50 protein-coding genes and 1 pseudogene (2 of these 51 only partly in view) are annotated in these 57,041 nt (G+C 63.1%); 22 read left to right on the top strand and 29 right to left on the bottom strand.

Annotated elements, in window-relative coordinates:
- Together J6524_RS22240 and J6524_RS22235 are read right to left on the bottom strand one after the other, a co-directional pair.
- Positions 1 to 192 carry the 5' end (the start) of an ABC transporter permease gene (locus J6524_RS22240; protein ID WP_225674406.1) on the bottom strand. 585 nt of this gene lie to the left of the window's left edge, so the window shows 192 of its 777 coding nt (coding positions 1–192); its start codon is at positions 190 to 192; its stop codon lies beyond the left edge, outside the window.
- 1 nt (position 193) lies between these two features.
- Complete coding sequence (locus J6524_RS22235) at positions 194 to 1,057, bottom strand: ABC transporter ATP-binding protein (protein ID WP_376712060.1); 864 nt, start codon at positions 1,055 to 1,057, stop codon at positions 194 to 196.
- 191 nt (positions 1,058 to 1,248) lie between these two features.
- Between J6524_RS22235 and J6524_RS22230 the strand changes: the two genes are divergently transcribed.
- Positions 1,249 to 2,010: a GntR family transcriptional regulator gene (locus J6524_RS22230; RefSeq protein ID WP_225674402.1), complete on the top strand. Its 762-nt coding sequence runs from the start codon at positions 1,249 to 1,251 to the stop codon at positions 2,008 to 2,010.
- 137 nt (positions 2,011 to 2,147) lie between these two features.
- Here the strand turns inward: J6524_RS22230 and J6524_RS22225 are convergent, their stop codons facing one another.
- Entirely contained in the window at positions 2,148 to 2,567 is a 420-nt protein-coding gene (locus J6524_RS22225; protein WP_225674400.1) for a nuclear transport factor 2-like protein, read from the bottom strand.
- A gap of 157 nt (positions 2,568 to 2,724) precedes the next feature.
- On the opposite strand from J6524_RS22225, the gene J6524_RS22220 reads away from it, so the two are divergent.
- The gene (locus J6524_RS22220; RefSeq protein WP_225674398.1) at positions 2,725 to 3,960 is read left to right on the top strand and encodes an amidohydrolase family protein; all 1,236 of its coding nucleotides are present in this window, start codon (positions 2,725 to 2,727) and stop codon (positions 3,958 to 3,960) included.
- A 238-nt stretch (positions 3,961 to 4,198) separates the two neighbouring features.
- Positions 4,199 to 5,413 carry a mandelate racemase/muconate lactonizing enzyme family protein gene (locus J6524_RS22215; protein ID WP_225674396.1) on the top strand — a complete coding sequence of 405 codons (1,215 nt, stop codon included), beginning with the start codon at positions 4,199 to 4,201 and terminating at the stop codon, positions 5,411 to 5,413.
- 154 nt (positions 5,414 to 5,567) lie between these two features.
- Here J6524_RS22215 and J6524_RS22210 read toward each other — a convergent pair whose 3' ends face one another.
- The 6 genes from J6524_RS22210 to J6524_RS22185 form a co-directional block, all read right to left on the bottom strand.
- On the bottom strand, positions 5,568 to 6,797 hold the full coding sequence (locus J6524_RS22210) for an ABC transporter substrate-binding protein (RefSeq protein WP_225674394.1): 1,230 nt from the start codon (positions 6,795 to 6,797) through the stop codon (positions 5,568 to 5,570).
- A 715-nt stretch (positions 6,798 to 7,512) separates the two neighbouring features.
- Complete coding sequence (locus J6524_RS22205; protein WP_225674392.1) at positions 7,513 to 9,558, bottom strand: hydantoinase/oxoprolinase family protein; 2,046 nt, start codon at positions 9,556 to 9,558, stop codon at positions 7,513 to 7,515.
- Complete coding sequence (locus J6524_RS22200) at positions 9,555 to 11,222, bottom strand: hydantoinase B/oxoprolinase family protein (RefSeq protein ID WP_225674390.1); 1,668 nt, start codon at positions 11,220 to 11,222, stop codon at positions 9,555 to 9,557. The genes J6524_RS22205 and J6524_RS22200 overlap by 4 nt, the downstream gene beginning before the upstream one ends.
- Before the next feature lie 175 nt (positions 11,223 to 11,397).
- Complete coding sequence (locus J6524_RS22195) at positions 11,398 to 12,714, bottom strand: aspartate aminotransferase family protein (protein ID WP_225674388.1); 1,317 nt, start codon at positions 12,712 to 12,714, stop codon at positions 11,398 to 11,400.
- A 98-nt stretch (positions 12,715 to 12,812) separates the two neighbouring features.
- Complete coding sequence (locus tag J6524_RS22190) at positions 12,813 to 14,048, bottom strand: MFS transporter (RefSeq protein ID WP_225674386.1); 1,236 nt, start codon at positions 14,046 to 14,048, stop codon at positions 12,813 to 12,815.
- A 75-nt stretch (positions 14,049 to 14,123) separates the two neighbouring features.
- Positions 14,124 to 14,969, bottom strand: a complete 846-nt coding sequence (locus J6524_RS22185; protein WP_225674385.1) for a CmcJ/NvfI family oxidoreductase — start codon at positions 14,967 to 14,969, stop codon at positions 14,124 to 14,126.
- A gap of 197 nt (positions 14,970 to 15,166) precedes the next feature.
- Here J6524_RS22185 and J6524_RS22180 point away from each other — a divergent pair, with 197 nt between their 5' ends.
- Positions 15,167 to 15,946, top strand: a complete 780-nt coding sequence (locus J6524_RS22180; protein ID WP_225674383.1) for an SDR family oxidoreductase — start codon at positions 15,167 to 15,169, stop codon at positions 15,944 to 15,946.
- A 284-nt stretch (positions 15,947 to 16,230) separates the two neighbouring features.
- On the opposite strand, the gene J6524_RS22175 is transcribed toward J6524_RS22180, so the two are convergent.
- Complete coding sequence (locus tag J6524_RS22175; protein WP_225674380.1) at positions 16,231 to 16,530, bottom strand: HU family DNA-binding protein; 300 nt, start codon at positions 16,528 to 16,530, stop codon at positions 16,231 to 16,233.
- 428 nt (positions 16,531 to 16,958) lie between these two features.
- Here J6524_RS22175 and J6524_RS22170 point away from each other — a divergent pair, with 428 nt between their 5' ends.
- Genes J6524_RS22170 through J6524_RS22155 form a run of 4 tightly spaced genes read left to right on the top strand, consistent with a single transcriptional unit; the run spans position 16,959 to position 22,040 of the window.
- Complete coding sequence (locus J6524_RS22170) at positions 16,959 to 18,575, top strand: ABC transporter substrate-binding protein (protein WP_225674378.1); 1,617 nt, start codon at positions 16,959 to 16,961, stop codon at positions 18,573 to 18,575.
- 24 nt (positions 18,576 to 18,599) lie between these two features.
- The gene (locus J6524_RS22165) at positions 18,600 to 19,577 is read left to right on the top strand and encodes an ABC transporter permease (protein ID WP_225674376.1); all 978 of its coding nucleotides are present in this window, start codon (positions 18,600 to 18,602) and stop codon (positions 19,575 to 19,577) included.
- 4 nt (positions 19,578 to 19,581) lie between these two features.
- On the top strand, positions 19,582 to 20,412 hold the full coding sequence (locus tag J6524_RS22160; protein WP_225674374.1) for an ABC transporter permease: 831 nt from the start codon (positions 19,582 to 19,584) through the stop codon (positions 20,410 to 20,412).
- A complete protein-coding gene (locus J6524_RS22155) occupies positions 20,409 to 22,040 on the top strand; it encodes an ABC transporter ATP-binding protein (RefSeq protein WP_225674372.1) in 1,632 nt (543 codons plus the stop codon). The genes J6524_RS22160 and J6524_RS22155 overlap by 4 nt, the downstream gene beginning before the upstream one ends.
- A 167-nt stretch (positions 22,041 to 22,207) precedes the next feature.
- On the opposite strand, the gene J6524_RS22150 is transcribed toward J6524_RS22155, so the two are convergent.
- Positions 22,208 to 23,512 carry an NAD(P)/FAD-dependent oxidoreductase gene (locus J6524_RS22150; RefSeq protein ID WP_225674370.1) on the bottom strand — a complete coding sequence of 435 codons (1,305 nt, stop codon included), beginning with the start codon at positions 23,510 to 23,512 and terminating at the stop codon, positions 22,208 to 22,210.
- A gap of 74 nt (positions 23,513 to 23,586) precedes the next feature.
- On the opposite strand from J6524_RS22150, the gene J6524_RS22145 reads away from it, so the two are divergent.
- On the top strand, positions 23,587 to 24,441 hold the full coding sequence (locus J6524_RS22145) for a VOC family protein (protein ID WP_225674368.1): 855 nt from the start codon (positions 23,587 to 23,589) through the stop codon (positions 24,439 to 24,441).
- 37 nt (positions 24,442 to 24,478) lie between these two features.
- Positions 24,479 to 25,090, top strand: a complete 612-nt coding sequence (locus J6524_RS22140; protein WP_225674367.1) for a TetR/AcrR family transcriptional regulator — start codon at positions 24,479 to 24,481, stop codon at positions 25,088 to 25,090.
- Here the strand turns inward: J6524_RS22140 and J6524_RS22135 are convergent.
- The 6 genes from J6524_RS22135 to J6524_RS22110 form a co-directional block, all read right to left on the bottom strand.
- Positions 25,077 to 26,036 (bottom strand): fatty acid desaturase, encoded by a 960-nt coding sequence (locus J6524_RS22135; protein ID WP_225674365.1) that lies wholly within the window; start codon positions 26,034 to 26,036, stop codon positions 25,077 to 25,079. The two genes, J6524_RS22140 and J6524_RS22135, sit on opposite strands and share 14 nt — an antisense overlap.
- Positions 26,037 to 26,061: 25 nt before the next feature.
- Positions 26,062 to 27,081, bottom strand: a complete 1,020-nt coding sequence (locus tag J6524_RS22130) for an alpha/beta fold hydrolase (RefSeq protein WP_225674363.1) — start codon at positions 27,079 to 27,081, stop codon at positions 26,062 to 26,064.
- A 165-nt stretch (positions 27,082 to 27,246) separates the two neighbouring features.
- Positions 27,247 to 28,905, bottom strand: coding sequence for a regulator (locus J6524_RS22125; protein ID WP_225674362.1), 1,659 nt, complete (start codon positions 28,903 to 28,905; stop codon positions 27,247 to 27,249).
- Positions 28,902 to 29,609: a cysteine hydrolase family protein gene (locus J6524_RS22120; RefSeq protein ID WP_225674360.1), complete on the bottom strand. Its 708-nt coding sequence runs from the start codon at positions 29,607 to 29,609 to the stop codon at positions 28,902 to 28,904. The genes J6524_RS22125 and J6524_RS22120 overlap by 4 nt, the downstream gene beginning before the upstream one ends.
- A 259-nt stretch (positions 29,610 to 29,868) precedes the next feature.
- Positions 29,869 to 31,263: a hypothetical protein gene (locus J6524_RS22115; RefSeq protein WP_225674358.1), complete on the bottom strand. Its 1,395-nt coding sequence runs from the start codon at positions 31,261 to 31,263 to the stop codon at positions 29,869 to 29,871.
- A gap of 195 nt (positions 31,264 to 31,458) precedes the next feature.
- Positions 31,459 to 32,400 (bottom strand): LysR family transcriptional regulator, encoded by a 942-nt coding sequence (locus tag J6524_RS22110; RefSeq protein WP_225674355.1) that lies wholly within the window; start codon positions 32,398 to 32,400, stop codon positions 31,459 to 31,461.
- A gap of 129 nt (positions 32,401 to 32,529) precedes the next feature.
- On the opposite strand from J6524_RS22110, the gene J6524_RS22105 reads away from it, so the two are divergent.
- Positions 32,530 to 33,048 carry a YybH family protein gene (locus J6524_RS22105; RefSeq protein WP_225674353.1) on the top strand — a complete coding sequence of 173 codons (519 nt, stop codon included), beginning with the start codon at positions 32,530 to 32,532 and terminating at the stop codon, positions 33,046 to 33,048.
- 3 nt (positions 33,049 to 33,051) lie between these two features.
- On the opposite strand, the gene J6524_RS22100 is transcribed toward J6524_RS22105, so the two are convergent.
- Genes J6524_RS22100 through J6524_RS22090 form a run of 3 tightly spaced genes read right to left on the bottom strand, consistent with a single transcriptional unit; the run spans position 33,052 to position 35,647 of the window.
- The gene (locus J6524_RS22100; protein ID WP_225674351.1) at positions 33,052 to 34,290 is read right to left on the bottom strand and encodes an allantoate amidohydrolase; all 1,239 of its coding nucleotides are present in this window, start codon (positions 34,288 to 34,290) and stop codon (positions 33,052 to 33,054) included.
- Between the two features lie 3 nt (positions 34,291 to 34,293).
- Positions 34,294 to 35,232, bottom strand: a complete 939-nt coding sequence (puuE, locus tag J6524_RS22095) for an allantoinase PuuE (protein WP_225674349.1) — start codon at positions 35,230 to 35,232, stop codon at positions 34,294 to 34,296.
- Between the two features lies 1 nt (position 35,233).
- Positions 35,234 to 35,647 carry a DUF3830 family protein gene (locus tag J6524_RS22090; protein WP_225674347.1) on the bottom strand — a complete coding sequence of 138 codons (414 nt, stop codon included), beginning with the start codon at positions 35,645 to 35,647 and terminating at the stop codon, positions 35,234 to 35,236.
- Positions 35,648 to 35,825: 178 nt separating this feature from the next.
- Here J6524_RS22090 and J6524_RS22085 point away from each other — a divergent pair, with 178 nt between their 5' ends.
- Positions 35,826 to 36,257, top strand: coding sequence for a DUF6841 family protein (locus tag J6524_RS22085; protein ID WP_225674345.1), 432 nt, complete (start codon positions 35,826 to 35,828; stop codon positions 36,255 to 36,257).
- Positions 36,258 to 36,292: 35 nt separating this feature from the next.
- Here J6524_RS22085 and J6524_RS22080 read toward each other — a convergent pair whose 3' ends face one another.
- The 5 genes from J6524_RS22080 to J6524_RS22060 form a co-directional block, all read right to left on the bottom strand.
- A complete protein-coding gene (locus J6524_RS22080) occupies positions 36,293 to 37,435 on the bottom strand; it encodes a mechanosensitive ion channel family protein (protein ID WP_225674343.1) in 1,143 nt (380 codons plus the stop codon).
- 69 nt (positions 37,436 to 37,504) lie between these two features.
- Positions 37,505 to 38,236 (bottom strand): shikimate dehydrogenase family protein, encoded by a 732-nt coding sequence (locus J6524_RS22075; protein WP_225674341.1) that lies wholly within the window; start codon positions 38,234 to 38,236, stop codon positions 37,505 to 37,507.
- Positions 38,237 to 38,240: 4 nt separating this feature from the next.
- The gene (locus J6524_RS22070) at positions 38,241 to 39,077 is read right to left on the bottom strand and encodes a carbohydrate ABC transporter permease (RefSeq protein WP_225674339.1); all 837 of its coding nucleotides are present in this window, start codon (positions 39,075 to 39,077) and stop codon (positions 38,241 to 38,243) included.
- Positions 39,074 to 39,973: a carbohydrate ABC transporter permease gene (locus J6524_RS22065; RefSeq protein WP_225674337.1), complete on the bottom strand. Its 900-nt coding sequence runs from the start codon at positions 39,971 to 39,973 to the stop codon at positions 39,074 to 39,076. Before J6524_RS22065 ends, J6524_RS22070 begins: the two co-directional genes overlap by 4 nt.
- Positions 39,970 to 41,334: an ABC transporter substrate-binding protein gene (locus J6524_RS22060; protein WP_225674335.1), complete on the bottom strand. Its 1,365-nt coding sequence runs from the start codon at positions 41,332 to 41,334 to the stop codon at positions 39,970 to 39,972. Before J6524_RS22060 ends, J6524_RS22065 begins: the two co-directional genes overlap by 4 nt.
- A gap of 153 nt (positions 41,335 to 41,487) precedes the next feature.
- Between J6524_RS22060 and J6524_RS22055 the strand changes: the two genes are divergently transcribed.
- The 4 genes from J6524_RS22055 (at position 41,488) to J6524_RS22040 (ending at position 44,611) form a co-directional block, all read left to right on the top strand.
- Positions 41,488 to 42,243, top strand: coding sequence for a FadR/GntR family transcriptional regulator (locus J6524_RS22055; RefSeq protein ID WP_225674334.1), 756 nt, complete (start codon positions 41,488 to 41,490; stop codon positions 42,241 to 42,243).
- 78 nt (positions 42,244 to 42,321) lie between these two features.
- The gene (locus J6524_RS22050) at positions 42,322 to 43,395 is read left to right on the top strand and encodes an LLM class flavin-dependent oxidoreductase (RefSeq protein ID WP_225674333.1); all 1,074 of its coding nucleotides are present in this window, start codon (positions 42,322 to 42,324) and stop codon (positions 43,393 to 43,395) included.
- A gap of 81 nt (positions 43,396 to 43,476) precedes the next feature.
- Positions 43,477 to 44,454: an NADPH:quinone oxidoreductase family protein gene (locus J6524_RS22045; protein WP_225674331.1), complete on the top strand. Its 978-nt coding sequence runs from the start codon at positions 43,477 to 43,479 to the stop codon at positions 44,452 to 44,454.
- 4 nt (positions 44,455 to 44,458) lie between these two features.
- The gene (locus J6524_RS22040) at positions 44,459 to 44,611 is read left to right on the top strand and encodes a hypothetical protein (RefSeq protein ID WP_225674329.1); all 153 of its coding nucleotides are present in this window, start codon (positions 44,459 to 44,461) and stop codon (positions 44,609 to 44,611) included.
- 23 nt (positions 44,612 to 44,634) lie between these two features.
- Here J6524_RS22040 and J6524_RS22035 read toward each other — a convergent pair.
- Positions 44,635 to 45,882, bottom strand: a pseudogene (locus J6524_RS22035) (SulP family inorganic anion transporter); the annotation flags it as partial.
- Between the two features lie 442 nt (positions 45,883 to 46,324).
- Between J6524_RS22035 and J6524_RS22030 the strand changes: the two are divergent.
- Genes J6524_RS22030 through J6524_RS22005 form a run of 6 tightly spaced genes read left to right on the top strand, consistent with a single transcriptional unit; the run spans position 46,325 to position 53,367 of the window.
- On the top strand, positions 46,325 to 47,263 hold the full coding sequence (locus J6524_RS22030; RefSeq protein WP_225674327.1) for an ABC transporter permease: 939 nt from the start codon (positions 46,325 to 46,327) through the stop codon (positions 47,261 to 47,263).
- On the top strand, positions 47,260 to 48,147 hold the full coding sequence (locus J6524_RS22025) for an ABC transporter permease (protein ID WP_225674325.1): 888 nt from the start codon (positions 47,260 to 47,262) through the stop codon (positions 48,145 to 48,147). Before J6524_RS22030 ends, J6524_RS22025 begins: the two co-directional genes overlap by 4 nt.
- A complete protein-coding gene (locus tag J6524_RS22020; protein ID WP_225674323.1) occupies positions 48,144 to 49,712 on the top strand; it encodes an ABC transporter substrate-binding protein in 1,569 nt (522 codons plus the stop codon). Before J6524_RS22025 ends, J6524_RS22020 begins: the two co-directional genes overlap by 4 nt.
- Positions 49,713 to 49,727: 15 nt before the next feature.
- Positions 49,728 to 51,299, top strand: a complete 1,572-nt coding sequence (locus J6524_RS22015; RefSeq protein ID WP_225674321.1) for an ABC transporter substrate-binding protein — start codon at positions 49,728 to 49,730, stop codon at positions 51,297 to 51,299.
- Positions 51,299 to 52,279: an ABC transporter ATP-binding protein gene (locus J6524_RS22010; RefSeq protein WP_225674319.1), complete on the top strand. Its 981-nt coding sequence runs from the start codon at positions 51,299 to 51,301 to the stop codon at positions 52,277 to 52,279. The genes J6524_RS22015 and J6524_RS22010 overlap by 1 nt, the downstream gene beginning before the upstream one ends.
- Positions 52,276 to 53,367, top strand: coding sequence for an ABC transporter ATP-binding protein (locus tag J6524_RS22005; RefSeq protein WP_283843339.1), 1,092 nt, complete (start codon positions 52,276 to 52,278; stop codon positions 53,365 to 53,367). The genes J6524_RS22010 and J6524_RS22005 overlap by 4 nt, the downstream gene beginning before the upstream one ends.
- A gap of 88 nt (positions 53,368 to 53,455) precedes the next feature.
- On the opposite strand, the gene uxuA is transcribed toward J6524_RS22005, so the two are convergent.
- The 3 genes in view from uxuA to J6524_RS21990 are tightly spaced (at most 28 nt apart) and all read right to left on the bottom strand, a layout consistent with a single transcriptional unit that may run on beyond the window.
- Complete coding sequence (gene uxuA / locus J6524_RS22000) at positions 53,456 to 54,649, bottom strand: mannonate dehydratase (protein WP_225674317.1); 1,194 nt, start codon at positions 54,647 to 54,649, stop codon at positions 53,456 to 53,458.
- Positions 54,650 to 54,677: 28 nt separating this feature from the next.
- Positions 54,678 to 55,724 carry an L-idonate 5-dehydrogenase gene (locus J6524_RS21995; protein ID WP_225674315.1) on the bottom strand — a complete coding sequence of 349 codons (1,047 nt, stop codon included), beginning with the start codon at positions 55,722 to 55,724 and terminating at the stop codon, positions 54,678 to 54,680.
- Positions 55,721 to 57,041, bottom strand: partial view of a TRAP transporter large permease gene (locus J6524_RS21990; RefSeq protein ID WP_225674313.1) — the 3' portion only. The gene runs 86 nt beyond the window's last position; the window shows 1,321 of its 1,407 coding nt (coding positions 87–1,407); the start codon falls outside the window, past its right edge — the gene reads right to left on this strand; it ends in the stop codon at positions 55,721 to 55,723. The genes J6524_RS21995 and J6524_RS21990 overlap by 4 nt, the downstream gene beginning before the upstream one ends.

Genomic DNA, 57,041 nt, shown 5'->3' with positions numbered 1-57,041 from the left:
CGTCGCCAGCGTCTGCAGGATATGCGGCCACAGGATCGGGAACTTCTCGAACAGCGTGACGAACACCTGCGATGGCCGCGGTAGCACCAGGTCGGACATCCCTGTCATGACGCAGAACCATTCCCAGGCCACGAAGAACAGCACGATCAGCCCCGCCGACCAGGCCTTCTGGCGATAATCGAGATCAGGCATGTCAGGCCGCTCCCTTTGTTGCCGCGCCCCTCGCATCGACGATGAAGGCGCGCAGCTTCTGGTTCAGCGCCACGAATTCAGGCTCGAAGGTCATCGCGACCGTGCGCGGCCGCGGGAAGTCGACGCGGCTGTCGTCGAGGATGCGGCCAGGGCGCGCGCTCATCACGCAGATGCGGCTGCCGAGGAATGCCGCCTCGCGCAAATCATGCGTCACCAGCAGCACGGTCGGCCTGTGCGCGATCCAGAGGTCCTGCAGGATCGACCACAGCTCTTCGCGCGTGAACTGGTCGAGTGCGCCGAAAGGCTCGTCGAGCAAGAGCATGCGCGGCTCATGGATCAGCGCGCGGCAGAGGTTGGCGCGCTGGAGCATGCCGCCGGAGAGCTGCCATGGATAGCGGTTGCCGAACCCCTTGAGGCCGACCTGCTCAAGCAGTGCGTTGGCCTTGTCGCGGAACTCAGTCTTGCGCAGCTTGCGAAATTGCGAGCGGAACGGCTCGACGATCTTCAGCGGCAGCATGATGTTCCGCTCGATCGACATCCAGGGCAGCATGGTCGGATTCTGGAACGCCATGCCGACGCGCATCGCGCGCGCGGCGACTTCGCGGCCGCCGACAATGACGACGCCCGATGTCGGCTGCACCAGGCCGCTCACCAGCCGCAGGATGGTCGACTTGCCGCAGCCGGAGGGGCCGACGAGCGCAACGAACTCGCCGTCGACAATTCGCAATGTCGTGGTGGAAAGGGCCGGCACGGCGCGGGCGCCACGGCCGAAGGTGACTGAGGCTTCCGACAATTCGATGGCGATGGGTAGCGCGGAGGCCGGAACCGGCGCTCCACGGAATTCGGAATGTGGTTGCATGCGCATCATGGCTGGAAGTGCATGCAAGCTGGATGCCAGCCAAACTCCCGCGGAAAATCAATGGGATCGCGATCGGCGACGAAAACGACCGAGCTCCTTTTGTGCAATTCGCTCCTCGAACTGCATGCAATTAAGGCGCTCATTTCGTACACAAATGTGATAAGAGGACGCCATCTAGAGCCCTTCAGGATTCGCCGATGGCGCCCCGCTCCGCCAACAAGACCGCTGCGCCGTCCGACAAGGTCGGCATGATCTGCCGCGCGCTGCGCCGCGCCATCATCGAGCAGGCGCTGGCTCCGGGCGCCAAATTGCCGGAGGATTCGCTTGGAGAACGGTTCGGCGTCAGCCGCACCATCGCGCGGCATGCGCTGGGCCAACTGGCCGCCGAAGGCCTCGTCGAGCTGCGCCGCAACCGGATTGCTGTGGTCGCGACGCCGAGCTGGCAGGAAGCCCGCGATGCCTTCGACATCCGGATCGAGCTCGAGCGCCTTGTCGTGCGCCAGCTCGCCGGCAAGCTCACCAAGGCCCAGGTCGCCGAACTGAATGCCCATGTCGACGCCGAGGACCGCGCACGCGACGGCTCGGACGCGGTATCGATTCGCCTCGCGACGGAGTTCCACATCCTGCTCGCCAACATGACGAACAGCCCGATCCTGGTGCGCTATGTCAGCGAGGTCGCCTATCGCTGCTGCCTGACGCTGTCGCTGTACAGCCGGCCGCACTCCTCGGAATGCGCCATCAACGAACATCGCGCGATCATCGCGGCGCTGGTCAAGGGTGACGAAGCCAAGGTGATGAGCCTCATGCACAGCCACCTGGACTCGGTCGCCAGCCGCGCGCTGGTCGCCCCTGCGCCGCAGCGCGGCCGCGATTTGCTGGATATTCTGGCGCCTTATGCGGAGGAAAGCGAAGGTGCGGGCCGCGTGGTGAAACTGTCCAAGGTCGTGCGGGCGCGGTAAGTGACGTGTCCCGGACGCGGCGCGGCGTGAAACGCTGCTCCGCAGAGCCGGGACCCACGGCATCGGCGGGTGGACCCCGGATCAGCAGCGCACCACGCCGCAAGTGCGGCGTGCTGCGCAGCATCCGGGGAACGACCTCACGCCTCAATCCCACGCTGCAGCAAAATCCGCTCGGCGCTGTCGTTCCAGACATCCATCTTCACGATCAGCCCGCCTTTCACGACGAAGCGGTCGACGTAGCGGTTGCCTTCGAACGGCGTGCCGTCGATCCATTCGCCATACAGCGTGCCGATGCTGTAGACCACCGTCTCCTCTGCGCCCGGGCAGACGTCGAAACGGTCCATCTTCTTCTTGACCCAGCGATAGCGCTGCGCGTTGAAGCCGGTCGGGCCGCGGGGATGATCGAACTCGCGCCCGCCGGTGAAGGTAATGATCGTACCGGGTTTCATATATGTCGCAGCCGTATCGGGATCGGGGATCATCGACGCTGTGAGATAGGCCTCGACCACCTCGGCATCCGACATTTGTCGGGGTTCGGCATTTGCGGCAACGGACATCGCGGGCTCTCCTGACGGACGAAGTCTACAATCCGGCCATCGAACTGCATGCACATATTTTGAACAATTCAGCATCCAAATTGCACACAATCTGGAGCTGCCCGGCAGTCGCCCTTCCGCTAGGTTCGCAAGAACCCCATAGAGCCCTTCCGATGCCATGAACGCGAAAACGGCCTTCGACCTTATCTTCCGCAACGTCAGGACCAGGTCGTCGGCGACCACCGTCGATATCGGCATCAGCGGCGGCCGGATCGCGGCGATCGCGCCGCGGCTTGAATACGAGGCGGCGGTGGTTGAGGTCGGCGGCAGGCTCGCGCTATCAGGTTTCGTCGATACACACATTCATCTGGACAAGGCCTGCCTGCTCGGCCGCTGCGGGCATAATCATGGCAGCGTCAGTGAGGCCATCGCCGCGGTCGCCGCCATGAAGCGGGAGTTTACGGTCGAGGACGTCTACGCCCGCGGCGTGCGCGTGATCGAGCGCGCGGTTCTGCACGGCACGACGCGGATGCGCACCCATGTCGAAATCGATCCACGCATTGGCCTGCGCGGCTTCGAGGCGATCAAGGCGCTGAAGCGCGACTATGCCTGGGCGATCGACCTCTCGATCTGCGTGTTTCCACAGGAAGGCCTGACCAACGATCCCGGAGCGGAAGAACTCCTGATCGCGGCCTTGCGCGACGGCGGCGAAGCGATCGGCGGCTGCCCCTATATGGACACCGATCCGAACGCGCATCTCGAAAAGGTCTTCGATCTCGCGCAGAAGTTCGATGTCGACGTCGACCTGCATCTCGATTTCGATCTCGATCCGTCCTGGTGGCATCTCGACGAGGTCTGCCGGCAGACCGAGCAGCGCAATTATCAGGGACGCGTCGCGATCGGCCATGCCACCAAATTATCAGCGCTGCCGCCGGATCGGCTGAAAGCGGCAACGGCGCTTCTTGCAAAATCCGGCGTCGCCGTCACCGTGCTGCCCGCCACCGATCTCTATCTGATGGGCCGCGACGCCACGCATAATTCGCCGCGCGGGCTGACTGTGGCGCACAGGCTGGTCGAGAACGGCGTCGTCTGTTCGGTCGCGACCAACAACGTGCTCAATCCGTTCACGCCGTTCGGCGACGCCTCGCTGCTGCGGATGGCGAACTTTTATGCCAATGTCGCGCATGCCGGGATCAGCGAATTCGATGCCTGCCTCGATCTCGTCACCGAACTGCCGGCGCGGCTGATGAACTTAAGAGATTACGGCATCGCGCCGGGCAACCCGGCGGACCTCGTCATTCTCGATACCGACAGCGGCGCCCATGCAATTGCCGAACTGCCTGATGTGCTGATGGGGTTCAAGAACGGGCGGCAGGTGTTCGAGCGGCGGAAGCCGAAGCTGTTTCGTCCGTAGTGTTGGTGTGCTGCGCCGTCGGTGGCTTCATCCTTCGAGACGGCGCTTCGCGCCTCCTCAGGATGAGGTCTGAGACCTTCCGTGTTCTAAAACCCTCATGGTGAGGAGCGCGGCAATGCCGCGCGTCTCGAACCATGCAGGCCGTGCTCTCGCCTATGCGCTGCCCCGCGATTGACCTCCCTGTCAATCCATTGTTGTTATCGGCCAACGACAACGACAACCCGCGGGGCAGGAAATCATGAAAAAAGCCACCACCGTAAGAAGCGTCGAAACGCTCGCCTGCGACGCAGGCTGGCGGAACTACCACTTCGTCAAGATCACGAGCGAGGACGGCATCGTCGGCTGGAGTGAGTATGACGAGGGTTTTGGCGCGCCGGGCGTGACCGCAGCGATCGAACAGCTCGGGGCGCGCGTCGTCGGCAAGAACGCGTTCCAGCACGAGCGGATCTACGCGGAGCTGTTTGCGGCGACGCGGCCGGCCGCCGGCGGCGTGGTAGCGCTGGCGCTCGGCGCGCTCGAGAATGCGCTGCTCGACGTCAAGGCCAAGGCGCTGGGCGTGCCCTGCTACGAACTGCTCGGCGGCAAGATCCGTGACCGCATCCGGGTCTACTGGTCGCACTGCGCGACCTGGCGCATCAATCATCCCGACTGGTTCAGGCCGGCCATCACCAGCCTCGATGGTGTCAAATCGATCGGCAACGAGGTGCGCGAAAAAGGCTTTACGGCGATGAAGACCAACATCTTCGTCTATACCGACGGCAAGCCGCAGGGCTGGCGGCCCGGCTTCGGCTCGCCGTTCGAGCCGGAAATCAACGTGGACCGCAAGGTGCTGCGAAACCTCTGCATGCATCTCGAAGCGATCCGCGACGGCGCCGGGCCGGACGTCGACCTCTTGCTCGATCTCAACTTCAACGCCAAGACGGAGGGCTATTTGAAGATCCTCCGAGCCATCAAGGATATGGACCTGTTCTGGGTGGAGATCGACACCTTCAATCCGCAGGCGCTCGGCTACATCCGCCGCCAGAGCCCGCACCCCGTCTCGTCCTGCGAGACGCTATTGGGCCTGCGCGACTTCCTGCCGTATTTCAACGAGCAGGCAATGGACGTCGCGATCATCGACACGCCGTGGAACGGGGTCTGGCAATCGATGAAGATCGCCGCCGCCGCGGAGCATTTCGAAGTCAACGTCGCCCCGCATAATTTCTATGGTCATCTTTGCACCATGCAGAACGCGCACTTCTCCGCCGCGGTGCCGAATTTGCGCATCATGGAAACCGACATCGATCGCCTGGCGTGGGACCATGAACTGTTCACGCATGTCCCCGAGATCGTCGACGGCCATCTCATCATACCGGACCGCCCCGGCTGGGGCACCGAGCCCAACGAGGAAGGCCTGCGCGCCCATCCGCCGAAGAGCAAGGGCGGGCTGTTGAATTACGGGCAGAAGAAGTAGGCGACCAAACTGTCATACCCCGCGCATGCGGGGTATCCAGTACGCCGCAGCCTGTCGGCTCAATCACCAGCGTCTCGGCATACTGGATCGCCCGCGCCAGTGCGCAATTGCACACAAGGCGGGGATGACGGTTATGATGGTTGGAGACTGAACGTCACTTATCACCCAGTCCGCCCAAGAACGCGCTCTCGATCACATCACCAATCGGCTGCCAGGAGTTGCCGTCGAACTGCACCAGCCGCATCTGCTCGATCGGGTGGAAATCGGCCGGCCCGGTGTTAACAGTTATTCCCGGGAATGCGACCGTGCTCTGATAGTTCCGCAGCGAGGCCGCCTGCCGCATGATGTTCTCGCGCGACAGGTCGTCACCGCACTGGGTCAATACCTGCACCAGCGTCTCGGCTGCTGCGTAGCCGAAGATGGCATTGCTGTCGTCCTTGTCGCCGTCAGGATAGTACTTATCCATGAAGGCGAGCCACTCTTTCATGGTCGGATCGTCCTTCCAGGTGGTGTCGCTGGCATCCTTCAGGAACGAGGTGGAAATCACGCCGACAGAGTTCTGCAGCCCCGCCGGCCGCAGCGCATTGGCGATCGAGGCCGCCGCATTAACCAGCACCAGCACCGGAAACCATCCTTGTTCAGCGGCTTTACGGATGGCGCGCGCCGAGATCGGCGGTGCGCAATTGAGCACGAGCACTTCGGCGCCCGAGTTCTTGAGGATGTCGACCTGGGCATCGATCGACATATCCGCCTCAATGGCGATATCCGCCACGATCATGTTGGCGGTGATGCCGAGCCCTTCCTGCAATCCCCGGAACAGATCGCGGCCGAACTGATCGTTCTGCCAGAGCACGGCGATCTTCCTGCTTGGATAGGCGGCCTGGATATAATTGGCGTAGATCCGGCCCTCGGCACGAAATGTCGGCTGCCAGCCCATCGTCCAGGGAAATCGCTTTGGATGCGCCCACTCCTCATCGCCGGAGGCGACAAAGAGCTGCGGGATGTTGCGCTCGTTGAGATAGCTTCGCGTCGCCAGATTGCTCGGCGTGCCGAATGATCCGAACATCAGGTGCACGCGCTCCTGCTCGACGAGATCACGGGTGTGCTCGACCGCCGTTCTCGGATTCGAGCTGTCGTCGCGGGAGATGAACCTCACCTTGCGCCCGTTGATGCCGCCGCGCTCGTTGATCATGTCGAAATAGGCAGCCTCCGCCCGTCCGATCGAGGCAAATGCGGCCAGCGGCCCGGTGTAGGGCATGATATTGCCGATGCGGATTTCGGTGTCGGTTACGCCAGCGGAGCGCGTTGGCTGCGGGGCGGCCAGTATCGATGCCAAGAACAATGCGAAGAAGGCAGGTAGCAGCCATTTTATTCTTGTTTTCATCAACGCGGCCCTCGAACGCGAGCTGTTCAGAGCTCGTGACGCCACCCAGCGATGACAATGATAGCGCGGGAGTTCAGGTTCTTGAAATGAAATGTTGGCGGCGTGGCTTCGCCACGCCAGATGGTCCGCCAGTCTTCATAAAAATGAGACGTTGCAGTTCAGGCGTGTTTGATGTCCGATGTACCCTCAGCAGCGGCACGAACTCGAAGATCGCTGGATGTTCGAGTTGCATCTAAGCTGTGTGTGGCAAGGAGGTCGAAGCATGAGGATAGCGATCGTAGCTTTGGGAACGGCCCTGGTCCTGTGCAACTTCGGCGCGTTTAGTGCGGCAGCGCAGGCGCAGACGGCTCAAGTCGTTCGTGAACCACGGGAAAGGCCCATCATCAGGGTGCCCGTCGTAAGGCCAGCTCCCTACTGGGATTACAATATCGTTCCACGATATCGTTATCGCCCTGAGGACGACCGGGTCGATCCATGCGGCGGTCCTGTCGTGCCGGTGGTGCGCTATGGGCCTCAAGAGGAAACGGTTCCGTTGTGGCTGGCGAACGAACTGGGCCTTGGCCGTGTGCATGGTCGAGATTGGCCGTGTAGTGGCCGAAATCGGTAATGCAACGGCGGAGTCTGTAGGATGGGTGGAGCGAAGCGATACCCATCAATTGCGCTGCACAAAAGATGATGGGTATCGCTTCGCTCCACCCATCCTACGATCATTGTCTCAGCGCAATTCGATATCCAGCCATCCCAGCGCATTGACCGTCACGCGGTCGTCGGTGTCGACGAGCACCGTCGTGGTCTCGGCTTCGATGATCGCAGGTCCTGTCAGCATGTGGCCGGGGCGCAACTCGTCGAGCGCATAGACCGGGACTTCGCGCCAGCCGCCGAAGAAGGCTTGACGCCGGCTGCGCGGGGTACAGGCGCTGGATGATGCGGCCTCGCGCGCGCGCTCGTCCTGCCGCTGGACTTCGCCGACGGCGGCGACACGGGCGTTGACGAACACGACCTCCTGGCCGCGCGAGGCGTAGGTGTATAATTCCTCGTGCCTGACGTGAAAGCGGTCTTCGATCTGGTCCACCAGATTGGGCGCATTCCAGTCGAGGCCGTCGAGCGAGACGTCGATCTCAAAGATCTGCTCGCCGTAGCGCATCTCGGCGGAGCGCTCGATTGTAACAGGCCCGTTGAACCATGAGCGCAGCCGGCCGGCGGCCTGCTTTTCCAGACCGGCGAAGAGTTCGCGCACTTCTTCGGCCGAAATGCGTGCGCCGACGCCGTAATGCGTGCGACTGACTTCGTAGCGGAGATCGCTGGTCAGCATGCCCCAGGCCGACAGCACCGAGGCCACCGTCGGCACGATGATGCGCTTGATTTCGAGCTCACGCGCAACTTCCGCCGCATGCAGGCCGGCGGCGCCGCCGAAACTGAGCAGCGCGAATTTTCGGGGGTCGACGCCACGGCGCAGTGTCATCAGGCGGATGCCGTCGGCCATGTTCAGATTGATCATGCGGTAGATGCCGGCGGCGGCCTCGATGCGCGACAACTCCATCGCCGCTGCGATACGATCGACCGCAGCTTCCGAGGCGGCACGGTCGAGCGGCCGCCTGCCGCCCATGAAGGCTGAGGCATCGAGATAGCCGAGCACGACATTGGCGTCAGTGACGGTTGCTGCCTCGCCGCCATTTCCATAGCAGGCCGGGCCCGGCACCGAGCCTGCGCTTTCCGGCCCTACCCGGAGCGTGCGGCTGGCATCGACGCTCGCGATCGAGCCGCCGCCGGCGGCGATGCTCGCGATATCGAGGCTGCGCAGCGCGATACGCTGGCCGGCCAGCATGCCGTCGGCGGAGAGCGAGGCCTGCCCGCCAGAGATCAGCGAGATGTCGGTCGAGGTGCCGCCCATATCGAACGGCACCAGATCGGGAATGCCGACGAGATCAGCACAGCGCCGCCCGCCGGACATGCCGCCGGCAGGACCTGACAGCACCGTGCCTGCGGCAAGGCGCGAGGCTTCTTCGACAGGCGCCATGCCGCCATGCGAGAGTACGACGAACAGACTGCCCTTGAAGCCGGCTTCGGTCAGTCGCGCTTCGAGATTGGTGAGATAGCGCCGCACGATCGGCTCGACATAGGCGTTCACGATCGTGGTCGAGACGCGCTCATATTCCTTGATCTGCGGCAGGACGTCGCTGGAGCGCGAGATGCTGATATCGGGCAGCGCCTGCTTCAGTCGCTCGACGGCGGCGAGTTCGTGCACGGGATTGAGATAGGAATGCAGGAAGCACACCGCGACCGAGGTCGCGCCCGACTTCCTGATGCCGGCAATGGCGTCATCGAGCGATTTCGCGTCGAGCGGTTTCATAACCTCGCCGCTGGCCCGGAGCCGCTCCTTCACGCCGAAGCGCAGGTCGCGCGGCACGAGGGGCGCCGGTGGCGGTGAGCGCAGATCGTAGCGATCGGGCTTGAGGCCCTCGCGCATTTCGATGATGTCGCGGTGGCCTTCGGTGGTGATCAGCGCGACTTTCGCTCCCTTGCGTTCCAGCAGCGCGTTGGTCGCAACCGTAGTGCCGTGCACGAGGCGATCGGTCGCGGCGAGCATTTGCGCGCGCGTAACATTCAGCCGCCGCGCCAGTTCCTCCAGGCCTGCCATAACGCCGAGCGACTGATCCGCCGGGGTCGATGGCGATTTCGCAAACACGGTGCGCCCGCTTTCATCGGTGGCCACGAGATCGGTGTAGGTCCCGCCGACGTCAACGCCTATCCTGAACATCATGAGGACGCCTGCTCCGCCGAGGCTTCCGTCAGGCCCTGCTCGCGGTCGCGCCGACGTGCTTCCGCCGATCGCTTGTCAGGCGGTCCCCACCCGCCGCCGCCGGAGGAACGGATTTCGAGGCAATCGCCGGGACGCAGTTCGATGCCGACTTCCTTGGTACGGAGCACGCGCGGCTCGCGACCTTCGGACAGCAGACGATAGAGATGCGGCTTCCCGTCCTTGCCGCCGAGCATGCCGCAGGGACCATGGCGCGCGCCGTCGCCGGCGGTGTTGCCCTTTGCGGTCTTTTCCGTCTCCAGCACCAGATCAAGCGACACGCCGAGGCCGCCGCGATGCTGGCCGTCGCCACCGGAGCCCGGGCGGAATTCATGCTGCCGGAAATAGAGGGGAAAGCGCACTTCGGCCACTTCGAGACTGCCGAACTTCAGTCCGCCGACCGAATGCCACTCCCCGATCGATGACCAGCCGTCGCCGCCGGAGAACGCGCCGCCACCGGGCCGCGCCTGGAACAGGTGCCAGATGAAATTTTTTCCATTGCGCGGATCCTCGCCCTGGATCGCGATGCGGAATCGGCGGCTCCAGCCGGCCATCGCGCGTTCGGGACAGGATGCAGACAGCGCTTTCACAATGGCTTCCACGATTTCGTTGGAGGGGTGGCTGGTGCACAGCGTCACCGGCCGGCCCGGATCGGCCCACACCACCGTGCCCTGTTTGGCGATCACCTTGAGCGGACGCAGCGCGCCGGTGTTCTTCGGTATCTCGGCGTCGATCAGATAGGCAAACGCCATCGCCACCGCCGCCTGCATGTTGGCATGCGACGAGTTCACAAAACTGGTCGATTGCGGATCGGAATCGGAGAGATCGACCTCGACGTCGCTGCCCTTCTTGGTTACCTTGGCGGCGATGCGGATGTCGGTGCGGCCATGGCCGTCATCGTCGAGAAACGCTTCGCCGTAGAACACGCCATCCTTCCAGGTCGAGACTACCGCACGGGTCTGCTGCTCCGTGGCGTCGAGGATCGCTTCCATCGCGGCTTCGACGACTACCGTGCCGAATTCGGCAAATAGCCGCGACAGCCGCCGTTCGCCGAGATGCGCCGCGCCGAGCATCGCCGCAAGATCGCCGCGGAATTCTCTGGGATTGCGAATATTCAGCGCCAGCAGATCGAGCAGATCGTCGCGGAGCTTGCCGGCCTCATAAAGCTTGATCGGCGGGACGCGCAAGCCTTCCTGATAGATCTCAGTCGCGCTGGGATTATAGGCGCCATGGGTGGCGCCGCCGATGTCGCTCTGGTGGGCGCGCACGATGGTCCAGAGCAGCCGCCTGTCGCCGGCGAAGACCGGGACGAAGGCGGTGAGATCAGGCAGATGGCTGCCCCCATAATAGGGATCGTTGAGCAGGATGACATCGCCCTGCTTCACGTCCTTGAACCGCTCCTCGACCGCGAGCGTCGCCCAGGGCAGCGCGCCGACATGAACGGGCAAATGATCCGCCTGCGCGATCAGCCGCGCATTCGTGTCGCAGATCGCCAGCGAGAAATCGCGGCTGGAATTGAGGATCTGCGAATAGGAAGTGCGAAGCATCGCCTCGCCCATCTCTTTGACGATCGAACTGAGGCGATGCTGGACGACGGAACGCGTGATTGGATCGATCTTGGCGGACATTCTTCTGTTCTTGCCCGTAGGATGGGTTGAGCTCTTGCGAAACCCATCACTATCACGCACAGCAGCTGATGGGTATCCGCCTTCTCTTCGAGCTACGGCGGACAGGTCGCTTCCGCCTTCGCTCTTCGAGCTGCGGCGGACAAGTCGCTCCACCCATCCTACGGAGCTGCGCAAATCACAGCGTGCGGGCGACTTCCTCGAGCGCGCCCGAGGCTGCATCAATGATGGCATGGATATCCGCATCCGTCATCGGAGTCGACAACGCCATCAAGCCATTGCTCGCGGATAGCACGCCGCGATTGATAAATGCGCGGAAGAATACCGTCTGACGCCGCGCCTCCTCCTCGCTCAGATAGGCGGAGCGATAGTCGCGGACAGGCCGGTCGGCGAAGTGAATCTTGAGCAAGGAGCCGCGACCGACGGTCCCGCCGGGTACGCGATGGCGCTTGAACGCAGCATTGATGCCGGAGCGCACCGCCTCGCCCATCGCAGCGAGCCGCGCAAAGGCCGCTTCATCGAGCAACTGCATTGCGGCGATCCCGGCCCGCATCGTCACGGGATTGGCGGAGAACGTGCCGCCATGCGGCAGCGCAGGCTTGCCTTGCCTGGGATCGAACACGGCCATGACATCCTTGCGGCCGCCGATCGCGCCAACCGGAAAGCCGCCGCCGATGATCTTGCCGAGCGTGGTCAGGTCAGGGTCGATGTTCCAGATGCCCTGCGCGCCGCGATAGCCGAGGCGGAACGTGATAACCTCATCGAAGATCAGGAGCGCGCCGATCTCGCGCGTGACTTTGCGAAGCGCCTCCAGATAGGCCTGGTCGGCCGGCGCAAGCCCGGCGCGGTTAGGCATGGGGTCGACCAGCACGCAGGCGAGCCCCTCGCCGTGCTCGCGGATCAGGCTGACGGCAGCATCCGGGTCGTTGAAGGGAATGGTGACGACGTCGGCCAGCACATTCTCCGGCGTGCCCTTGGCATAGGCCACTGAGACCAGCGCGTTGCGGCCCCAGGCTTCCGGTGCCGGATCGAGACTCACCTCGGCGTAATCATAGGAGCCGTGATAGGCTCCTTCGCATTTCGCGATCTTGGGCCGGCCGGTATGCGCACGCGCCGCCTTCAGCGCCATCATCACGGCTTCCGTGCCGGAATTGGCGAAGCGAACCTGATCGACCGACGGCAGCCGCGACACCAACAGCTCGGCAAGATCGACCTCGGATTCGGTCGGCATGCCGAACGCCGATCCCAGCGCGAGCTGCGCGGTCGCCGCCTTGATCAGGGCGGGATGCGCGTGACCATGGATCGCCGCGGTGAAATTGTTGATGCAGTCGATATAGACATTGCCGTCGAGATCCCACACCCGGCAGCCATCGCCGCGCGCGGCGTAGATCGGATAGGGCTTCATGAACACGGTGGTGCGCGTGTTGCCGCCGGGAAGGCTCGCCAGCGCGCGATCGTACATTTTTTGCGAAGAGGAATTTGGGTCCGGATACATGCGGGCTTCCTTGAACCTCATCGTAGGATGGGTAGAGCGCAGCGAAACCCATCACGCTTCAACCTGCATTGATGGGTATCGCTTACGCTCCACCCATCCTACGTGTACATCAAAAACACAATCACCCCGACGATCAAGGCCGCGGCCATGAATAGCAGCACTGCGGGAAGGCCGAAGATCGTCGCGACCACGCCGGTCGCCGATTGCATCAGCGCGGCGCCGAGGAAGAATGCGAGGTTGATCGCGGAAAGCGCCTTGCCGGCATTCTGCGCGCCCGCCATTTGCCGCGTCATGCCGAACAGTAGCGGCTGCGTCGAGATCGCAATGCCCATCAGGACGAACAGCGCGGCATCGATCTGCGCCGGCACGGCGTGTACACCTAGCAGCTCGGATAGCGGGTAATTTGGCGCGCCGGCCGCTGCCAGGGCGAGCAGCAGTGCCGCAAGGGAATGCGTCGCAGCCAGCACTTCGCGGCGATGGCCGAAGCTGCGATCCAGGAAGCCCATCAGCGCGGGACCGGCGATCAGCGCGAGCGTGAACAGGCCGAGCACATTGCCGGCTTCGACGCGGCCGAGCGCCTTGATTTCCATCAGCCACGGGCCGCCCCACAAGCCGCGTAGCACCAGGGAGGCCGCCAGCGAAACCAGCGCCAGCGCGATCAGGCCGCGCAGGGGTCGCGATAGGCCGATGCGCAGGACCTTGGCCATCTGCGACAGCGGCGAGGATGGGTCGGCATGCTCGGCCGGCTGTTTCGGAACCAGCAGGAACACGGCCAGCGCCACCGCCGCGCCAAAACCGGCGGAGATCCAGAACCCTGCCCGCCAGCCAAAATGCTCGACGACGAAGGCGAGCGGGCTCGCCGACAGCAGCATGCCGATATTGCCGACCGAGAGAATGATGCCGGACCACAGGCCGAAGCGCGCCGCCGACATCTGCTTGGCGGCCAGTGTCATCGGGCACATCAGCATGCCCGAGGTGGCGATGCCGAGCAGCAGTTGTCCGAACATAAAGCTCGCTGGCCCGGTGGCGAGCCCCGATGCCAACGCGCCTACGATGGTTCCCGCGAGCAGGCTCAACGAAACCGGGCGGACGCCAAAGCGGTCCATCGCGGCGCCGACCGGGATCTGCGAGGCGGCGAAGGCGAAATGGTAGATCGACGTGAGGCTCGCCAGCGTCTGTGGCGCGGTGCGGAAGTCGGCGGCCATCACGTCGAGGCTGACCGCCGGAATTGTCCGTAGCAGGGTCGACAGCATGTGGCCGCAGGCAAGCGCCAGAAGCGCTGATATCAGTACGCGGAAGTTGATATCAGCGTCATCCGCCTTGCCGCCGTCCATGAGCCATCTCGCCCCAAAACTGTTTTGGGGCGAGGTATCACCAATATCGCGGGAACGCGAATCCGAAGGCGGCGATCAGTTCCGGTGGAACACCAGTGTGCGCAATTCGATGCTCTCGCGCGGGGGCGCATCGGCCGGCGTGGTCGGATCGGTGAAGGCGGTATGCGGCCCGAACCGCGTGCGGCCGTCGGTTGCGGAATCGTAGCATTTGAGCAGCAACGCCTCGTCGGCCCGCATTTCCGGAATGTAGTACCAGCGGTGGTTCGGGTTGTATTTGACCGAATAAGTCTCGCCGCTGCGGTTCGGATAGATCAGGTCGGAGGCGACGAGATCACCGGCCTCGACGGTCTGGCCATCGCACATGGCGAGCGGCGTATCCCGCAAGGGGCCGCGGATCGGCCGCCACACATTGATGACCTGCACGCGCCCCTTCAACAGTTCTTCCGCCTCATCGGGCAGATGCTCGCGAACGCGGTTGGCGCCGGATTTTTCGGTCTGGTCGACATGCACCCGCGTGGCCGGCTGGCGCGGGCCGGCGCCTCTGACATCAGCGGCGCCCTCTACGCGCTTGCGCACGGTGTGGTCGAAGATGAAGACGCGGTCCGCTTTCAGTGTCGCCTTGAGAAAGGCTTCTACGGCGGGATAGTAGACGTTCCGCACCTCATTATCGTCGTAGAAATTCCTGACGATGGTGGGATGGCGGACCAGCGCAAAGCCTTCGCGATCCAGGGAGAGATTGGCGGCGATCAGGCGCGCATCGAAGATCGGGACGTTGTGCGGTTCGGGCAGCGCGGTCGATTTGGGCTCGCCCGGCGGCGGATCGAAAGCGTAGGTGCGGGGCTTTCCTGCGACCGGCGCGAGATAGTTCACTTCGGCGGTAACGTAGGGAAGCGATTCGAGTTTTGCTTGCTGCAGGCCCATGGTGGTCTCCTGGACTCCATTGTTGTTCTATTTGATCTTGGCGCGGCCGCCGGGCTCCACAAGGCGCTTTGCAAAAATAGCAACGATGCCATTCGCCGTGCGGCCAAACAGGAAAAATCCTTGTCTAAAGCGCCTTCCGAACCGGATAGTATTTCCGGCATTCACGGGGGCGTCATCGACCGTGATTGGAGAACGAGATGCAAGTCACGATGAAAGATCGCGTCGCCGTGGTCACCGGCGGCAGCAAGGGAATTGGGTTTGCGGTCGCGCGGCGCTTTGCCGGCGCTGGCGCCAAGGTGGCGATCCTCGCGCGCGGCGCGCAGGATTTGAAAGCCGCGCGGGAGCAACTCGGCAAGGACGGCCTTGTGGTTCGGGACTATGTCTGCGACGTCTCGAAGGCGGCGGATATTGCAAGCGCGCATGACAAGATTGTCAGCGATCTCGGCCCGGTCGATATCCTGATCAACAACGCCGGCACCGCGCGGACGATGGCGTTCGAGAACATTTCCGACGAAGCCTGGCAGGAAGACCTCGACCTCAAACTGTTCGCGGCGATCCGCTTCAGCCGCCTGGTCTGGCCCGGCATGAAGGCGCGCAAATGGGGCCGCATCATCAACGTGCTCAACACCTATGCCAAGGCGCCCGCGGGCTCGTCGGCGCCCACCTCGGTGTCTCGGGCAGCTGGCATGGCGCTGACCAAGGTGATGGCGAGCGAGGGCGGCGAGCACAACATCCTGGTGAATGCGATGCTGGTCGGCCTGATCATGAGCGATCAATGGGTGAAGCGGCATGCGGCACAGGCGCCCGACACGGACTTCGAGGTGTTCGCCAAGAACCTCGCCAAGGGCACGCCCTTGGGCCGCATCGGCACGGCGGAGGAATTCGCCAACCTCGCCTGCTTCCTTGCTTCCGATCAGGGATCGTTCATCACCGGCACGGCGATCAATGTCGACGGCGGCCGTTCGCCGGTGGTGTAGGGCAACTTGGCAAAGGCGCAACGTGCGTGCCCGCTCCTCCCTCGCCCCGCCCTTGCGGGGATGACGAGCTGTGGCGGATGACGTGCACGAACTCTCTCCCCCGTCGTCCCTGCGAACGCAGCGACCCATAATCACAGGGCTTCGTTTGGAAGGACGGCGTCTGCCACGGTGCCACAAGAGAAATCACGCGGTATGGGCCCCTGCGTTCGCAGGGACGACGGGGCGAGGTGAAAAACAAAAAGGCCCCCGTCGCCGGAGGCCTTCTCGCTTTTATTAGATCGCTCTTAGACCGCGTCCTTGGCGGCCTTGACCGGGCGGGCCCGGACGATCTTGCGGGCCGGCTTGGCCTTGAACATCATCTCTTCGCCCGTGAAGGGGTTGGTGCCCTTACGAGCCTTGGTCGCGGGCTTCTTGACCACGACGAACTTCGCGAAGCCAGGAACGAGGAATACCCCGTTCTTCTTGAGCTCCTTGTGACCGACGTCAACGAGCGTGTCCATCACGTTCTTGACCTCTTTCTTCGAAATTTCGGTGGTGGTCGCGATCTTCTCGATCAGCTGCGACTTAGACATTTGGGTGGCCATGGTTGCTCCATTGATTCTGGCACAGGGCGACGATATGTGCGGAAACCGCCTAAAAAAACGGGGTTTTCGACATCTGCACAAGTATCTCGCTAGTCGAGTTGTAGTGATTCGTCCAATTTTTCCGGGTTTTTTAACATCGGAAGCCGTCCAGGGCCTATTTTTAGAGGGATTCAGCGCTGCCCGAGCGCCCAAATTCGGACAATCCGGGGCTGCTCTCCCCTCTCCGCCTCTATCGGAGCGAGCCCTGATTTGGCTTCCGGCGCGACAAAATGCGCAGATGGATCGGCCGCTAAGCACGTTGTTTCAGGAAGGATTTTCCGGATGCCCGCGCGATTTGAAAATGACTCGCGCTCACGTTCCATCGTAACATCGCCCTCAAGGCGGACGCGTGAACGGTTCGCCATCAATATCGTGTTCGGAGACTTCGCATGGATTTGACGCGCCTTGAAATCAATCGCCGCACCGCGCTGCTGACATCGGCGGCCATCGCGGCCAACGTGATCAATCCGATGCGGGCCTTTGCCCAGGAGACGCCGCGCAAGGGCGGCGTGTTCAACGTCCATTACGCCGCCGAGCAGCGCCAGCTCAACCCGAGCCTCCAGGCCTCCACCGGCGTCTACATCATCGGCGGCAAGATCCAGGAGAACCTGGTCGACCTCGACGCCAACGGCCAGCCGGTCGGCGTGCTCGCCGAGAGCTGGGAAGCTACCCCCGACGGCAAAACGGTGACCTTCAAACTGCGCCAAGGCATCACCTGGCACGACGGCAAGCCGTTCACCTCGGCCGACGTCGAATTCACCGCGATGAACATGTGGAAGAAGATCCTCAATTACGGATCGACGCTGCAGCTGTTCCTCACCGCGGTCGAGACGCCTGATCCGCACACCGCGATCTTCAAATACGACCGGCCGATGCCGCTGAACCTGCTGCTGCGGGCGCTACCCGACCTCGGCTATGTCTCGGCCAGGCATCTCTATGAGAGCGGCGATATCAGGCAGAACCCGACCAACCTCGCACCCGTCGGGACCGGCCCGTTCAAGTTCGTCAAATATGAGCGCGGCCAATACATCATTGCCGACCGCAACGAGAATTACTGGCGGCCGAACGCGCCCTATCTCGATCGTATCGTATGGAAGGTGATCACCGATCGCGCAGCGGCGGCGGCGCAAATGGAAGCCGGCGAACTTCACTACGCTCCATTCTCCAGTCTGACGCTCTCGGATCTCGCTCGCCTCGGCAAGGACAAGCGCTTCATCGTCTCGACCAAGGGCAATGAAGGCAATGCGCGGACCAACACGTTGGAATTCAACTTCCGCCGCAAGGAACTGTCCGACATCAGGGTTCGCCGCGCGATCGCGCATGCGATCAACGTGCCGTTTTTCATCGAGAACTTCCTCGGCGATTTCGCCAAGCTCGGCACCGGGCCGATCCCCTCGACCTCGACCGATTTCTATCCCGGGCCGAATACGCCGCAATATCCCTACGACAAGGCCAAGGCGGCCGCGCTGCTCGACGAAGCCGGCTTCAAGGCGGGCCGCGGCGGCACCCGCTTCTCGCTAAGACTGTTGCCGGCGCCCTGGGGCGAGGACATCTCGCTGTGGTCGACCTTCATCCAGCAATCGCTCGGCGAGGTCGGCATTCCCGTCGAGATCGTCCGCAACGACGGCGGCGGCTTCCTCAAGCAGGTCTATGACGAGCACGCCTTCGATATCGCGACCGGCTGGCACCAGTACCGCAACGACCCCGCGGTCTCGACCACCGTCTGGTATCGCTCGGGCCAGCCGAAGGGCGCGCCCTGGACCAACCAATGGGGCTGGGAGGACAAGAACGTCGACAAGACCATCGACGATGCCGCCACCGAGGTTGATCCGGCCAAGCGCAAGGCGCTGTACGCCCAGTTCGTCAAGGAGGTGAACACGGAGCTGCCGGTCTGGATGCCGATCGAGCAGATCTTCCTCACCACGATCACGGCAAAGGCGCGCAACCACTCCAACACCCCGCGCTGGGGCTCGGCGAGCTGGCACGATCTTTGGCTTTCGGCTTAAGCCGATATCCGCCAAGATAGGTCTATGCGCATCCTGAACCTTGCGGGGCGGCGTTTGGCCGCCTCGATCCCGACCCTCGTTCTGATCCTGATCGGCGTGTTCCTGCTCTTGCAGTTCGCGCCGGGCGACACTGTGGACGCCATGATGGCGCAGATGGGCGGCGGCGATGCCGCAACCGCCCGCGAGCTGCGCAAATTCTACGGGCTCGACCTCTCGATCCCGGCGCAGCTCGGCAACTATCTCTGGCGGCTGGTGCGGCTCGATCTCGGCTTTTCCTCGATCTACGGCAAGCCGGTGGCATCGGTGATCCTGGAACGGCTGCCGCCGACCATCCTGTTGATGACGGCCTCGCTGTCATTCGCGTTCTTCTTCGGTCTCGTATTCGGCGTGATCGCGGCCCGCGGCGTCAACCGCTGGCCTGATACGCTGATCTCCACCCTCGGTCTGATCTTCTACGCGACGCCCTCATTCTGGTTCGGGCTGATGGCGATTGTGGTGTTTTCGGTCTACCTGCAATGGCTGCCGCCCGGCGGCTTCGAGGACATCGGCGCGGCGCGAACCGGCATCTGGCGCGCGCTCGATATCGCAAGCCATCTGGTGCTGCCGACGCTGACCCTTGGGCTGATCTTCCTCGCCATTTACCTCCGCATCATGCGCGCCTCGATGCTGGAGGTGCTCAATCTCGACTACGTCCGCACCGCGCGCGCCAAGGGCCTGGACGAGACGCGCGTGGTGACGCGGCACGTGCTGCGCAACGCGTTGCTCCCGATGGTGACACTGATCGGGCTGCAGGCCGGCACCATGCTGGGCGGATCGGTGGTGGTCGAAAGCGTGTTCTCGCTGCCGGGCCTCGGCCGGCTCGCCTATGAATCGGTGGTGCAGCGCGACCTCAACACGCTACTCGGCATCGTCTTCGTCTCCGCGCTGCTGGTCATCACCGTGAACTTCATCGTCGACCTCATCTATGCGCGGCTCGATCCGCGCATCATGGCGGAGGGCTAGCGTCATGGATGCGGTCAAGCGCTACTTCCGAAGCCCCGCCGCGGTCGCCGGCCTGATCCTGCTGCTGATCGTGATCGCTATGGCGGTCTCGGCCGGCTGGCTCTATCCGCGCGATCCCTTGGCGCTCGCCGGCCGGCCGCTGGTCTGGCCGTTCTCCAACCCGCGCTTCCTGCTCGGCACCGACAATTCCGGCCGCGATATCGCCGCGCAGATTTTCTATGGCGCGCGGATCTCGCTATTGATCGGCGGGGTTGCCACCGCGATTGCGATCCTGATCGGCATCCTCGTCGGCGCGTTCGCCGGCTATTACGGCGGCTGGGTCGACAATGTGCTGATGCGGATCACCGAAGCGTTCCAGACGCTGCCGAACTTCGTGCTGCTGCTGGTGCTGGTCGCCGTATTCGGCTCGACACTGACGACTGTCACCATCGCGGTCGGCGTGGTGTCGTGGCCGGCGCCGGCGCGGCTGACCCGCGCGGAATTCCTCTCCTTGCGTAACCGCGAGTTCGTCCAGGCCGGCCGCACGCTTGGCATGAAGAACAGCCAGCTGATCTTCGGCGAGATCCTGCCCAATGCCCTACCGCCGGTCATCGTCTATGCCAGCGTGGTAATGGCGGTCGCAATCCTGCTCGAGAGCGCGCTCGCGTTTCTCCGGCTGTCCGATCCGAACGTGGCGTCGTGGGGCAATCTGATCGGCCTCGGGCGCGATGTGCTCCGCGTGCAGTGGTACGTCTCGGCGATTCCCGGGATTGCCATCCTCGTCACCGTGCTTGCGGTGTCGCTGGTCGGCCAGGGCCTCAACGATGCGCTCAATCCGAGGCTGAAAGGCCGATGAGCGAGCACGAGACCATCCTCTCGCTCGACCGCCTGAGCGTCCGCCTGCCCGCCGGCGCCGACCGAACGCATGCCCTCAGGGGCGTGTCGCTCGACATCGCCTCCAACGAGATCCTGTGCGTGGTCGGCGAATCCGGCTCCGGCAAGTCGATGATGGCAAATGCCGTCATGCGCTTGTTGCCCAACGAGGTGACGATCGACGGCGGGAGGGTGATGTTCGAGGGCCGCGATCTCTGCGCGGTCTCCCTCGCCGAGATGCGCGAGGTGCGCGGCGACGACATTGCCATGATCTTCCAGGAGCCGATGACGGCGCTCAATCCGCTGCGCACCATCGGCGACCAGATCGCCGAGATGTTCTCGATCCATACCGACCTGCCCAAGGCCGAGATCAATGCGCGGGTGCTGGCGCTGCTGGCGGATGTCCGCATTCCCGATCCCAAGGTAGCGGCGAAAGCCTATCCGCATGAATTGTCCGGCGGCCAGCGCCAGCGCGCCATGATCGCCATGGCGCTGGCGCTCGATCCAAAGCTGCTGATCGCCGACGAGCCGACCACCGCGCTCGATGTCACCACGCAGGCGCAGATCCTGAAACTGGTCCGCGACCTGCAGCAGCGCCACAGGACCGCGGTGATGTTCATCACCCATGATTTCGGCGTGGTGGCCGAGATCGCCGACCGCGTCGTGGTGATGCAGCACGGCGTCATCGTCGAACAGGGCACGGCATCAGACGTGCTGCACCATCCGCAGCATGCCTACACCAAGCAGCTCATTGCCGCCGTCCCGCCGCTGAAGGCGCCGCCACCTCGGGCGCTTGCCGCCGACAACATCCTGACGATCACGGATGTCTCGAAAACTTACCGCACCGGCGGCTTTCTCGGGCGCGGCGCGCGGGTGACCCCGGCCGTGAAGAATGTCTCGCTCAACCTGCCGCGCGGCGCGACGCTAGGCATCGTCGGCGAATCCGGTTCCGGCAAATCGACGCTGGCGCGCTGCATCGTGCGGCTGATCGATCCGGATGCCGGATCGATCGTGCTCGACGGCAACGACTGGGCGAAAATGCCGCGCGAGAAAGTTCGCCGCGAGACGCAGCACATCCAGATGGTGTTTCAGGACCCGTTCGCTTCGCTCAATCCGCGCCGCAAGGCGGCAGAACTGGTGGCGCAAGGCCCGATCGTGCACGGCACGCCGCGGGCCGAAGCGATTGCCAATGCCAGGGAATTGTTCGCTCTCGTCGGGCTCGACCCTTCAGCCGGCGACCGCTATCCGCACGAATTCTCCGGCGGCCAACGCCAGCGCATCGGCCTCGCCCGCGCATTGGCGCTGAAGCCGGATGTGCTGGTAGCGGACGAGCCGGTATCCGCGCTCGATGTCTCCGTGCAGGCGCAGGTGCTGAAGCTGCTGGCTGAATTACGGGCGCGGCTGGGGTTGTCGATCGTCTTCATCACACATGATCTGCGGGTTGCCGCGCAAATCTGCGACCTCGTCGCTGTCATGAAGGATGGTGAGGTGGTGGAACACGGCCGCGCGGCGGAGGTATTCGGCAATCCGCAGCATCCCTATACGCAGGCGCTGCTCGACTCGATCCCGGGCGGCGAATTTGCGCGGGAGCACGCGACGGAGGCGGTGTAGCGCTATGATCCGGCGATGGTGTCGCCTCTCCCTCTCCCCGCTCTTCGCGGGGAGAGGGTTGGGGTGAGGGGCTGCTTCCGCGCATTCAAACGTAGATCCGGATCCGCGGAGAGAGCCCCTCACCCCGACCCTCTCCCCGTAAAGGACGGCGAGAGGGAGAAGAACGATCACGCCATCTCCCTCGCATCTCGGTGGCGATAGACCAGCAGCATCAGCGGTGCGAGCTTGCGCAGGATGCCGTGGGCAACGATGGGCACCGGCTCGGTGAACGGCAGCGCCAGTTCGTTATCCGGCACGCCGCGGACGGCCTTTGCCAGTTCATTACCTAGCGGAATCGTCAGCGCGACGGCGCGGCCGTTGCAGCCGGTCCAGCCGAACGCATTGGGCCCGAGCTTGTGGATGCGCGGCAAGAAGTCCGCCGTCATGCCGACGTAGCCGTTCCAGACATAGTCGAACGAGACTTCGCCGATCTGCGGCCACAGCCGCTGCAGCCGTTCGGTGACGCGCGCCTTGATGCGCCCGACCTTGTTGCCGGGGCCGAGCACCGCGCCGCCGGTGACAAGACGGTTTCGCGCGTCGTAGCGCGCGAAGTAAAGCTCGCCGTGGGTATCCGACATCGCCTGCCGTCCCGGGATGATGGTCTTGCGGACGTTGTCGGACAGAGGTTGCGTCGCCATCTGCCAGGACAATACCGGCATTATCTCGCGTGCAATTTGCGGCACCAGCGATTTCGAAAACTCGCCGCTATAGGCGTTGGTGGCCATCACCAGGGCGCGGCCGGAAATCTCGCCCTTTGCGGTTTTCACCACCCAGCGGTCGTTGCGCCGCTCGAAACTTTCGGCCGGCGATCGCGCGTAGATGCGCGCGCCGAGATCGAGCGCGGTACGCGCAAGGCCGCGCGCCAGTGCCAGCGGATTGATGTGGCCGCCGGTCCTGTTCCAGAAGCCGCCGAACCACGCGTCCGATCCCAGCATGTCGCGCGTCTGCTCGCGCGAGAGCAACTCGACGGGCGCGCCAAACTTCGACCATTGCCGGACGCGGCGTTCCGCAATCTTGATGCGGCCGGGCGAATGCACGGGTTGCACCCAGCCGGCCTGTTCGCCCTCCGCGTCGATCTTGTAGCGTCTCGTCACATCGAACAGATAGGAAGCGCTGTCGCGCAGCATGGCGACAAAGCGTTCTCCGGCCTCGCCGTGCTTGGCAATGATATCCTCCGGATCGGGCCGCGACAGCGTCGGGATCACCTGCCCGTTGTTGCGGCCCGAGGCGCCCCAGCCCGGCTCCGCGGCTTCGACGATCGCGACATCGACCCCCGCCTCGCGCAGATGCAGCGCGGTGGAAAGTCCGGTGAAACCGCCGCCGACCACGATCACGTCCGCCTGCTGCGTGCCGGTCAGTTCGGGCATTTCGGGCCCTGAAGGCGTCACGGCCGCCCACAGCGAATTGGGCCAGCGGACGTCACTCATATTCATCGGTATCCTTTCTTGCGGCCAACTGACCGTTCTGGTTAGTTTAGCGCCCTAACCAGCTCTAGGGAAACAAGAGAGTGGCACTCAAAAACGTCATCGGAATCGATCACGCCGTGATCATGGTGAAGGACCTCGACAAATCAGCCGAAAACTACAAGCGGCTCGGCTTCACTGTGTCGCCGCGCGGCACCCACAGCGCGCATATGGGATCGGGCAACTACACCATTATGTTCGACCCCGACTACATGGAATTGCTCGGCGTGCTCAGGCCGACCGAACATAATGAGCCAGCGCGGGCGTTTCTCGAAAAGCACGGTGAAGGCATCGAGCGTATTGCTTTCACCGCCGTGAACTCGGCGCAGGGCGCGGAAGAAATTCTCGCGCGTGGTTATGTCCCTATTGGCCCGACGGATTTCGAGCGGCCGGTCACGCTGCCTGATGGCACGGAAGCTGCGGCGCGATTCCGGACCTTTCAATGGCCGACAGTGGAAGCGCCCGGCGGCGTGCGCATCTTTGCCTGCCAGCACAAGACGCGCGAGACGGTGTGGATCCCCGAACTGATGCGACATGCCAACGGCGCCAAACGCCTGAAGCAAGTGCTTATCGTCGCGCCGGATCCGGCCAAGGAGGCGGCGCATATGTCCAAGCTGATCGATCGTGAGGTTCGCAACGAGTCCGATGGCGCTGTCGCGGTGCCTTCAGGCGGCGACCGCGCGGACTTCGCATTCCTGACCAAGGATCAGCTCGGCAAGCGCTATCCCGGCGTGTCGCTGGCGGGCCTGCCCGAGCGCGGCGGCGCGGGGCTCGTGATCGTGGCTGATGTTGCAGCGGCGGAGAAAGCGCTCGGTGCTGCCGGTGTGAAAAGCGCTGGTGGCATTGTCGTGCCTCCGGCGGAGGGCAACGGCACGTTGCTCGCCTTCGTCAAGGCGTAGCCTGCAGCACCGGACTTGCTGCATCGGGAAGCCGGACATGGCGAGGGGCAGGATCGAAGCGGATGGCGATACGGCGGCAACGCGCCGTGGTCGCCCCCGCTCTGCTGAAACAACGAATGCCATTCTGCAAAGCGCCTACACGCTGATGGCGACCACGGGGCTTGCCGCCACCAGCATCGACGCGGTTGCGCGGCACTCCAACGTCTCGAAAATGACCATCTACAAATGGTGGCCGTCGCGAGAGGCGCTGCTGATCGACGCGTTCCTGAACCATGCTTCGCTGATGCTGCCGCTGCCGACATCAGGCACAGCGGCAGACCGCCTCCGAACTCACGCCGCGGCTTATGCAAAAGCGCTGCAGGGTGAATTTGGCAAGGTGCAGCTCGCCGTGATCTCCGAGTGCATCTCGAACACCGGGTCTGCCGAGATCTTCTACGAGCGCTATCTCAGGTATCGAAGAACCGCGCTGGTCGAATTGATCGCCGCCGGCCAGCAGGACGGCAGCGTCGGCGCTGCCGGGACGCCGGAGGACCTGTACGACGCGATCTATGGAAGCCTGTTCTACCGCTACATCTTCGGAATCAAGCCGATCTCGCCGGCGCAGGCCCGCAATCTCGTTGAGACCCTGCTGATGATCAGGAGCCGCTGACGCCACGGGCTGCGTCCCGTCGCGCACGGCGGAACCACATCCATGTCTCGCGCGTCACGGCCCGGTAGCCCTTCCCCCGATAAACAATCTGGTCGGCAACAATCCGATTCAGCTTCGGCAATGCGTGAAACGGGATCGAGGGATAGGCGTGGTGCTCGACATGGTAGGGCATGTTCCATGCAAACCACTTCATGACCATGCCGGTATAGGTGGTGCGGGTGTTCCGGAAAGCGCTGCGCGTCCGATCACAGCCGGTGTGCTCGGCATAGAGATAGGGCCGCAGGAACAACTGGCCGACGATCAGGGGAACGATCCAGATCCAGAGCAAAAGCGTCGTATGGAGCGCGAATGAGGCGAGCAGCAGCGCCGCATAACCGGCGACATAGAGGCGCGCCTCCTTCACGACGATGTGGCGCTTGCCTTCGGGAATCCAGGGTGCGGAGGCGTTGCCGGTGAAGGCATGGCGAAGCATCAGCCCTACCCGGAAGGCGACCTGCCGAAGACCCGTATAGGCGATCGCGAGCTCTGTATCCGAGGCGGGCATCGGGCCAACCAGCAGTTCCGGATCCCTGTCCGGATCCTGCGTGTAGCGGTGGTGGTCCCAGTGGAACAGGCAGTAATATTCGTAAGGCAGCCCGATCGCGAATGAAGACAGATGGCCGACTACGAGGTTGAGCGCGCGGCTGCGAAACGCTGTCTTGTGAGCGGTCTCGTGCACGACCATGAACAGGAAGGCGACGAAATAGCCCTGCACGACAATCAGCGGCATCGCCCAGAGCAGGCCATAGGTCGAGGCGACCAGCCAGATCAGCGTACCGAAGACAGCGATTGCGCCGTAGTGGCTGGCCGCGCGAATGATGCCGGGCAGGTTCGATCGCACCGACAGCGCGCGCAGCTCGGCCGGTGTGAGCGGCTTCTCTCCCGTTGCGGTAACTGCTGTGCTCATGGTCGCTATCGCCTCCGGGATGATTTCAGCGCTGCAGCAGCGCCGAGATTTCGGCATTGATGAAGTCGCGGTCTGCGGGATTGTTGATGGGGTTTCCAGCGCGGTGTCCGTGGATCGAAGGAATCGGATGGAGTTCGGCTGACCTTGCATTGACGAGGCGGCCGAGCTCGGTCTCGTTGTCGCGCATGTCGAAGTAGCGATCCGTCTGCCCCGGCATCAACAACACCCGCGCCCTGATCGCGGCGAGCGCGCGGTCAATGTCGCCGCCGAATTCGGGGCATTGGCTGATATCGCCACGCTGCCAGATATCGATCTGCGCCAGCAGATCGTTGGCGTCACGCCGCGCGAAGGCGACGTCCCATGATCGTGCGAGGTAATCTTCGAGGCTCGTAAAGCCGGCCTCGCGCCAGATCTCGTCCCGGTAATAGGCGTGCGACATCGCCCACCCCGCATAGACGCGTCCCATCGCCCGAAAGCCGGCCACGGGCTTTGCAACGAAACGGCCATCCTGCCAGGCCGGGTCCGCCGTCAGCGCGGCCTTCACACCCTCGAGGAATACGTGGTTATAGGGCGAACATCTGGAGCTGCCGCAAACGACAGCCGCGCGTTCCACCATGTCGGGATGACAGGCCGCCCAGTGGTAGGCCTGCATGCCGCCCATCGACCAGCCATAGACCAGCGCGACCCTCGATATTCCAAACTGCTGCTCAAGAAGGCGGCGCTGGACCGCGACGGCATCGTGATAGCTGACGGCCGGAAACGGCGTGAGATCAGAATTGGACGGCGATGAAGACAAGCCGTTGCCGAAGAGGTTGGGAACGATGATGAAATAGCGATCGGGGTCCAGCGCGCCGCCGTGCTGGATCAGCCATTCGATATCGCTGTGCTGCGCACTGAAGGACGTCGGGTAGACAATCACATTGTCTTTCCGCGCGTTCAGCGTGCCGTAGGTCTTGTAGGCGAGCTGCATCGCGGGAAAGACCGCGCCCGACTGAAGCTCGACGTCTCCGGCTTCGAATATCTGATAGTCGGCGCGGGGCATCATGGGCCAGTTCCGAACGATGCATTTAATGTACTTGCTGTACACTATTTAGATGGGATTGCAACGGAGTTTGTCATCCCGGGGGCCGCACAAATGAAATCGCGCCGCAGCGGCTTCTGCGGCGCAATTTCACAGGCGATCAAACGATTGCGGGCTTGCCGCCAGCGATCACTCCGCTGGTGCAGCGACCGGCACTTCCGCATGCGAGCTGTAAGCGACGCTGCCGCTGGTCTTCGCCAGCGCGAACAGCCCCGCCGCCATCACGGCATAAGCGAGCGCCACGCCCGGCGTCACGCCGAGGCCGCCGCCGATACCGACAGCTTCACCATGCATGAAGCCGAAATAGGTCATGACGGCACCGGCACATGCAAAGCCCGAGGCTTTCAGAAAATCGCGCTCGATCACGAACACGCCGATCGCGCCTAACACGAGGCCGGCGAGGATCGAGCCGCCGCCCATCACCTCCAGGCCGTGATAGAGCACGCCCTGCTGCGGCAGCGCGGCGATAGCTGCGGTCTTCACGGCATCGACCTTGCCGGCGGCGAGACCGCCGACCGTCTGCGCAGCCGTCATCGTCGAGGCGAGCATGGTGTCGATCTGCAATTTGGCCCACGCCGCAAGGTGCGGCGTCAGCGCCAGCACGATCGCGGGCGCATGCTTGACCGGCGTGGTCTGGAACGCCTGTGCGCCGATCAGCATGCCGATATAGAGCAGGATCGGCGAGATCGCCACGACCGGCACCAGCGCCAGCAGGACCGAGATGATGCCGAACCACGACAGCAACACCACCATCAGGCCGGTCGCCGCCGAATAGCCGATCCGCCCGCCCATCGCCTTCCAGCCGGGATGGCCGATATAGACCGCGTTGATGAAAGGATTGCCCATCAGGCAGCCGATCAGGCTGACGACGCCATCGGCGGTGAGCACGCGCGTGGTCGGATATTCGTCGCCGGCGGCCTCCGCGCTTTCGACGTTATCCATAGCTTCGACGAGATCGTAGATGCCGAATGGAATCGCGGTCACCAGGATGATGCCGAGGAATTCGAAGCCGGAGAAGACAAGACCGAAGGCCGGCAGCGGCACCGAGAAGCCGAAATTCGCAAAGGCATCGCCCACACCTTTCAGGCTCAATCCTCCGAGGCCGAGCCCGAACAGGTTCGAGCCCCACGCGATCAACATGCCAGCCGCGATGGCGACGAGGCCTGCCGGAATTCCCCTCGGATACTTCACGCCGCCAAACCAGCTCACCAGGATGATGGCGAAGCATATGAGCCCGATCTGCGGCGTCATGTACATCTCGAGCGCCGGCCGCATCGAGATGAAGGTGACGGAGACGCCGGCGAGCGTGCCGAGCAGCGCCGCGCGCGGGGTGATCTTCCGGATGTACGGCGCGATGAATCCGCCGATCATCAGGATAAAGCTCTGGAAGAGCACCCAGACGAGGCCAGCCGACCAGCCCTTTACGGGATCGCCGGTCTTCAACGTGATCGGCAGCATGATCACGAAGGTGACGATAAACATGTGCGGCACGCTGACGCCCGACGGCAGCGCGCAGACATCGTTGCGGCCAGTCTTCTGGGCCAACCTGTAGGCCAGATACGCGTAGTACATTGTCGAAAGGCACATCATCAGGCCGAGCGCCGGCAGAATGCGGCCGAACACGAGTGAGTCGGGCATCTTCAGCACGAAGCGCAACAGCCCGGTCAGGACCAGCATGTTGACGAGAATGTTGGTGCCGAAACCGAACAGCGCGTTCCAATCGCCCGGCGTCCACAATGCCGGCTTGAACTCTGAGGTGCCCGCAGTCCCCGTCCCGCTTGTGCTCATCGTGCCCCCGCTGCTGTCGCTGTTGGAATCTCCGGTGAAAGTGCTGATAGCACCGCGGCTGAATCGGAGACCCAGCCGAAGATGCCGCCCTGGGCCTTGATCATCTTCAGGCCGATCTCGTGGAATTCGGGAAAGTAGGAGGCGCAGCCATCTGATAGCACCACGCAGCGATAGCCGCGGTCGTTGGCCTCCCGCACGGTGGTGTTGACGCAAACCTCGGTGGTGACACCGCAGACCAGCAGGTTCTCGATGCCATGGTCTTGCAGCACGTCGTCGAGCTCGGTGGCGTAGAACGCGCCCTTGCCCGGCTTGTCGATCACGATCTCGCCGTCGATCGGATAAAGCTCGGGAATGATGTCGTGGCCCAGTTCGCCGCGAATGAGGATGCGCCCCATCGGCCCAGGATCGCCGATGCGCAAGGACGGCGCGCCGCGTTCGACCTTGGCTGGCGGCGCATCAGAGAGATCGGGCAGATGACCCTCGCGGGTGTGAATGACCAGCATGCCGGCCGCACGCGCCGCATCCAGCACCGCTGATATCGGCTTCACCGCGCGCGCAAGCTGGCTGACATCATTGCCGAGCGTCTCGCCGAAACCGCCCGGCTCCATGAAATCGCGCTGCATGTCGATGATGAGGAGCGCGGTCGCCGCCCAGTCGAGTTCAATCGGCTCCGGCTCCGCTGCGAGCTTTGCTGAGTTCGCCATGACCTGCGCGCCCCGAACGAGAACTCTCGAAGTGAGGCAAGCAAGGCGCATGCCATTGTGTACAATGGCGGCAGGCGAAGGACGAAAGTGAATTCGACCGTTATTTCAATTCGTTGATTGCGGATGCCGAGGCGGCGCGCTTTCCGTCCAACGCATTCCGGACGGGCACCTGCCTATTATCTAAGCAAACCGCAATTGCGCATGCTCGCGCGCAAGGTGGGCGACAACTCGTCTGTCCGGGCGCCGGGGCATCACCTCGCTACGCCGGGACTGCCTCAAGACGTTGCGAATTCCAGCTCAGCAGCGGGGTCCCGTATGCTCGCCTCCAGACCGAAAGGAAACGGGGAAACCAGGAGTGCGCGACGGCGCCCTGATAGGCCCACGTGCGGTATTTGCGGCCCTTTTCCGATAGCAGCTCCTGATATCCGCCGTGCGTTTCGGTCGCGGTGCGAATATCCCTCAATATGTCGCGGGCGCACGACCGGTACTTGTCCGTGCCGGAAAACTCATCGTACTCCAGCATGCGATCGGCGAATTCGACATTGAAGGTCGGCCAGCAAGAACGGCCCTGATACGCCGGAGCTGCGATCTTGTGGATCATCTTGTTCTGCGGATTATCGGCGGACACCAGGAAGTGAAAGGTACCTGGGATTCGAAACCGCGGCTCGCCGAGTATGAGATCCGTCGTGGCAGCGAACAGCGCGCGTTCGCTCGCCTCGCTCAAATCCCAAAATCCCCGGTGTACATTGACGAAATCGAGCGCGATGGAAGACGCTGCCGGTCCGTCCCCGCAATCCAACGCATGCCTGACATAGCCATGCCTGCCGAACAGGGCGAGCAGCTCCTTCTTGTACTGCGATAGCGAGCGCCCGAGCAGCCCTTCCAGCTCGCTCCGGTCGATCACCCCCAATCGGATGGCGCGCACAAACGTCGCGTAGACGCATGCATTGGTGACAAAGCGCCTGCGCTCGGCGCGGGTATCCGTTGCCGCGGAGCGAGGCGCGTTGACGTCACACAGCAAAGCCGTGAGGCCGTCGTTGTCGAATGGCTCCAACGTGTCAGCGAGTTGGGATATCGCGTTCTTCAGATCGTCGCGATACTCCGCAAGCAATAAGCGCCCGGCACGGGCGCCTTGCGCCATCGCCAGATACGAAGATGTCCTTTGGTCCGCGCGGATGATCTGTTCCAGACCCGCGAGGACGCCCAATAGCGTATCTGACGGCAGCGAGAAGTAATTGACGCCGATGTAGCGATCGCGGCCTGCGGGAACGATCGTCGTCGTCACGACATTTGCGCGAACGGCCTCGAGCATCAGGCGGACGCTTTTTTCCAGCAAGCGAACCCTGCGGAAGGCATCCTCGGAATCCAGGATGGTCTCGGGATCGAGAACGTCGGGATAAAACCAGGCAAGGTTCCGGGGATAATAGGCGGATGCGTGCGGCGCGCCGGTGACCAGAAAGTCTTCGGTCGGAGAAAAGGCGCTGTTGACCGAGTGCGCGTACAGCTCCTCGATCCCGGCGGACGAGCGATACTTTCTCAGGAAGCGATCACCGAGAAAATTGACGGCCTGAATACCATTGGCGACACAGGAGGCAATTGGACCCTGATAGAACCGGTATTCGCGATGTGGCGAAAATGAAATGTGACGGTGCATATGCGTGGATTTAACGAGGTTCCGTGGCTGCGCGTGCCACTCCTGACATTGTCGATTTGTCTTTCTGTCAGGTGAATTATGATGTCACCGATTTGTAATAAATGGACGCGGCGCTGGCAAGCAAGGAGGATGAGCCTGACCGGTCCGCGCAATGCGCGGCACGACGACAGGCTCACGCATAACCCGCCGCCTTCTTCATCGGGCTGTCTGTCCTAACAACTGGACCAGCCAGGCAAGGCCGGCATCCATCATCGCCACCTTCGGAAGGACGATATTGATCGAGAAACGCGGCAGCGGCAGCGGTGCCTTGACGGCAACGATATTGAAGCGGGCGCCATGGATCTCCACGAACCGTCTCGGCAACGCGGAGACCATCTCGGTTTCGGCCAGCATCGAGAGTGCAAAATTGAAATTCGGCACCGTCAGGGCAACGCGCCGCGTAAGGCCTTTCTTGGCGAGTTCGACATCCACGAAGCCTGAGACATCGCCGGTATGCGAAACGACGAGATGCTCCATCTCGCAATAGCGCTTGAGGGTCGGGTTGCGCTGGAATGAATGGCCTTTGCGCGCGGCAATAACGAACTCTTCCTCATAGAGCTTCTGCTTATGGAAACGGGCAGCAAGATCATCGAAAGGGATGATCGCAATGTCCATTGTCCGATCTTCAAGCTCCTGCAGTGCTTCCTTCCATGCGAGGTGAGGAGCCGTGAAGCCTTGCGCCGGCAATATTTGACGGATGCCGAGATCGACGCCCGGCGCTACCTCCCGCAACGTCTGCAGCAGCGAAGGCAGGATGACCGACGACACGCCATCCGGCGCGCCAATGACGAAGCGGCGCTTCGAATGTCTCGGATCGAACGGTGTGGCGGTTGAAACGACTCCGCGGATACGCGCGAGAATTTCGGCCACTGATGTCGCGAGCTGGAGGGCGCGCTCCGTCGGCACGACGCCCTTCGGGGTCTTCAGAAACAGGGGATCGCCAAGCAGCGTTCGCAGCCGGCCAAGACCATGGCTGATAGCGGACGGCGAAAGATGCAGCCGTTCCGCCGCTCGGCCGACATGTCGCTCCTGAAAGACGATCTCGAACAATACGAGCAGGTTGAGGTCGATCCGGGATAGGTCAATTTGGTTCAGCATAATGCTGAAATCATATCACTGGATTCAGCATGATTGAAATGGGATTTGGGTACCACCCGCCGGCCGCGTGCCGGTCCAACCCGAACAGAAGGGCGTGAAATGTTCAAATCGAATGGCTGGAGAAGTTTGGTGCTGAAGGCCGCAATCGCAATGCCGCTGTCGGCCAGCGCCGCACAGGAGCCAGGGTCGGCGCGTTCCGAGCAGGAACTTGCCGATCTCGTCAGGAAGACCGAGGCCCAGGCTTCGGCTTTCATGCGTGGTGACATGGACAAATGGTCCGGTCTGGTTCGCATCGCAGAAGACTTTACGCTGATGCAGCCGTTTGGCGGCGAGACCAGCCGAGGGTTCGATGCCAGTCCCGAACGTCTTCTGGCGCGGCTTGCCAGCAACTTTAAGAACGGCGACGCCAAGCTCGAACTCGTCCAATCCTACGCGTCGGACGATCTGGTCGTTCTTGCGATGATTGAGCGCCAACACGGCGAAGTCGGCGGGTTGCCGAACCAGGATTGGTCACTTCGTGTGACGCAAGTCTATCGCAAGCAAGGCGGGCAATGGTGGCTGGTTCACCGCCACGCCGATCCGCTGGTGCGCCACGTTGGACTCGAGACGGCGGCTGCGCTGGCTCGCGGGGCGAACATCGACCGGTGACGATCAGGCCGTTGCCGCTGCCGGCGGCCTAAAATTCTCGATGAATCCTAGCAGCACACGCGCGCCGGCATCGGCATCGGCGGGTTCGACATGCTCGGCCGGGTTATGGCTGATGCCGCCGCGGCAGCGCACGAACAGCATGGCGATATCGGCGATATCGATCATCGCCATGCCGTCATGCCCTGCCCCGCTCGGCAGTTCGAACACGCCGTAACCTTCGCCCGCAACCGCTTCCGCGACCTGCGCTTTCAGCCATAGCGCGCATGGCACGGTGCGGTTCTCGTGGGTGACGTCGATCTGCAGCAACAAGTCACGCCGCTTCGCAATTGCCACGATCCGCTGCACGATCTCGGCGACGGCCTGCTTGCGGTGCTGATCATCAGGCGCGCGGATGTCGAGCGTAAACGAGACGCGACCGGGGATCACGTTGGCCGCGCCAGGCAGTGCATTGACGACACCGACGGTGCCGACGAGGCCGGCGCCATCGGCCTTGCAGAACTGCTCTACCGCGACGATGCATTCGGCGGCGCCCGCCAGCGCATCGCGCCGCAGCGCCATCGGCACTGTTCCGGCGTGGCCGGCCATGCCGGAGAGATGCGCCGCCAGCCGCGTCGCACCGGATATCGCCGTTACCACGCCGACCGGCAGGTTTTGCTGTTCCAACACCGGCCCTTGCTCGATGTGCAGCTCGACGTAAGCGTGCAGCTCGCTCCGCTTCCGCGCCGCCGCGGCGATGCCGCCGGGGTCGAGACCGAATTGCACCATCGCCTCGCGCATGGTGAGGCCGTTCGCATCGCGGGCGTCGAGAACGGCATTGTCGAACGTGCCGGCGATCGCGCGGCTGCCGAGCAGCGTGGAGGCGAAGCGGACGCCCTCCTCGTCCGCAAAACCGACGATCTCGATCGCAAAGGGCAGCCGCGCGCCGCGGCGGTTCAGATCGGCGACGCAGGCAATCGCCGTGATTATTCCGAGAGGACCGTCCCACTTTCCGGCGTCGCGCACGGTGTCGTAATGCGAGCCGAGCATCAGGCACGGAAGCCCCGGGCGGTCGCCTTCGTAGCGGCCGCAGACATTGCCGATGGCGTCGAGATGCGCGGCCATGCCAGCATCCTTCATCCAGGACATGATGAGGTCGGCTGCGATGCGATGTTCGGGCGAAAGGAAGATCCGCGCCAGATGCTCGCTTGTCTCAGAAATGGCGCCGAGCTCGTTGATCCGCCTTACGATTTCATCGCCGAGCATTGTTCATCCAATGTCGAAGGCATCGTCGGCGAGATGGGCGAGATTGGCGTGCCAGTGCTGGGCGATCTCTAGCCGCGTCGGAACCCAGACGCGCTCGTGCTGTGCGATATAATCGAGGAAACGCATCAGCGATGCTGCGCGGCCGGGACGGCCGACGACGCGGCAATGCAGCCCGACCGACATCATCTTCGGCGCGGTCTCGCCTTCCCTGTAAAGAACGTCAAAGCTGTCCTTGAGGTAAGTGAAGAATTCGTCGCCGCCACCAAAGCCCTGCGCGTTGATGAAGCGCATGTCATTGGCATCGAGCGTATAGGGAATGACCAGATGCGGCTTCGAGCCGCGCGACTTGATCCAGTATGGCAGGTCGTCGGCGTAGGAATCGCAGAGATAAAGCAGACCGCCGGCTTCCATCAGCAGCCGCAGTGTATTGATCGAGGAGCGCCCGGTGTACCAGCCGAGCGGGCGCGCGCCAGTTGCCTCAGTATGGACGCCGATCGCCTCTGCTATCTCGGTCCGCTCCTCATTCTCCGACATGTCCTTGTGCTCAATCCACCTGAGGCCATGGCTGGCGATGTCCCATCCGGCCTCCTTCATGGCAGCGACCACGTCGGGATTTCGCTTCAAGGCCTTGGCAACGCCGAACACGGTGACCGGCAGATTGCGCTCGGTGAACATCCGCCACAGCCGCCAGAAGCCGGCGCGCGAACCATATTCGAACATCGATTCGATGTTGGCGTGGCGCTGTCCGGGCCAGGGCTGGGCGCCCAGCACGTCGGACAAGAAAGCCTCCGAGGCGCGGTCGCCGTCGAGAATATTGTTCTCGCCGCCCTCCTCGAAATTCACCACGAACTGCACGGCAACCCGCGCATTGCCGGGCCATTTCGGATCGGGCGGGTTGCGCCCGTAGCCGCGGAAATCGCGCGGATAGGTGGGCGCAGCCATGTCACACTTCCTCGAAGCGAATCTTCTGTGCGCCCTTCCAGAGCACGGTTTTGCCGAACGTGGTCAGGTTCTCCAGCCCCGAGGTCAGGGTGATGAAGTGATTGCCGGCGAGCTGGCCCATCTTGCTGGCGAAATGCACACCACCATAGGCCAGAAGGATCTCGGTCTCGCTGATGCCGCCGGGATAGAGAATGATCTGCCCAGGCGCCGGATAGCTGGTGTGGTTCTCGTAGGAGACGCCGAAATCGAGATCCCCAAGCGGCATCCAGACACCCTCGCCGCTCCAGCGCACGTGGATCGCCTGGCTCTCGAACGGCATCGCCTTGCGGAAGGCAGCGACCGTCTTCGGCGCCAGTTGCTCCTCGAAACGGGCCTCGAACGTGAATTCACCGGCACGGACAATCAGTTGGCTCATCGATCTCTTCTTCTAGATTTATCTAAAGGGCGTGGTTCAGCCCGTATCCATTACAGGGCGAACCAACGGAAGCAAGGCCGATTCCGCTCCCGTCGGACTTGAGTTGATACGGCATGGAGCGAACTGCCTGAAAACGGCGTTGTAGGAGACGTCAGATTTCACCCCGGGAGAACGACGCATGAAGACCGCTGTAAGGAAGCTATTCGAGCGATACGAGAGCTTCTTCGAACGCTCTCTCGACGGGAACTCGGATATGGACGAGGTCGCGTCGCTGTATGCCTCGGATTTCATCGCGGCCTCGCCTGCCGGGGTTATGACCGGGAAGAACGACGATCAGCTAAAGCAGGTCATGGCACAGGGGTACGCGCACTATCGCGCGATCGGGACCAAGGGGATGCGGATTCGTCATATTCGTCTCTCACCTATCGATGAGCATCACTGCGTGGCCCATGTCTCTTGGACCGCGACTTATGCTCGCAAGGATCAAAAGGACACAACTATCGATTTCGATGTTCACTACCTGGTCCAGAAGCTCGATGGCGAGGCAAAGGTCTTCGGCTGGATATCAGGTGATGAGCAGGCGCTTCTAAGGCAGCACGGCATCGTCTAGCGATGGCTTTTGGCCGGGAGCCCCTCTTCCCGACCTCAACTATGAGCCCGCGCTGGCATTGGCCGCGACGGCGCATCGCGATGATCAAAAGTGCCTTCGAAATCGGCGAGCGGCGGCGATATCAGGGCGCGCTCACGCGGGAACGCCTCGGGCATCTCCTGGCGAATGAAGGCAAGCAGCTTCTCCCTGATCTCGCAGCGGAGATCCCAGGATTGCGGCGCCGATCGTGCGCTGACCAGCGCCCGAAGCTCGATTGCCGCCGGACGGGCTTCAATCACCTGGAGATTGACCACCGCGCCATCCCACAATTTGGACTCGCGCACGGCCTCCTCCAGCCGCTGCCGGATGCGCGAGACGTCAGTGCAGTAGTCGACATGGAAAGCGATGGCGCCGATCAGCGACTGGGTGTCGCGGGTCCAGTTCTGGAACGGACGTTCGATGAAGTAGGACAGCGGGACCACCATCCGGCGCCAGTCCCAGAGCCGGACCACGACATAGGTCGAGGCGATGTCCTCGATCCATCCCCACTCGTTCTCGATGATGACGGCGTCCTCGATCCGGATCGGCTGGGTGATCGCGATCTGCACACCGGCAATCAAGTTCGAGAGCAACGGCCGCGCGGCAAGACCGACGATGAGACCGGCGGCGCCGGCGGAGGCGAACAGGCTGACGCCGTATTGCTTGACGGATTCGAATGTCATCAAGGCGGTGGAGATCGCGATGATGATAATCAACGTATCGATCACCCGCTTGAAAACACGCACTTGCGTGACGTGCTTGCGGGCGAGAAAATTTTCATCCGTGTCGAGGCGAAAGCGCTGCAGATAGCGCGCGGCGCCCATGTCCACAGCGCGGACGGTGATCCAGCCGATCAGCGCGATGACGGCGACGATGAAGAAGTGGCGGAGTTGCTCGCGCAGCACGTCGTTCAGCGGCGCCAGCGGCAACACCAGCGCCACGGCCACGAGAGACAGCGCCAGCCGCGCCGGGCCGGCGATCCTTTGCAGCAGCAACGTTACCGCCGGCCAGCGCGTCCCGAGCGCACGCTTAATGATCCTGGCAGCAATACCGTGCACAAACAGCGCAACGGCGACGGCGCCGACGAGAAGGCCGAGACCGATCAGCCACTGCGGCAGCCAGGCAAACATTTGTTCCAACTTTGAAAGGAGATCTTCCATGCCGGATTCCCCGCTGCGTAGCATCACCTTCGGCCGCTAACGCATTGCTCCGTGCATTGGTCCCGCAACTCATGCAGCGCAGCAATTCGTGACGCGCAACGCGGAAGTCGATTCGCTGACCGGGGAACTCTGGCTTGCCGCGCTCAGGATTCGCCGCGCCAGCAGCCGCGCGGGGTTCGTCGGCAAGGCATCCGTCTCGTGCAGGCCGAGCGAGGTGGCGTTGACCACAAGACCCGCGTCGTCGAATTTTTCGTCCAGACTGATGTCGAGATCGGCAAAGCGGCTGCGGAGTTTTGCGGCCAGCATTTCGACCGGACCCGGCGCTTCGTTCAGTATCCGCAGACGCTTCAGGCCAGCGGCGGCGAGCGCGTGACAGATCGCACGGCCCGCTCCACCCGCACCGATCACGACGCAGCGCCGATTGGGATCGAAAATTCGTGCCTCGCGCGCGGCATTCAGGAAACCGCCGCCGTCGAAGGATTCGCCGACCAGCCGGCCACCGGCCTCGATCCGGATCGTGTTGACCACGCCTTCAAATTCAGCGGCAGGTCCGACCGCATCGCATAGTTCGAACGCCGCCGGCTTGTGCGGCATGGTCAGGTTGAAGCCGGCGACGCTCGGCGATTTTGCCAGCGTACGGATCGTCTCGGAGAGATTTTCCGGCGCGACATCGAGCGGCACCATGTGCCAGTCGAGTCCATTGCCCTGGAAATATGGCGTGTAATGGCGGGGCGCACCGACATGCCCGGCGGGATGGGCGAAGATGAAGACGACACGTGAAGCACCGGTCGGAAGCCGCATGGTTCTATCCTTTCACCGCGCCCGCCGTCAGCCCGCTCACGAGATAGCGGCGCACTGCGAGCGAAAAGATCAGGACCGGCGCCATCACCAGCGATCCGCCGGCGGCTATTTTGCCCCACTCCCAGCCCTCGTAGTTCATGAAATTGACCACGGCGACCGGGGCGGTGCGCGCATTGGTCCGCGTCAGGATCAGCGCGAAGAAGAAGTCGTTCCAGGCATAGAGAAAGCACAGGATCGCTGTGGCAGCGATGCCGGGCGCGACCATTGGCAGCACGATCTCGAGGAAGATCACCCGGATCGGTGCGCCGTCAACCAGCGCCGCTTCTTCGAGCGATGATGGCACCGTGTCGAAGAACGGCTGCATCATCCAGATCACCAGCGGCAGGTTGAAGCTGGTGTAGACCAGCACCAGCCCGGTGACGGTATCGAGCAGCCCGATCCAGCGATAGAACAGGAAGAACGGAATCGTGAACGCGATCGGCGGCGCCATTCGCGTCACCAGAATGGCGAAGCCGAGCGCATGCTTGCCCCGTCCGGCCCAGCGTGACAGCGCATAGGCCGCGGGCACGCCGAGAACAAGTGCGAGCGCGGTGGAGAACGAGGCGCTCATCAGACTGTTGACGAAGGACGCCGGGAATGCGCCCTGCCAGAGCGAGGTATAGTTCTGCAGCGTCGGCGTGAAGATCAGAGGCGGCGGAAACTGCAGGATCAGATCGTTCGACTTGAAGCTCATCTGCAGGAGCCAGAGGAACGGCGACAGCAGCACGATCAGCGTCACGCCGATCGCAGCGAGCCGGCCCCAACTGGCCGAATGGCGGATCGGGCCACTGCCTCCACTCATGCCATGGCCTCCCGGCGGCGGCCCATCCACACGACGCCGAACGAGACCGCAACGACGAGCAGCAGCAGCACGACGGTGACCGAACTGGAATAACCGATTTCGTTGAAGTCGAACGCCAGCAGATAGGCATAATAGTTCGTCACTTCGGTGACACTGCCCGGCCCGCCGCCGGTCAAAAGGAAGATCAGCGGGAATGCCTTGACGCTGTCGATCAACCGGAACATGCCCGAAATCACCAGCACCGGCGCGATGAAGGGCAGCGTGACGTAATAAAAGATCTGTAGCCGGCTAGCGCCGTCGACCAAAGCGGCTTCGGAGAATTCGTCCGGAATGGTCTGCAGCGCGGCCAACACCATCAGGAAGGTGAAGGGAAGCCATTCCCAGGTATCGGCGACGATGATCGCGGTCAGGGCAAAATCGACACTCGAGGTGAGTGACGGCATGGCCACGTTGAGCAGACTTGCCGCGTAGTAGAGCGGGCTGATGTCGGGCGTATAGATCAGCTTCCAGATCACGGCGACCACGATCGGCGGCAGCACCATCGGGATCAGGAAGAAGGTGCGCGCGAATTCCACGATGCGCGACTGCGTGTGCAGCAATAGCGCCAACAGCATGCCGAGCAGGACCTGAAACAACACACCCCAGAACGACAGCTTGGCCTGCACCCACAGCGAATTGACGAAACGCGGGTCATCAGGCAGCAGGCGATAATTGCGCAAGGGCGACGAGAAATCGGTCGATGATCCCGGATTGACCAGCTGGAACGGCGTCAGGCTGGTCACGACCAGATAGATCGCAGGCAGGCCTGCGATCATAAACAGCACGATAAGGCTCGGCGCCAGCGCGAGGGCGTTGAAGCGTCGCCGCGCGGCGTCGACCAGTCCATTTTCGCTCAAAGCGCAGTCCCGGCCCGGCGGAGATTGGCGATCGCCTGCTCCTGCGCTGCATTCATCGCCGCCTGCGCCCCAAGCTGCCCGGTCGCCACCTGTTCGAACGCCTTGTTCAGGACGTCGCCGACAACAGGGAATTCCTTCACGGTGCGGTAGGCCATGTAGTTCTGGCCCTTGGCCGGCAATCCCAGCACCTCCAGATAGAGTGCACCGAGGTCCTGGCCGTTGACTGTGTTCAGCTTGCGGTACTCCTCGCTCTCGATCACCGATTTGCGGCAGACCGAGGAATGGCCGTGCTCCTTAACGAGCCGCATCGAGATTTCCGGGCTGACCGCCCATTTGATGAATTCCCACGCGGCCTTCTTGTTCTTGGCGTTTTTGGGAATGCCGAGCCCCTGGCTGTTGGCAGCCGGGAAATCATTGACGGGACCGGCCGGCATCCGCACCACGCGCGCGGTATCCTTCACCTTGCTTTCCCCGGACATCAGGATCGGCGTGATCCACGCGCTGGAGTGAATGAAGATATTGGAACGGCCGGTGAGCAAGGCCTGACGCGCCTGATCCTCGGTATAGGTGAGCACGCCCTTCGGCGCGTAGTTCTTCAAGAGGTTTGCATAGAACTCCACGGCCTGAACTGCCTGCGGCGTGTTCAGCGCCGGCATGATGTCGGTGGGCGGATTGCGGAAGATGTTGCCGCCAAAGCCCTGGATATAGGGCGGCAGGCACCAGTGATGGAGCTGGAAGGTGACGATCCCGTTGACGTTGTCGATGCCGTTGATCTCCGCGCAGACCTGCTGCAATTCGGCAAAGGTCTTCGGAATCTTCAGACCCTTCTTCTCCATGAGGTCCATGCGCGACAGGCCCATCACCATGGCGCCGCCTTCCCAGGAATAGCCGTAAGTCGCCCCCTTGGCGTCGCGGTATGGCACCTGCGCGCCCTCGACGAAGTCCTTCGGATTCCATTCCGCCGCCGTCAGGTTCGGATCGGACGTGAACTCATCGAGGTTGGCGAGGAGCCCGGCCGCGACCCAGCGCGCGGCGAGAATGAAGGTGACGTTGACGAAATCGAACGCCGAACCGCCCGACGACAGTTCGAGATTGGCCTGCTGGTTGTAGACAGGAAATGCCGAAAGCTGCAGATCGACCTTCATGCCGGTCTGCGCCTCGAACTCCGGAATGTAGTTCTGCAGCAGGTTGAAAAAGCGGTGCTGGAACGACGCGCCGCGCAACGTGATGCCGGCAAAGGGCTTGGCCTGGGCGATGGCCGGCATCGGCAACGCCGCTGCGCCGAGGGTGGCGGCGCCGGCTTGCAGCAGTTTCCGGCGGCTGAGGGCAGAGGATCGACGGCTGGAATTGTTTTTGGTCACGGCTGCCTCCCTTTCTGTTTTTGCGATAATATGACCGACATAAAATCGCATGTCAAAAGAAGGCTGCGTCAGAATTCACGGAAATTGGGCGGTCAATTGACATCGCTCCTTAATAAAGCAGACAATATTATTCCAACGCTTGAGGTGATCGATTTGCCCAGGGAAGCCGAATCCCGCCAGTCCAACACCCATGTCGCGCGCGAGATCGCAAAACTCATCGTGACCGGCGTGTGGCAGGAGGGCTGGACCCTGCCACGCGAGATCGAGCTCGCTTCGCAATTCGACGTCAGCCGCACCTCGATCCGGGAGTCGCTCTCCATTCTCAAGGCGAAGGGGTTGATCGCTGCCCGCCAGAAGGCCGGCACGCACGTGCGCGAAAGGATCAACTGGAACATGCTCGATGCCGAGCTACTGGAATGGACCTGGGCGGAACGACCTAGCGAGGAATTCGCCCGCCAACTTACGCAGGTGCGCCGGATCGTCGAGCCGGAAGCATGTGCGATCTGCGCCGAGCGCGGCTCGGATGCCGACCTTGCGCGCATCGAGCGCGCTTATCGCGAGATGGATGCCGCCGGCATGGACAGCCGCGCCTATTCCGAGCCGGATCTGCGCTTTCATCGCGGCATCCTGACTGCGACGGGCAATGATTTTCTGGTCGCGTTCGGCGCCACCGTGGAGGCGGCACTGCGCATGTCATTCGAGTTGTCGACCCTGAACCCAGGCGCGCCGCGCAAGAGCCTGCCCTATCACCGCGCCATCCTCGACGAGATCTGGGCACGCAATCCGGATGGCGCGCGGCGCGCGATGCACCGCCTGATGGATCTGACCGAGCGCAACATCACGTCCGCCCTATCGCGCCGCAGAAGCGGCGAAGCAATGGCGAGCGCGGAACGCGAAGGCGACGCCTAAACACAAGTCGCTAAGCGCTTGCATTCGCACGGCGATGCGCGTTTCATTCGGTCCAAACCAAAAACTCAAGGAAATGCCATGCCCGCAAGAATCATTGGCATGATCGGCACCCAGCAGGAGGGCGTCGCGGTTCACCTGATCAAGGGTCAGATTTCGCGACAGTGGGTGATCGATTTCACGCGGCTGCATGAGCAGTGGAACTATGATGCTGTCCTTGTTGGATATTATGCCTCGGCTGCCGAAGGTTTTGCGATTGCGCTTTATGCGGCTGACCACACTGAGCGGATCAAGTTCCTGATCGCGCACCGGCCGGGCTCGGTTGCCCCGGCACTGGCGGCGCGGCAGGTCGCGACCTTCGACCAGCTCACACAGGGACGGATGGCGCTGCACATCATCGCCGGCACCAGCGACGCGGACCAGGCCAGCGAAGGCGATTTTCTGCCCAAGACCGACCGCTATCGCCGCGCCGGCGAATATCTCGAGGTGATGCAAAAACTCTGGACCAGCGATACCCCGATCGATCACAAGGGCGAGTTCTACCGCGTCGAAGGCGGCTATTCCGACATCAAGCCGTATCAGCAGCCCTATCCCACCCTGTTCTTCGGCGGCTCGTCCGAGGGCGCACTGGAGATGGGCGCCAGGCATTGCGACGTGTTCGCGATCTTCGGCGAGCCGCTGAAGGAGACGCGGGAGCGCGTACAGGATTTCCGCCGCCGCGCTGCGGCCTTCGGGCGCAACGTCGGCTTCAACATGTCGCTGCGTCCCATCATGGCGGCAACCGAAGGCGCGGCATGGGACAAGGCCAACGCCCTGCTCGCCGATATCGAGCGCAAGACCGGCGCCGCGCCGCAACCAACCAATCATTCCGCCGAGCGCCTGCTCGGCTATGCCGCGCGCGGCGACGTGCATGACGAGCGGCTTTGGATGGGAATTGCCCGCGCCACCGGCGCACCCGGCAATACGTCATGCCTGGTCGGAACGCCCGAACAGATCGCGGCCGCGGTGCTGGAATATTACCGGCTGGGCATTCATTCCTTCCTGCTGCGCGGCTTCGAAAATCCGCATGACACCATGGCGATCGGCCGCGATTTGATTCCATTGATCAAGGAAGGCGCGCTCGCGATCGACCGGCAGGCCGAGGCGGCCGAATAGTGTTCGACCGAATCTCAGAGCATCTCAAGAGGCCAACGCAAGGCCTTGGTGGAGAACGAGAAAACGCATGAGAGAATTTGCATGAAGGCGGTCGTTGTCGACAACTACGATTCGATCGACGGCATCTCGATCAGGGAGATCGATACGCCCGGCATTTCCAACGGCGACGTCCGCGTCAAGATCCACGCCGCGGCCGTCGGCTTCGTCGACGGGTTGAAGGTGCAAGGACTCTACCAGACCAAGGATCCGCTGCCGTTCATCCCGGGGACCGAATTTGCCGGCATCGTCGATGCCGTTGCCGGCGATGTCACCGCATTCAAGCGGGGCATGCCGGTGGTCGGGATGGCCCGCTCCGGCGCGCTCGCCGAATACATCTCGGTGCCATCGGCGGCGCTCAAAAGCTTGCCGCCACAGATTCCTTCCGAGGCCGGCGCCTCGTTTCAGGCCAACTATCTGACCGGGCTTTACGCGCTTGATGCCCGCGCCTCGCTACGCGAAGGCGAGATATTGCTGGTGCTCGGCGCGGCCGGCGGCGTCGGCATTGCCGCGATCCAGATCGGCAAGCTGATGGGCGCGCGGGTGATCGCCGCGGCCTCGACGGCGGAAAAGCGTGACTTTGCCGTGCGGTTCGGCGCCGATCAGACCATCGATTACACCCAGGCGAACTGGCGCGACACGCTCAAGGAATTGACCGGCGGGCATGGACCGGACGTGATCTTCGACCCCGTTGGCGGCGAGGTATCGCTGCAGGCGTTTCGCTCGATCGCCTGGCGCGGGCGGCATCTCGTGGTCGGTTTCGCCTCGGGCACGATCCCGGCGCTGGCTTTCAACCTGCCGCTCTTGAAGGGCGGCGCGCTGCTCGGCGTCGACCTCGCGCAAATCCAGAAGCGCGAGCCGGAGACACACACTCGGCTGATCGCGCAATTGTTCGACTGGCTGGCATCGGGGAAATTGCAGCCGGTGGTCGGCAAGATCGTGCCGTTCGAGAATTTCCGCGAGGCGTTCAAGACCATGCAGTCGCGCTCGGCGCTTGGAAAGATGATCGTCAAATTCAGCTGAACGCATGCAGCCGGAAGGCCGCGACACGCCGGAGAACCAGCAGATCTCCGGCAAACGTCCGTTCTTCATTGGCGCTGTCATTTTCTGGCGCACTGATGGCCCGATCGCCGCCGCGACGTTTCCGCAGTTCGCGACCAAATCTGTGGCGAAGGATTAGGCGCGAGCGCGGATGCGATCGTAAATCGCAAACGCTGCGGCCAGCGCGCATCCGGCGATGATGCCGACGGTTAGGTCTTCGATCAGTGTCAGGCCGAAGGTCGCGATCAGCACGCAGGCCGGGCGCCAGCTCTGAATCAGACGCGCAAACTCCTCCTTCTCGGCCATGTTCCAGCACACCACGACCAGCACACCGGCGAGCGTCGAGAGCGGGACGAAGCTCGCGAGTCGCGCGCCGGCCACCATGAATACGAGCACGAACAGCGCATGCGCCATGCCGGAAACCGGGCTGCGGGCGCCCGCCCGGATATTCGTCGCGGTGCGCGCGATCGTGCCTGTTACGCTGATGCCGCCGAAAATGGCGGAGGCGACGTTAGCGATGCCTTGCGCCACCACCTCCATGTTGTAGCGATGCTTGCGTCCGGTCATGCCGTCGGCGACCTTCGCCGATAACAGGCTCTCGACGGCGCCAAGGAGCGTGAAGGAAAGCGCCGCGGGCAACACTTCGAGAACGGTTGCGAAGGAGATCGTCGGCAGATTCGGTGCCGGCAGCCCGTCTGGAAGTTGACCGAAACGGCTGCCGATCGTCTCCACCGGAAGCTGAAACAGCCAGGCGGCAACGGCGGCCAGCACGACCGCGATCAACATTCCCGGCCAGTTCGGCGCCAGCCGCCGCAGCAGGAAGATCAGGACTGCCGAACCGACGCCGATGGCGAGTGCCGCCGGATTGAGCGTTGGCAACGACTGACCGAGCGCGGCGAGCTTGGGCAAGAGCGGGCCGGGCTCGGCACCAGGCAGCTTCAGGCCGCCGAGATCCCTGAGCTGGCTGGCGAAGATCGTGACCGCGATGCCGCAGGTGAAGCCGACCGTCACCGCATGCGGAATGTAGCGGATCAGCGCGCCGAGCCGCAAAAGGCCGATCAGCGTCAGCATGAAACCGGAGATAAAGACGGTCAGCAGCAGTCCTTCGAGTCCGAAGCGCGTCACAGTGGCCGAAACCAGGACGATGAACGCGCCGGCGGGACCGCCGATCTGATAACGGCTTCCGCCGAGCGCCGATACTAAAAAGCCGCCGATGACGGCGGCGTATAAACCCCGCTCGGGCGATACGCCCGAGGCGACGGCAATTGCCATCGAAAGCGGAAGCGCGACGATCGCAACCGTGAGCGCCGCCAGCATGTCCTTTCGGAAGCTGTCGAAGCCGTAGCCCTCCGTCAGGACGGTAATGAGCTTGGGACGGTAGTGATGGGCGGTGGCGGAGCCGTCAGGCATTGCGGGCTAACCGATCAGGATTCGTGGATTATAGCGAAGCGCAAATGGTGGGACCACAAAAACTCCCCGCTTGTCGCTATGGCGCAAGATGAGGCACCCGTAAAAGCACGGGCGCCAAATCGACGCCGTGTGCCCTGAGGTTGCGATGAGTGAGCACTGCACTCAGCACGCTTCCGTGGCACACCACGAGCAAAGAGCGACACGCATGTTCCCGTGACACGAAATTTTCGCATTGGCGAAAAGTCATCGCACGCGTCATGCGCAAATGGACGCAGCGGAAGCCAATCGGTAGTTTGCACGTGACGTCGCCTCTCGCCGGTGTCACTATCGGGGATAATCAAAGCCGTGCACGTCGGACGAAGCGCGGCTGCCGAGGGGGAAACAAAAGCGTCAGCGTCGGCGCGTAACTTCCTTTTGGGCCCAACCCGTCCGTTGGCGTCGCATGGGACAACAGATCGTCCATCGTCTGCTGATTTCGTTCCCCGCTTTGCTCGGGGTTCTCTTCCTCTGCTTCTGCCTGTTGCAGGTCGTGCCGGCTGATCCCGCGATGATCATTGCCGGGCCCGACGCCAAGGCCGAGACCATCGCCGCCATTCGCAAGGAACTCGGTCTCGACAGATCGATCCCGGTCCAGTTTTTCGAATACATCATGCGTGTGCTGCGCGGCGATCTCGGCCGCTCCATCATCTCCAACAAGATGGTGAGCGAGGAACTCGCCATGACCATCGGCCCGACGATCGAATTAATGCTGGGTGCGATGCTGATTGCGGTCCCGAGTGGCCTTGCGCTCGGCACGCTCGCGGCCGTCAACCGCGGCCACCTCACCGATCGCATTATCATGGCCTGCTCTGTCGCCGGCGTCTCGATGCCGGTGTTCTTCATCGGACTGATCCTGATCCAGTTCGTCGGATTCAAATGGGCGCTGCTGCCGTTCACCGGCCGCACCGGACCAGTGTGGGACGGCGGATTGCCGAGTTTGATCCTGCCGGCGCTGACGCTTGGCGCCGTGCTGATCGGCCCGATCGCGCGGCTGACGCGCACCGCCGTGCTCGAAGTGCTCGGCGCCGATTTCGTGCGCACCGCGCGCGCCAAGGGGCTGCGCGAGCGCGTGGTAATCATCCATCACGCCTTGCGCAACGCCATGATCCCGGTCGTTACTCTGATCGGACTGCAGGCGGCGTTCCTGCTCGGCGGCGCAGTCGTCACTGAAACCATGTTCTCGTGGCCCGGCGTCGGCCGGCTTGCGGTTGGCGCCATCGTCTCCAGCGATTTTCCGACCGCGCAGGGCGCGATCATGATCCTGGCCGTCGCCTTCCTCACGATCAACCTCATAGTCGACGTGCTCTATGTCTACCTCGATCCGAGGGTGCAGCGACGATGAGCACCGAAGCTCTCGATACCGGCTTTGCCCCGGAGCGTGAAAGTGGCGTCTTCGCCCGCGCCGGCGTGTTGCGTCGGCTCGCGCGCGACCGCGTGGCGGCGCTCGCCGGCCTGGTGCTCGCCGCCATTGTGCTGGCAGCGCTGTTTGCGCCCTGGGTCGCGCCCTATGACCCCTACTTCACCGACCTCACCAAAGTGATGCAGCCGCCCGATGCCAAACATTGGTTTGGCACCGACAATACCGGGCGCGACATCTTCAGCCGTGTGCTCTACGGCTCGCGCAACACCTTGATGCTCGGGCTGATTGGGGTGGTCGTCGGCGGCTTCCTCGGCGGCGTGCTCGGCATCCTCGCCGCCTACTACCGGCGGCTGGATGGCTGGATCATGCGGCTGGTCGACATCATGCTGGCCTTCCCCGCCATCCTGATTGGCCTCGCGGTCGCCGCGATCTTCGGCGCGGGGCTGACGGCAGTAGTGATTGCGCTCGTCGTCGCCACCGTGCCCGACGTCGCGCGGGTGGCGCGGGGTGCTGCAATCGGCGTAATGGGCCAGGAGTTCATGGAAGCCGGCCGCGCTGTCGGCGTCTCCGACACCGAGCTGATCTGGCGCTACCTGACGCTCAACTGCATCTCGACGATCTTCGTGTTTCTCACCCTGCGCTTCGGTCAGATCATCCTGATCGGCGCTGCGCTCGGCTTCCTCGGCATGGGCGCGCAACCGCCGATCGCCGAGCTCGGCATGATGGCGGCGCAGGGCCGCGACTTCCTGTTCATGGCACCGCACATCGCGACGATCCCGAGCTGTGTCATCTTCGTGATCGTGCTGGCCGCCAATCTTTTGGGCGACGCACTCCGCGACGTCCTCGATCCGAGGCTGCAGACATGATCAGACTGGCACTGGGATTGTCGTTAGCACTATGCGCCACCGGCCCGGCAACGGCCCAGACGCTCCACCTCATGAAGGGAATAGACGCGCCGCATTACGACGCGCAGCGCACGACCTGGGGGCCGACCTCAGACATCGTCAACATGTTCCAGGACACGCTGGTTGCCCTGGACTGGGACGGCCGCACGCCCGTCCCCTATCTCGCCAAATCATGGACGATCAGCGAGGACGGCAGGACCTATACCTTCAAGCTGCGCGACGACGTGTCGTTCTGCAGCGGCAAGAAATTCACCGCCGACGATGTCATCTACAGCTTCAAGCGGCTGAAGGATCCTGCGATTAAGGCGCCCTATGCCTGGCGTGCCGGCGACATCAAGGAGCTGCGCGCCCCCGATCCCTACACGGTTGAGTACGAGCTCAAGGAGCCCTATTCCGAACTGCTGCTGCAGCTCACCATGTTCACCAACGTGATCCACAACAAGGAGAGCGTCGAAGCGCTCGGCAAAGATTATGGCATCAAGGGCGCCGACGGCACCGGTCCCTGGTGTTTCGAGAGCTGGCACCCGCGCACGGAAATCGTGCTCAAGCGTCACGACGCCTACCGCTGGGGTCCGTCGCTGTACAAGAACAAGGGGCCGGTGAAGTTCGAGAAGCTCAGCGTCAAGATCATGCCCGAAGAGTCCAGCCGCGTCGCGGCGATGATGGCCGGGCAGTTCGACATCACCCATCAGTTCCCGCAGCAGTTCATCGCCCAGGCCAGGGCGGCGCCGATGCTGAACGTGACGCCGGCAAAGCCGAACTTCCAGTTGCTCTATTTCGGCTTCAAGACGACGCGGCCCATGGTCGAGGACCGGCGGGTGCGCGAGGCGATGAGCATCGCCATCAACCGCGCCGAGATCGCCAAGGGCGTGCTGCTCGGTAACGCCGATCCGGCCTTTACCATCGTCGATTCCGACGCGCTCGACTTCGATCCCGGCACCAAGGGCGTCGTGAAGGAAGACGTCGAGCGCGCCAAGGCGCTGCTCGATGAAGCCGGCTGGAAGATGGGCAGCGACGGCGTCCGCGAGAAGGACGGCATCAAGCTGCAGCCCAAGGTCTATTACACCCAGGCCGGCAACACGCCACGCGTCGCCGAAGCCATCCAGGGATATCTGCGCCGCATCGGCGTGCAGTGGCAGCTCCAGCCGTGGGACTCGACCATCGCGTCGGCCAAGATGGCGGAGCAGGACTACGAAATCTGGTCGGTGACCGTGCCCTATCTCTCGGCCGGCGACCTCATGAACATCTACTTCGATTCCAAGAACATCCCGACGCCGAACCGGATGAACTGGAAAGACGCCGAAACCGATGAATGGCTCAAGCAAGGCCGCTCGGCCCTGACCGACACCGAACGCGCCAAATACTACGCCTTGGTGCAGCAGAAGGTGATGCGCGAGCACCTCTGGATTCCCGTGCTCAACATCAACATGGATCAGGTGGCGAACAAGAAGATCACCGACGCCAGGCCGCACATGATCTACCAGAACACGTTCTACAAGGGCCTCGACGTATCGCGGCAAAAATAACAGGGAGAAAACACGATGCGCAGCATTTTGACGGGTGTTGTGGCGTTGCTCGGCGCGGCCGGAATGTGCGGGGCTGCCGAGGCGCAGACTTTGCGGGTGATGAAGTCGCTGGACGCGCCGCATTACGACGGCCAGCGCACGACCTGGTCGCCGACATCAGACATCGTCAACATGTTCCAGGATACGCTGGTCGCGCTCGACTGGGATGGCAAGACGGCGATCCCCTATCTCGCCAAATCGTGGACGATCAGTGAGGACGGCAAAACCTACGTCTTCAAGCTGCGCGATGATGTCACATTCTGCAGCGGCAAGAAGTTCACCGCCGCCGACGTCGTCTACACGTTCAAGCGGCTGAAGGATCCCGAAACCAAGGCGCCCTACCATTGGCGCGCCGGCGACATCAAGGAAGTGCGCGCGCCTGATCCCTACACTGTCGAATACGAGCTCAACGAGCCCTATTCCGAGCTGCTGCTGCAGCTCACCATGTACACCAACGCGATCCACAACAAGGAGAGCGTGGAGGCGCTCGGCAAGGACTACGGCATCAAGGGAATCGACGGCACTGGTCCCTGGTGCTTCGAGAGCTGGCAGCCGCGCACCGAAATCGTGCTCAAGCGCCACGACGCCTATACATGGGGCCCGTCAATGTACAAGAACAAGGGCCCGGTGAAATTCGAAAAGCTCAGCATCAAGATCGTACCGGAAGACGCCAGCCGTGTCGCCGCCATGATGGGCGGGCAGTTCGATCTTACCCATCAGATTCCGCTGCAGTTCATCCAGCAAGTCAAGGCTGCGCCGAACCTGACGGTCCAGGAAGCTCAGCCGAACTTCCAGCTGATGTACTACGGCTACAAGATCACCCGCCCGATGGTATCGGACAAGCGCGTGCGCGAGGCGATGAACATCGCCATCAATCGCGCCGACATCGTCAAGGGCGTCATGCTGGGCAATGCCGAACCGGCGTTCACCTTTGTAGATCCCAAGGCGCTTGACTTCGCCGAGAAGACCAAGGGCGTCATCAAGGAAGACGTCGAGCGCGCCAAGAAGCTGTTGGACGAAGCGGGCTGGAAGGTCGGCGCCGACGGCATCCGTGAGAAGGACGGCATGAAGCTCGCGCCCCGTGTGCTGTTCACGCAGGTCTCCTACTTCCCGCGCGTTTCCGAAGCCATTCAAGGCTACATGCGCAAGATCGGCGTCGACTGGAAGATCGTTGGCTTCGATTCCACCATCGCCCCGGCCGAGATGGGCAAGCAGGACTACGAGCTGTGGACCGTCACCGTGCCCTATCTGTCCGCGGGCGAGCTGATGAACATCTATTTCAACTCGAAGAACATCCCGACGCCCAACCGCATGAACTGGAAGGACGAGGAGACCGACGAGTGGCTGCGCGCCGGCCGCGCCGCGTTGACCGACGCCGAGCGTGCGCTCAACTATGCCCGCGTGCAGGAGAAGGTGATGAACGAGCACCTGTGGATGCCCGTGATGAATGTCGCCATGTACACGACAAGTTCGAAGAAGCTGAAGGATGTGCGGCCGCACATGCTTTATCAGAACACTTTCTACAAGGGTTTGGATTACTCGTTCTGATGGACAATCTTCTCGAGGTTCGCGGCCTGAAGACTCACTTTGCGACCGATCGCGGACTGTTCCGCGCTGTCGACGGCATCAGCTTCAGCGTTCCGCGCGGGCGCACCGTTGGCCTCGTCGGTGAATCCGGCTGCGGCAAGAGCGTGACGTCGCTCTCGGTAATGGGGCTGGTGCCGAGCCCGCCGGGCAAGGTCGAAGCGGAAGCGGTGTTGTTCGGCAATCGCGACGTGCTAAGGCTCTCCGCTGACGAGCGCCGCAAGCTGCGCGGCGGGAAGATGTCGATGATCTTCCAGGAGCCGATGACTTCGCTGAACCCGGTTCATACCGTCGGCCAGCAGATCGTCGAGGCAATCCTCGCCCACAGCGCGATGACGCCGCGGGCAGCAAGAGCGCGCGCGATCGAAATGTTGGAGCTGGTGCGGATTCCGTCCGCCGCGCAGCGGATCGACGACTTCCCCCACAACATGTCCGGCGGCATGCGCCAGCGCGTCATGATTGCGATGGCGCTTTCCTGCGAGCCGGCGCTATTGATCGCCGACGAGCCGACCACGGCGCTCGACGTCACCATCCAGGCCCAGATCCTCGACCTCCTGAGCGATCTGCAGCGCCGGCTCGGCATGGCGATACTGATCATCACCCATGATCTCGGCGTCATCGCCGAGGTCGCCGATCAGGTGCTGGTGATGTATGCCGGCCGCATCGTTGAGAGCGCCGATGTGAACGATCTGTTCGCCGATCCGCAGCATCCCTATACGATCGGTCTGCTCGGCTCGATTCCGCGCATCGATGTCGATCGCAAGCGCCTCGCCACCATCGAAGGCACGGTGCCGAGCCCGAATAACCAGCCGGCGGGCTGCCGCTTCGCGCCGCGCTGTCCGTTTGCGGACCAGCGCTGCAGGCTCGATCCGCCGCCGCTGCGCGACATCGCGCCAGGCCATCAGGTGGCGTGCTGGAAAGCGCCGGTGGAGATGGCGTCATGAGCAGCATGCCGAGCAATGCCCCGGTGTTGCAGGTCAACGGCCTGGTCAAGCATTTTGCCGTTACCCGCGGGCTGATCCGCCGCAAGGTGATCGGCCTCGTCCGCGCCGTCGAGGATGTCAGCTTCGAGATCGCCCGAGGCGAGACGCTGGCGCTGGTCGGCGAATCCGGCTGCGGCAAATCGACCACCGGGCGTTTGATCCTGCGTTTGATGGATCCGACCGCCGGCTCGGTGCGCTTCAAGGGTAAGGAGATCGCCGATCTCGACAAGGACTCTTTGCGCCGGATGCGCCGGTACATGCAGATCATCTTCCAGGACCCCTACGCCTCGCTCAATCCACGCATGACCGTCGGCGAGATCCTCGCCGAGCCGCTGCGGGTCCACGAGATCGGCGATGATGCCTCGCGCGAGGCACGCGGCCGCGAGCTGTTGGAAATCGTCGGCCTGTTGCCCGAACATGCCAGGCGCTATCCGCACCAGTTCTCGGGTGGCCAGCGGCAGCGCATCGGGATTGCGCGCGCACTCGCCGCCAACCCGGAGCTGATCGTCTGCGACGAGCCGGTCTCCGCGCTCGACGTCTCGATCCAGGCGCAGATCGTCAACCTGCTGCAGAACCTGCAGCAGCGCTTCGGCCTCTCGTATCTGTTCATCGCCCACGATCTGGCAGTCGTGAAGCATATCAGCGACCGCGTCGCGGTGATGTATCTGGGCAAGCTGGTCGAGATCGCAGACAAGAAATCGCTCTACGACCGGCCGTTGCATCCCTATACCCAGGCGCTGCTCGCGGCGATCCCGAAGCCCGATCCAACCCTGCGCACCAAGCGCGTGATGCTGCAGGGCGACGTGCCGAGCCCATTCCGGCCACCGACCGGCTGCCGCTTTCACACCCGCTGCCCGCACGCGCAGGCGCGCTGCTCGGCCGAGGAGCCGGCCTTGCGCGAGGCAGCGCCCGGCCACCGCGTCGCCTGTCATTTTTTCGAGACGCTGCCCGCCCCGACCATCCTTGCGCGCGCGGGGCTAGCGAAGGGCAAGTTTGCCCAGCGGCTGGCGGCCTTCGAGGCCGCCAAGGCGGCGCGGACACCGGCCTGAGCCGGTGCGGGATGGCAAGGCCAAGCACAAAATTGCGAAAACAACCCCATGCAAAGTAGAATGTGGCCCTGTCTCGCAGCGTCCCGCCCTAGTCAGCGTGTTCGATGGCGCGCATGGCGCCGCGCAGCTCAGCGAGTCCGCGTAAGCGCCCGATCGCGGTATAGCCGGGATTGGTGCGCTTGGTCGCGGCGAGATCATCGAGCATGCGATGGCCGTGATCGGGCCGGAACACGATCTGGTGGTTCGATGAACGCTTGCGGTTCTCGGCGAGTAACGCCTTGAGCACCGCGATCATGTCGACGTCGCCGTCCAGATGATCCGACTCGAAGAACGACAGGCCGTCGGCCTCCCGCTTGGTCGCGCGCAAATGGGCAAAACCGATCCGCGGCGCGAAGCGCCTCGCCATCGCAGGCAGATCGTTCTCGGCATGCACGCCGAGCGACCCGGTGCAGAAACAGATGCCATTAGCCTTCGACGGCACGGCATCGAACAGCGCCTGATAATCCTCGGCCGAGGAGGCGATGCGCGGCAGGCCAAACAACGGACGCGGCGGATCGTCCGGATGCAGCGTCAGCGTCACGCCGAGTTGCTCGGCAACCGGAGTGACGCGCGCGAGAAATTCGCTTAAGTGCTGCCGCAGCACCTTGGAGTCGATGCCGCGATATTGCTGCAATCGGTCGCGGAACTGCGGGATGGTCAGGGGATCGGTCGTTGATCCCGGCAGCGCGCTGGCGATGTTGGTGATGAGGACATCGATATCCGCCTGCGTCATCCGCGAATAGACTTCCTTGGCGCGGCGCTGTGCGGCCTCGGAGTATTCGGCAGGTGCCTCGGGGCGCTGCAGGATGTGCAGATCAAATGCCGCGAACCGCTCCTGGTCGAAGCGCATCGCCTTGGCGCCGTTCGGGAGTTCCCATTCGAGATCGGTGCGGCACCAATCAACGACCGGCATGAAATTGTAGCAGATGATTTTGATGCCGGCGGCGGCGACCGCCTCCATGCTCGCGATCCAGGCCTCGATCGAACGCGTCGCACCACCACCCAATCGCTTGACGTCGTCAGGCACCGGAATCGATTCCACCACCGACCAGGTCAGCGGCGAGCGGCCCGGTTGCGAGTTCTCGATCAGGTTCTTGCGTTCCTCGACGGCAGCGCGCGTCCAGGCTTCGCCGATCGGCACCTGATGCAGCGCCGTCACCACATCGGTCGCGCCGGCCTGGCGGATATCGTCGAGCGACACGGGATCGTTGGGCCCGTACCACCGCCATCCCTGCAGCATCATCGGCGATCTCCTGAAGTGTAAATTGCCATCAAGCCGTCAGCACGACCTTGACGCTCTGCGAACGGTCGAGCGCCAGCCGCACCGCGTCGGGCGCGACCGCCAGCGGGCGTTGCGCCGTGACCAGCGACAGCACGTCGACGCTGCCGTCGGCAATCAGCTCGACGGCGGTGAAGAATTCCTCGCCGAAGCGGAACGAGCCGCGCAGGTCGATCTCCTTGGCCATGACAGCATTCGCGGGCACCGGGATCTGCCCACCCGGCAGATTGCCGACCTGAACAACCACGCCACCGCGCCTGACGGTGCCGATAGCGCTGGCAAGGCCGGCGGCCGTTCCCGACACCTCGAAAGCGACATCGAAGGGCTTTGCCGCGGCCTCCGCCTTCAGCGCGTCTTCGCCGCCGGAGATATCGACGACGTTATTGGCGCCGAGCTTCTTGGCGAATGCCAGCGGCGCTGCCGCTATGTCGACGACCGTCGTCTCCGCAATCCCGGCGCGCTGTGCCGCCAGCATGGTCAGCAGGCCAATCGGGCCGGCGCCAAACAGCACCGCGCGCTTGCCGGTGACGTCACCGGCGCGGGCGACCGCATGCAGGCATACCGCCAGCGGCTCGGCGAGCGCCGCCGCCTGGTAGGTCACGTGATCGGGAATCTTCACGCACTGCGCCGGGATGGCGTCGAAATAGGACGCAAAGCCGCCCTGCATGTGCGGGGTCTTCGAGGCCGATCCCATGAAGAAGATATTCTCGCACAGGTTCTGTCGCTTCTCCCGGCAGGGCTTGCAATGGCCGCACCAGCGCGACGGATTGACGGCGACGCGGTCGCCGACCTTCACACCGGGCGCGCTGCCCGCGATCTCCACGGCCTCGCCCGCGATCTCATGGCCGAGCACGAGCGGCGAAGTCACGACGAAATCGCCGGTGCGCGCATGGCGATAGTAGTGCATATCAGAGCCGCAGATGCCGCCGGCGCCGAAGCGGATGCGCACCATGCCTGCGGGAAGCGGATCGAGCGGCCGCTCGACCATGCGCAGATCCTCGGGGCCGAACAGCGTTGCAGCCAAAGCCATCGATGTCATCTTGAGAGTCCCATATATTTAGGCAGCCAGAGCGTCAGCTCCGGGATGTAGGTGATGGCGACGAGCGCCAGGAGCAGCGGCACGAGCCAGGGCAGGATCGCCATGGTCGTGCGCTCGACGGATAGTTTCGCCACGCGCGCGAGCACGAACAGCACCATGCCAAGCGGCGGGTGCAGCAGGCCGATCATCAGGTTCAGCGTCATGATCAGGCCGAAGTGAATCGGATCGATGCCGAGCTTGAGCACGATCGGCAGCAGGATCGGCACCAAAATGGTGATCGCCGCGATGGTGTCGATGAAGCAGCCGACGAACAGGATCAGGATATTCGCGAGCAGCAGGAACACCCATTTGTTCTGAGTGATCCCGAGCATCGCATCCGTCAGCGTCTGCGCCGCCTGCGATACCGTGAGCAGCCAGGCGAAGATCGAGGCCGCGGTGACGATGAACAGCACGGACGCCGTGGTCTCGATGGTGTCGAAGGTGGCCTTCGCCACCGTCCGCAGCGTCATCGAGCGATAACGCACGAGGCCGAGGAACAACGACCAGATCACCGCGGCGACCGCGGCTTCCGTCGGCGTGAACCAGCCGAGCGTCATGCCGCCGATCAGGATCACCGGCGCCATCAGCGCCATCACGGCGGAGAAATCGAAGTACCAGTCGAGCGCCAGCAGCGCGACGAGGCCGATGCCAACAGCCATGTTCACCGAGAGGCCGGCGACAACCAGTAGCCAGACCACCAGCGGGAATGCGAGCACGATGACGATTTCGAGCGCGGCCGAGCCAAGTTGCGGCCACGAGAATGGCGTGTCGCTACCCCAGCCTCGCCGATGCGCGAACCAGGCGACGGTTGCCATCATGGCCAGGGTCATGAAGACACCCGGAATCAGGCCACCGAGAAACAGCGCGCCGATCGAGACGTTTGCCATCATGCCGTAGATCACGAACGGCAGCGACGGCGGGATGATCGGACCGAGCGTTGCGGATGCCGCGGTGACGCCGACGGCGAACTCGGTCGAGTAGCCGTGATCCTTCATCGCCTTGATCTCGATGGTGCCGAGCCCCGCGGCGTCGGCAATGGCGGTGCCCGACATGCCGGAGAAGATCACCGAGCCGACGATGTTGACGTGGCCGAGGCCGCCGCGCATCCACCCGACCAGCGCGACAGCAAACTTGTAGATGCGCCCCGTGACGCCCGCGATGTTCATGAGATTGCCGGCCAGAATGAAGAACGGCACGGCAAGCAGCGGAAAACTCTCAACGCCGGCGATCATGCGCTGCGCCAGCGTCACGTCCGGCGTGATGCCGGTGACGAGAATG

Origin of the sequence: Bradyrhizobium hereditatis (genome assembly GCF_020329435.1) — a bacterium.
Lineage (GTDB): Bacteria > Pseudomonadota > Alphaproteobacteria > Rhizobiales > Xanthobacteraceae > Bradyrhizobium > Bradyrhizobium hereditatis.
This window is presented reverse-complemented; position numbering and strand designations above follow the sequence as displayed.

Excerpts from the sequence above, each read along its gene's own strand:
- J6524_RS22080 (WP_225674343.1), bottom strand. The coding sequence starts at position 37,435 with ATGGAAGATCTCCTTTCAAAGTTGGAACAAATGTTTGCCTGGCTGCCG.
- J6524_RS22235 (WP_376712060.1), bottom strand. The coding sequence starts at position 1,057 with ATGCGCATGCAACCACATTCCGAATTCCGTGGAGCGCCGGTTCCGGCC.
- J6524_RS22005 (WP_283843339.1), top strand. The coding sequence starts at position 52,276 with ATGAGCAGCATGCCGAGCAATGCCCCGGTGTTGCAGGTCAACGGCCTG.
- J6524_RS22215 (WP_225674396.1), top strand. The coding sequence starts at position 4,199 with ATGAAAAAAGCCACCACCGTAAGAAGCGTCGAAACGCTCGCCTGCGAC.
- J6524_RS22085 (WP_225674345.1), top strand. The coding sequence starts at position 35,826 with ATGAAGACCGCTGTAAGGAAGCTATTCGAGCGATACGAGAGCTTCTTC.
- J6524_RS22225 (WP_225674400.1), bottom strand. The coding sequence starts at position 2,567 with ATGTCCGTTGCCGCAAATGCCGAACCCCGACAAATGTCGGATGCCGAG.
- J6524_RS22210 (WP_225674394.1), bottom strand. The coding sequence starts at position 6,797 with ATGAAAACAAGAATAAAATGGCTGCTACCTGCCTTCTTCGCATTGTTC.
- J6524_RS22045 (WP_225674331.1), top strand. The coding sequence starts at position 43,477 with ATGAAGGCGGTCGTTGTCGACAACTACGATTCGATCGACGGCATCTCG.
- J6524_RS22160 (WP_225674374.1), top strand. The coding sequence starts at position 19,582 with ATGGATGCGGTCAAGCGCTACTTCCGAAGCCCCGCCGCGGTCGCCGGC.
- J6524_RS22220 (WP_225674398.1), top strand. The coding sequence starts at position 2,725 with ATGAACGCGAAAACGGCCTTCGACCTTATCTTCCGCAACGTCAGGACC.
- J6524_RS22150 (WP_225674370.1), bottom strand. The coding sequence starts at position 23,512 with ATGAATATGAGTGACGTCCGCTGGCCCAATTCGCTGTGGGCGGCCGTG.
- J6524_RS22040 (WP_225674329.1), top strand. The coding sequence starts at position 44,459 with ATGCAGCCGGAAGGCCGCGACACGCCGGAGAACCAGCAGATCTCCGGC.
- J6524_RS22030 (WP_225674327.1), top strand. The coding sequence starts at position 46,325 with ATGGGACAACAGATCGTCCATCGTCTGCTGATTTCGTTCCCCGCTTTG.
- J6524_RS22020 (WP_225674323.1), top strand. The coding sequence starts at position 48,144 with ATGATCAGACTGGCACTGGGATTGTCGTTAGCACTATGCGCCACCGGC.
- J6524_RS22025 (WP_225674325.1), top strand. The coding sequence starts at position 47,260 with ATGAGCACCGAAGCTCTCGATACCGGCTTTGCCCCGGAGCGTGAAAGT.
- J6524_RS22180 (WP_225674383.1), top strand. The coding sequence starts at position 15,167 with ATGCAAGTCACGATGAAAGATCGCGTCGCCGTGGTCACCGGCGGCAGC.
- J6524_RS22195 (WP_225674388.1), bottom strand. The coding sequence starts at position 12,714 with ATGTATCCGGACCCAAATTCCTCTTCGCAAAAAATGTACGATCGCGCG.
- J6524_RS22050 (WP_225674333.1), top strand. The coding sequence starts at position 42,322 with ATGCCCGCAAGAATCATTGGCATGATCGGCACCCAGCAGGAGGGCGTC.
- J6524_RS22175 (WP_225674380.1), bottom strand. The coding sequence starts at position 16,530 with ATGGCCACCCAAATGTCTAAGTCGCAGCTGATCGAGAAGATCGCGACC.
- J6524_RS22070 (WP_225674339.1), bottom strand. The coding sequence starts at position 39,077 with ATGAGTGGAGGCAGTGGCCCGATCCGCCATTCGGCCAGTTGGGGCCGG.
- J6524_RS22170 (WP_225674378.1), top strand. The coding sequence starts at position 16,959 with ATGGATTTGACGCGCCTTGAAATCAATCGCCGCACCGCGCTGCTGACA.
- J6524_RS22115 (WP_225674358.1), bottom strand. The coding sequence starts at position 31,263 with ATGCACCGTCACATTTCATTTTCGCCACATCGCGAATACCGGTTCTAT.
- J6524_RS22015 (WP_225674321.1), top strand. The coding sequence starts at position 49,728 with ATGCGCAGCATTTTGACGGGTGTTGTGGCGTTGCTCGGCGCGGCCGGA.
- J6524_RS22100 (WP_225674351.1), bottom strand. The coding sequence starts at position 34,290 with ATGCTCGGCGATGAAATCGTAAGGCGGATCAACGAGCTCGGCGCCATT.
- J6524_RS22125 (WP_225674362.1), bottom strand. The coding sequence starts at position 28,905 with ATGAGCACAAGCGGGACGGGGACTGCGGGCACCTCAGAGTTCAAGCCG.
- J6524_RS22155 (WP_225674372.1), top strand. The coding sequence starts at position 20,409 with ATGAGCGAGCACGAGACCATCCTCTCGCTCGACCGCCTGAGCGTCCGC.
- J6524_RS22130 (WP_225674363.1), bottom strand. The coding sequence starts at position 27,081 with ATGATGCCCCGCGCCGACTATCAGATATTCGAAGCCGGAGACGTCGAG.
- puuE (WP_225674349.1), bottom strand. The coding sequence starts at position 35,232 with ATGGCTGCGCCCACCTATCCGCGCGATTTCCGCGGCTACGGGCGCAAC.
- J6524_RS22010 (WP_225674319.1), top strand. The coding sequence starts at position 51,299 with ATGGACAATCTTCTCGAGGTTCGCGGCCTGAAGACTCACTTTGCGACC.
- J6524_RS22185 (WP_225674385.1), bottom strand. The coding sequence starts at position 14,969 with ATGGGCCTGCAGCAAGCAAAACTCGAATCGCTTCCCTACGTTACCGCC.
- J6524_RS22165 (WP_225674376.1), top strand. The coding sequence starts at position 18,600 with ATGCGCATCCTGAACCTTGCGGGGCGGCGTTTGGCCGCCTCGATCCCG.
- uxuA (WP_225674317.1), bottom strand. The coding sequence starts at position 54,649 with ATGATGCTGCAGGGATGGCGGTGGTACGGGCCCAACGATCCCGTGTCG.
- J6524_RS22135 (WP_225674365.1), bottom strand. The coding sequence starts at position 26,036 with ATGAGCACAGCAGTTACCGCAACGGGAGAGAAGCCGCTCACACCGGCC.
- J6524_RS21995 (WP_225674315.1), bottom strand. The coding sequence starts at position 55,724 with ATGACATCGATGGCTTTGGCTGCAACGCTGTTCGGCCCCGAGGATCTG.
- J6524_RS22090 (WP_225674347.1), bottom strand. The coding sequence starts at position 35,647 with ATGAGCCAACTGATTGTCCGTGCCGGTGAATTCACGTTCGAGGCCCGT.
- J6524_RS22110 (WP_225674355.1), bottom strand. The coding sequence starts at position 32,400 with ATGCTGAACCAAATTGACCTATCCCGGATCGACCTCAACCTGCTCGTA.
- J6524_RS22190 (WP_225674386.1), bottom strand. The coding sequence starts at position 14,048 with ATGGACGGCGGCAAGGCGGATGACGCTGATATCAACTTCCGCGTACTG.
- J6524_RS22205 (WP_225674392.1), bottom strand. The coding sequence starts at position 9,558 with ATGATGTTCAGGATAGGCGTTGACGTCGGCGGGACCTACACCGATCTC.
- J6524_RS22230 (WP_225674402.1), top strand. The coding sequence starts at position 1,249 with ATGGCGCCCCGCTCCGCCAACAAGACCGCTGCGCCGTCCGACAAGGTC.
- J6524_RS22120 (WP_225674360.1), bottom strand. The coding sequence starts at position 29,609 with ATGGCGAACTCAGCAAAGCTCGCAGCGGAGCCGGAGCCGATTGAACTC.
- J6524_RS22075 (WP_225674341.1), bottom strand. The coding sequence starts at position 38,236 with ATGCGGCTTCCGACCGGTGCTTCACGTGTCGTCTTCATCTTCGCCCAT.
- J6524_RS22200 (WP_225674390.1), bottom strand. The coding sequence starts at position 11,222 with ATGTCCGCCAAGATCGATCCAATCACGCGTTCCGTCGTCCAGCATCGC.
- J6524_RS22140 (WP_225674367.1), top strand. The coding sequence starts at position 24,479 with ATGGCGAGGGGCAGGATCGAAGCGGATGGCGATACGGCGGCAACGCGC.